Origin of the sequence: Kitasatospora humi, from assembly GCF_020907985.1 — a bacterium.
GTDB lineage: Bacteria > Actinomycetota > Actinomycetes > Streptomycetales > Streptomycetaceae > Kitasatospora > Kitasatospora humi.
Genome location: NZ_JAJJPA010000009.1, coordinates 1 through 55084 on the forward strand (window position 1 = coordinate 1; position 55084 = coordinate 55084).

The 55084-nt window shown below is 73.1% G+C and carries 57 protein-coding genes (1 of these 57 cut by a window edge); 23 read left to right on the plus strand and 34 right to left on the minus strand.

The features are described 5' to 3' along the window. Window positions 1-114: 114 nt before the first annotated feature. The 7 genes from LN042_RS11770 to LN042_RS11800 are packed head-to-tail and all read right to left on the minus strand — an operon-like array spanning window position 115 to window position 5754. A complete protein-coding gene (locus tag LN042_RS11770; RefSeq protein WP_230051091.1) occupies window positions 115-321 on the minus strand; it encodes a hypothetical protein in 207 nt (68 codons plus the stop codon). A gap of 9 nt (window positions 322-330) precedes the next feature. Then, entirely contained in the window at window positions 331-924 is a 594-nt protein-coding gene (locus tag LN042_RS11775) for a DUF5947 family protein (RefSeq protein ID WP_230051092.1), read from the minus strand. After that, on the minus strand, window positions 921-1451 hold the full coding sequence (locus LN042_RS11780; protein WP_230051093.1) for a NifU family protein: 531 nt from the start codon (window positions 1449-1451) through the stop codon (window positions 921-923). The genes LN042_RS11775 and LN042_RS11780 overlap by 4 nt, the downstream gene beginning before the upstream one ends. Beyond that, a complete protein-coding gene (locus LN042_RS11785) occupies window positions 1444-3258 on the minus strand; it encodes a nickel-dependent hydrogenase large subunit (RefSeq protein ID WP_230051094.1) in 1815 nt (604 codons plus the stop codon). The genes LN042_RS11780 and LN042_RS11785 overlap by 8 nt, the downstream gene beginning before the upstream one ends. Window positions 3259-3285: 27 nt before the next feature. Continuing rightward, window positions 3286-4374 (minus strand): NADH-quinone oxidoreductase subunit B family protein, encoded by a 1089-nt coding sequence (locus LN042_RS11790; protein ID WP_230051095.1) that lies wholly within the window; start codon window positions 4372-4374, stop codon window positions 3286-3288. Continuing rightward, a complete protein-coding gene (locus LN042_RS11795; RefSeq protein ID WP_230051096.1) occupies window positions 4371-4568 on the minus strand; it encodes a hypothetical protein in 198 nt (65 codons plus the stop codon). Before LN042_RS11795 ends, LN042_RS11790 begins: the two co-directional genes overlap by 4 nt. Continuing rightward, window positions 4555-5754 (minus strand): hypothetical protein, encoded by a 1200-nt coding sequence (locus LN042_RS11800; protein ID WP_308191793.1) that lies wholly within the window; start codon window positions 5752-5754, stop codon window positions 4555-4557. The genes LN042_RS11795 and LN042_RS11800 overlap by 14 nt, the downstream gene beginning before the upstream one ends. 269 nt (window positions 5755-6023) lie before the next feature. Between LN042_RS11800 and LN042_RS11805 the strand changes: the two genes are divergently transcribed. Next, window positions 6024-6890: an MBL fold metallo-hydrolase gene (locus tag LN042_RS11805; protein ID WP_230051097.1), complete on the plus strand. Its 867-nt coding sequence runs from the start codon at window positions 6024-6026 to the stop codon at window positions 6888-6890. A gap of 28 nt (window positions 6891-6918) precedes the next feature. Here the strand turns inward: LN042_RS11805 and LN042_RS11810 are convergent, their stop codons facing one another. After that, entirely contained in the window at window positions 6919-7959 is a 1041-nt protein-coding gene (locus tag LN042_RS11810; protein ID WP_230051098.1) for a zinc-dependent alcohol dehydrogenase family protein, read from the minus strand. A gap of 446 nt (window positions 7960-8405) precedes the next feature. Here LN042_RS11810 and LN042_RS36930 point away from each other — a divergent pair, with 446 nt between their 5' ends. Next, window positions 8406-8759, plus strand: a complete 354-nt coding sequence (locus LN042_RS36930) for a DUF6343 family protein (protein ID WP_230051099.1) — start codon at window positions 8406-8408, stop codon at window positions 8757-8759. Window positions 8760-9020: 261 nt separating this feature from the next. Next, a complete protein-coding gene (locus tag LN042_RS11820; protein WP_230051100.1) occupies window positions 9021-10073 on the plus strand; it encodes a C40 family peptidase in 1053 nt (350 codons plus the stop codon). Between the two features lie 83 nt (window positions 10074-10156). On the opposite strand, the gene LN042_RS11825 is transcribed toward LN042_RS11820, so the two are convergent. From LN042_RS11825 to LN042_RS11840, 4 genes are all read right to left on the minus strand, one after another. Next, on the minus strand, window positions 10157-10936 hold the full coding sequence (locus LN042_RS11825) for a polysaccharide deacetylase family protein (RefSeq protein ID WP_230051101.1): 780 nt from the start codon (window positions 10934-10936) through the stop codon (window positions 10157-10159). A 189-nt stretch (window positions 10937-11125) separates the two neighbouring features. Then, the gene (locus LN042_RS11830; RefSeq protein WP_230051102.1) at window positions 11126-12196 is read right to left on the minus strand and encodes an alpha/beta fold hydrolase; all 1071 of its coding nucleotides are present in this window, start codon (window positions 12194-12196) and stop codon (window positions 11126-11128) included. Between the two features lie 120 nt (window positions 12197-12316). Continuing rightward, on the minus strand, window positions 12317-13429 hold the full coding sequence (locus LN042_RS11835) for a DUF1648 domain-containing protein (protein WP_230051103.1): 1113 nt from the start codon (window positions 13427-13429) through the stop codon (window positions 12317-12319). Next, complete coding sequence (locus LN042_RS11840) at window positions 13426-13905, minus strand: GntR family transcriptional regulator (RefSeq protein ID WP_230051104.1); 480 nt, start codon at window positions 13903-13905, stop codon at window positions 13426-13428. The genes LN042_RS11835 and LN042_RS11840 overlap by 4 nt, the downstream gene beginning before the upstream one ends. 260 nt (window positions 13906-14165) lie before the next feature. Here LN042_RS11840 and LN042_RS11845 point away from each other — a divergent pair, with 260 nt between their 5' ends. Next, window positions 14166-15101 (plus strand): response regulator transcription factor, encoded by a 936-nt coding sequence (locus LN042_RS11845; RefSeq protein WP_230051105.1) that lies wholly within the window; start codon window positions 14166-14168, stop codon window positions 15099-15101. Further along, entirely contained in the window at window positions 15098-16234 is a 1137-nt protein-coding gene (locus LN042_RS11850) for a sensor histidine kinase (RefSeq protein WP_230051106.1), read from the plus strand. The genes LN042_RS11845 and LN042_RS11850 overlap by 4 nt, the downstream gene beginning before the upstream one ends. Before the next feature lie 209 nt (window positions 16235-16443). Here LN042_RS11850 and LN042_RS11855 read toward each other — a convergent pair whose 3' ends face one another. The 5 genes from LN042_RS11855 to LN042_RS11875 all read right to left on the minus strand — a co-directional run bounded on the left by LN042_RS11855 (window position 16444) and on the right by LN042_RS11875 (window position 21070). Continuing rightward, complete coding sequence (locus LN042_RS11855; protein WP_230051107.1) at window positions 16444-17589, minus strand: lactonase family protein; 1146 nt, start codon at window positions 17587-17589, stop codon at window positions 16444-16446. A 351-nt stretch (window positions 17590-17940) separates the two neighbouring features. Further along, window positions 17941-18507, minus strand: a complete 567-nt coding sequence (locus LN042_RS11860; protein ID WP_230051108.1) for an SDR family oxidoreductase — start codon at window positions 18505-18507, stop codon at window positions 17941-17943. 154 nt (window positions 18508-18661) lie between these two features. Next, window positions 18662-19510 (minus strand): PaaX family transcriptional regulator, encoded by an 849-nt coding sequence (locus LN042_RS11865; protein ID WP_230051263.1) that lies wholly within the window; start codon window positions 19508-19510, stop codon window positions 18662-18664. Window positions 19511-19653: 143 nt separating this feature from the next. Continuing rightward, window positions 19654-20541, minus strand: a complete 888-nt coding sequence (locus tag LN042_RS11870) for a fumarylacetoacetate hydrolase family protein (protein ID WP_230051109.1) — start codon at window positions 20539-20541, stop codon at window positions 19654-19656. 109 nt (window positions 20542-20650) lie between these two features. Then, a complete protein-coding gene (locus LN042_RS11875; RefSeq protein WP_230051110.1) occupies window positions 20651-21070 on the minus strand; it encodes a RidA family protein in 420 nt (139 codons plus the stop codon). A 228-nt stretch (window positions 21071-21298) separates the two neighbouring features. Between LN042_RS11875 and LN042_RS11880 the strand changes: the two genes are divergently transcribed. From LN042_RS11880 to LN042_RS11900, 5 genes are all read left to right on the plus strand, one after another. Continuing rightward, the gene (locus LN042_RS11880) at window positions 21299-21781 is read left to right on the plus strand and encodes a cupin domain-containing protein (RefSeq protein ID WP_230051111.1); all 483 of its coding nucleotides are present in this window, start codon (window positions 21299-21301) and stop codon (window positions 21779-21781) included. An 86-nt stretch (window positions 21782-21867) separates the two neighbouring features. After that, window positions 21868-22728: an acyl-CoA thioesterase gene (locus LN042_RS11885; protein WP_230051264.1), complete on the plus strand. Its 861-nt coding sequence runs from the start codon at window positions 21868-21870 to the stop codon at window positions 22726-22728. Window positions 22729-22773: 45 nt separating this feature from the next. Further along, complete coding sequence (locus LN042_RS11890) at window positions 22774-24432, plus strand: AMP-binding protein (RefSeq protein WP_230051112.1); 1659 nt, start codon at window positions 22774-22776, stop codon at window positions 24430-24432. 13 nt (window positions 24433-24445) lie between these two features. Beyond that, a complete protein-coding gene (locus LN042_RS11895) occupies window positions 24446-26833 on the plus strand; it encodes a bifunctional salicylyl-CoA 5-hydroxylase/oxidoreductase (RefSeq protein WP_230051113.1) in 2388 nt (795 codons plus the stop codon). A 4-nt stretch (window positions 26834-26837) separates the two neighbouring features. Next, the gene (locus tag LN042_RS11900; RefSeq protein ID WP_230051114.1) at window positions 26838-27284 is read left to right on the plus strand and encodes an acyl-CoA thioesterase; all 447 of its coding nucleotides are present in this window, start codon (window positions 26838-26840) and stop codon (window positions 27282-27284) included. A 34-nt stretch (window positions 27285-27318) separates the two neighbouring features. On the opposite strand, the gene LN042_RS11905 is transcribed toward LN042_RS11900, so the two are convergent. From LN042_RS11905 to LN042_RS11920, 4 genes are all read right to left on the minus strand, one after another. Next, window positions 27319-27858, minus strand: coding sequence for a hypothetical protein (locus LN042_RS11905; protein ID WP_230051115.1), 540 nt, complete (start codon window positions 27856-27858; stop codon window positions 27319-27321). A 409-nt stretch (window positions 27859-28267) separates the two neighbouring features. Further along, complete coding sequence (locus LN042_RS11910) at window positions 28268-29014, minus strand: SOS response-associated peptidase (RefSeq protein WP_230051116.1); 747 nt, start codon at window positions 29012-29014, stop codon at window positions 28268-28270. A 41-nt stretch (window positions 29015-29055) separates the two neighbouring features. Further along, entirely contained in the window at window positions 29056-29967 is a 912-nt protein-coding gene (locus tag LN042_RS11915; protein ID WP_230051117.1) for a DUF2797 domain-containing protein, read from the minus strand. Between the two features lie 93 nt (window positions 29968-30060). Next, window positions 30061-31095 carry a hypothetical protein gene (locus LN042_RS11920; protein WP_230051118.1) on the minus strand — a complete coding sequence of 345 codons (1035 nt, stop codon included), beginning with the start codon at window positions 31093-31095 and terminating at the stop codon, window positions 30061-30063. Between the two features lie 260 nt (window positions 31096-31355). Here LN042_RS11920 and LN042_RS11925 point away from each other — a divergent pair, with 260 nt between their 5' ends. The 3 genes from LN042_RS11925 (at window position 31356) to LN042_RS11935 (ending at window position 35393) form a co-directional block, all read left to right on the plus strand. Further along, window positions 31356-32393, plus strand: coding sequence for a hypothetical protein (locus LN042_RS11925; protein WP_230051119.1), 1038 nt, complete (start codon window positions 31356-31358; stop codon window positions 32391-32393). Between the two features lie 416 nt (window positions 32394-32809). Next, on the plus strand, window positions 32810-34015 hold the full coding sequence (gene fabV, locus LN042_RS11930) for an enoyl-[acyl-carrier-protein] reductase FabV (RefSeq protein WP_230051120.1): 1206 nt from the start codon (window positions 32810-32812) through the stop codon (window positions 34013-34015). Between the two features lie 283 nt (window positions 34016-34298). Beyond that, on the plus strand, window positions 34299-35393 hold the full coding sequence (locus tag LN042_RS11935; protein WP_230051121.1) for a PP2C family protein-serine/threonine phosphatase: 1095 nt from the start codon (window positions 34299-34301) through the stop codon (window positions 35391-35393). 187 nt (window positions 35394-35580) lie between these two features. Here LN042_RS11935 and LN042_RS11940 read toward each other — a convergent pair whose 3' ends face one another. Next, window positions 35581-36483, minus strand: a complete 903-nt coding sequence (locus LN042_RS11940) for an SURF1 family cytochrome oxidase biogenesis protein (RefSeq protein ID WP_230051122.1) — start codon at window positions 36481-36483, stop codon at window positions 35581-35583. A 331-nt stretch (window positions 36484-36814) separates the two neighbouring features. Here LN042_RS11940 and dacB point away from each other — a divergent pair, with 331 nt between their 5' ends. From dacB to LN042_RS11955, 3 genes are all read left to right on the plus strand, one after another. After that, the gene (dacB, locus tag LN042_RS11945) at window positions 36815-38362 is read left to right on the plus strand and encodes a D-alanyl-D-alanine carboxypeptidase/D-alanyl-D-alanine endopeptidase (RefSeq protein ID WP_230051123.1); all 1548 of its coding nucleotides are present in this window, start codon (window positions 36815-36817) and stop codon (window positions 38360-38362) included. A 180-nt stretch (window positions 38363-38542) separates the two neighbouring features. Continuing rightward, window positions 38543-39235: a TNT domain-containing protein gene (locus LN042_RS11950; protein ID WP_230051124.1), complete on the plus strand. Its 693-nt coding sequence runs from the start codon at window positions 38543-38545 to the stop codon at window positions 39233-39235. A gap of 99 nt (window positions 39236-39334) precedes the next feature. After that, on the plus strand, window positions 39335-39697 hold the full coding sequence (locus LN042_RS11955) for a UBP-type zinc finger domain-containing protein (RefSeq protein ID WP_230051125.1): 363 nt from the start codon (window positions 39335-39337) through the stop codon (window positions 39695-39697). Between the two features lie 138 nt (window positions 39698-39835). Here LN042_RS11955 and LN042_RS11960 read toward each other — a convergent pair whose 3' ends face one another. After that, window positions 39836-41317, minus strand: a complete 1482-nt coding sequence (locus LN042_RS11960) for an MFS transporter (protein ID WP_230051126.1) — start codon at window positions 41315-41317, stop codon at window positions 39836-39838. Window positions 41318-41319: 2 nt separating this feature from the next. Then, on the minus strand, window positions 41320-41724 hold the full coding sequence (locus LN042_RS11965; protein ID WP_230051127.1) for a DoxX family protein: 405 nt from the start codon (window positions 41722-41724) through the stop codon (window positions 41320-41322). Between the two features lie 135 nt (window positions 41725-41859). On the opposite strand from LN042_RS11965, the gene LN042_RS11970 reads away from it, so the two are divergent. Both LN042_RS11970 and LN042_RS11980 read left to right on the plus strand, forming a co-directional pair. Next, on the plus strand, window positions 41860-42630 hold the full coding sequence (locus LN042_RS11970; RefSeq protein WP_230051128.1) for a maleylpyruvate isomerase N-terminal domain-containing protein: 771 nt from the start codon (window positions 41860-41862) through the stop codon (window positions 42628-42630). A 433-nt stretch (window positions 42631-43063) separates the two neighbouring features. Then, window positions 43064-43225: a YqaE/Pmp3 family membrane protein gene (locus LN042_RS11980; protein ID WP_230051129.1), complete on the plus strand. Its 162-nt coding sequence runs from the start codon at window positions 43064-43066 to the stop codon at window positions 43223-43225. A 79-nt stretch (window positions 43226-43304) separates the two neighbouring features. On the opposite strand, the gene LN042_RS11985 is transcribed toward LN042_RS11980, so the two are convergent. From LN042_RS11985 to LN042_RS12005, 5 genes are all read right to left on the minus strand, one after another. Continuing rightward, complete coding sequence (locus tag LN042_RS11985; protein ID WP_230051130.1) at window positions 43305-43841, minus strand: ester cyclase; 537 nt, start codon at window positions 43839-43841, stop codon at window positions 43305-43307. A 163-nt stretch (window positions 43842-44004) separates the two neighbouring features. Then, window positions 44005-44472 carry a hypothetical protein gene (locus LN042_RS11990; protein ID WP_230051131.1) on the minus strand — a complete coding sequence of 156 codons (468 nt, stop codon included), beginning with the start codon at window positions 44470-44472 and terminating at the stop codon, window positions 44005-44007. 196 nt (window positions 44473-44668) lie between these two features. Next, window positions 44669-45682 (minus strand): NAD(P)/FAD-dependent oxidoreductase, encoded by a 1014-nt coding sequence (locus LN042_RS11995; protein ID WP_230051132.1) that lies wholly within the window; start codon window positions 45680-45682, stop codon window positions 44669-44671. Then, window positions 45679-46194 (minus strand): isoprenylcysteine carboxyl methyltransferase family protein, encoded by a 516-nt coding sequence (locus tag LN042_RS12000; protein ID WP_230051133.1) that lies wholly within the window; start codon window positions 46192-46194, stop codon window positions 45679-45681. The genes LN042_RS11995 and LN042_RS12000 overlap by 4 nt, the downstream gene beginning before the upstream one ends. A gap of 6 nt (window positions 46195-46200) precedes the next feature. After that, window positions 46201-47277, minus strand: a complete 1077-nt coding sequence (locus LN042_RS12005) for a type III polyketide synthase (protein WP_230051134.1) — start codon at window positions 47275-47277, stop codon at window positions 46201-46203. A 98-nt stretch (window positions 47278-47375) separates the two neighbouring features. Between LN042_RS12005 and LN042_RS12010 the strand changes: the two genes are divergently transcribed. After that, entirely contained in the window at window positions 47376-48230 is an 855-nt protein-coding gene (locus tag LN042_RS12010) for a UbiA family prenyltransferase (protein WP_230051135.1), read from the plus strand. A gap of 90 nt (window positions 48231-48320) precedes the next feature. Here the strand turns inward: LN042_RS12010 and LN042_RS12015 are convergent, their stop codons facing one another. Next, window positions 48321-49454 (minus strand): NHL repeat-containing protein, encoded by a 1134-nt coding sequence (locus LN042_RS12015; RefSeq protein ID WP_230051136.1) that lies wholly within the window; start codon window positions 49452-49454, stop codon window positions 48321-48323. Window positions 49455-49606: 152 nt separating this feature from the next. Here LN042_RS12015 and LN042_RS12020 point away from each other — a divergent pair, with 152 nt between their 5' ends. Further along, entirely contained in the window at window positions 49607-49939 is a 333-nt protein-coding gene (locus LN042_RS12020) for a DUF190 domain-containing protein (RefSeq protein WP_230051265.1), read from the plus strand. Between the two features lie 33 nt (window positions 49940-49972). Here the strand turns inward: LN042_RS12020 and LN042_RS12025 are convergent, their stop codons facing one another. Beyond that, window positions 49973-50494, minus strand: a complete 522-nt coding sequence (locus LN042_RS12025) for a copper-binding protein (RefSeq protein ID WP_230051137.1) — start codon at window positions 50492-50494, stop codon at window positions 49973-49975. Window positions 50495-50709: 215 nt separating this feature from the next. Between LN042_RS12025 and LN042_RS12030 the strand changes: the two genes are divergently transcribed. After that, window positions 50710-51096, plus strand: coding sequence for a hypothetical protein (locus LN042_RS12030; RefSeq protein ID WP_230051138.1), 387 nt, complete (start codon window positions 50710-50712; stop codon window positions 51094-51096). Window positions 51097-51281: 185 nt separating this feature from the next. Here the strand turns inward: LN042_RS12030 and LN042_RS12035 are convergent, their stop codons facing one another. Beyond that, entirely contained in the window at window positions 51282-51788 is a 507-nt protein-coding gene (locus LN042_RS12035; RefSeq protein ID WP_249800940.1) for a MarR family winged helix-turn-helix transcriptional regulator, read from the minus strand. A 111-nt stretch (window positions 51789-51899) separates the two neighbouring features. Here LN042_RS12035 and LN042_RS12040 point away from each other — a divergent pair, with 111 nt between their 5' ends. Beyond that, entirely contained in the window at window positions 51900-52292 is a 393-nt protein-coding gene (locus tag LN042_RS12040; RefSeq protein ID WP_230051140.1) for a nuclear transport factor 2 family protein, read from the plus strand. 258 nt (window positions 52293-52550) lie between these two features. After that, entirely contained in the window at window positions 52551-53879 is a 1329-nt protein-coding gene (locus LN042_RS12045; protein ID WP_230051141.1) for a cryptochrome/photolyase family protein, read from the plus strand. A 137-nt stretch (window positions 53880-54016) separates the two neighbouring features. Here the strand turns inward: LN042_RS12045 and LN042_RS12050 are convergent, their stop codons facing one another. Further along, entirely contained in the window at window positions 54017-54373 is a 357-nt protein-coding gene (locus LN042_RS12050; protein WP_230051142.1) for a beta/gamma crystallin domain-containing protein, read from the minus strand. A 301-nt stretch (window positions 54374-54674) separates the two neighbouring features. After that, window positions 54675-55084, minus strand: partial view of a transketolase gene (locus LN042_RS12055; protein WP_230051143.1) — the 3' portion only. The gene runs 1459 nt beyond the window's last position; 410 of the gene's 1869 nt are visible here — the last part of the coding sequence; its start codon lies beyond the right edge, outside the window; the stop codon is at window positions 54675-54677.

Genomic DNA, 55084 nt, shown 5'->3' on the forward strand with positions numbered 1-55084 from the left:
CCATCAGGGCGAGCGCCCCGAGGAGTGCCAGCCCGGCGATCAGCACGTGTCTGGCCATCTTCCTGTCCTTTCTGCTCGTCGCCGACCAAGAGGACGGCGTTGCCGGCGCGTTCCTCAGCCGGGCGGGATGTTCGGCATGACCTTGAGGATCGCGTCGTGCTTCTTCCAGTGGATGCCCGTCGAACGCCGTGCGTCCGCGGTGCCGTCCTCGTGGTGCCCCGGCTGCCGTTTGTAGTGCCCTTCATTGCCCCGGTGGATCCCGCGAACGGTCCTCGAGGCATCGGGACGTGCATCGGGCTTTCCGACTCTGATGGTGCCCATCGCTCCTCCTCACCGCTGTTCGGTCAGTTCGGCGAAGAACTGCTCGATCGCCGGCCACACCCGGCTGCCGCCGGACAGGCCGCGCCACTCCCGCCGCACCAGCGCGACCACCCGCAGGCTGTCGGTGAGCGGGACGATCCAGTGCTGCGACTGGCCGCGCACGGTGTTCACCAGCAAGGCTTCCACGTCGCTGCGCATGGTGCGCAACTCGGGCCGCAGGTCGCACAGTGCGTGCCACGCCTCGGCGTCCACCTCCCAGCGGGCCGGACCCGCCGGACCCGGGTAGTGCGCCAGGACCGTGCCGTCGGACTGGGGGACGAAGAAGGCCAGGCCGACCGGGACGCCCAGGCGGTCGGTCGGCACCGGTTCCAGCCGCACCCGGCGCCGTGGCACCAGCCGGTACCGGCCCTCGTCGGCCTGCTGCTCCCGGCCGAACAGCAGCGTGCACGGCCGGCAGGTGCAGAGCACCGCCTGCTCGTCGGTGTCGACCAGGTGCCGGTGGTCGTCGGGCAGCGGCTGACCGCACAACTCGCAGCGCTCCGCCGCCTCGGGCGGCTGCGCGCGGGCCTCCCGGATCAGGCGTTGCAGGGCGCCGGGACTCATGCCGGGCCCCCGGAGCGGGAGAACAGGCTGTCGACCGGTACGAACGCGGGCGGCGTGGCGGGTGCCGGTGCGAGACGGACCCCGGTGAGCTCCGGAGCCGCCGCCAGCAGGGCCTCGCGGACCGCCTCCTCGACGCCGCCCGCCGAGGAGCCGCAGCCCTTGGCGGTCAGCCGCAGCTCGGCCACCGTGCCCTCGATCCCGACCAGTTCCGCCCGTGCGCCGCGCTCGGCCAGCGCCGGCCGCAGCGCCTCCAGCGCCCGCACGGCCCGGCGCTCCGGCGGCTCCGGGTGCAGGTCGTGCAGGACCAGCAGGTGGCCGATCAGTTCGTCCTCGAGGAGCGGCTGCGGTGCCACCAGGTCCAGGACCCGGGCGAGGGCCTCGCCGTAGACCTCGGTCAGCACCTGGATCGCGGCGACCGCGGCTTCACGGGTCGGTCCCGGTACCGTCTCGACCCGTTCCAGCAGTTCGTCCAACCGGGCGAGCCGCTGTTCGACGGCCGGGCCGTCGAGGCGCCCGCAGTCAGCCATGCGAGGCCCCGTAGGCCGCGCCGTAACTCGGCAGGTGGGTGCGGCTCAACTCCCTGCCCCCGCCGAGGTGCATGTGCACGCCGCAGGGCAGGCAGGGATCGAAGCTGCGGACGGTGCGCATGATGTCGATGCCCCGGAAGTCGTCCGGACCGTTCTCCTCGAAGATCGGCTGGCCCTGCACGGCGTCCTCGTAGGGGCCGGGGGTGCCGTAACTGTCGCGCGGGCTGGCGTTCCACGGAGTCGGCGGGTACGGGTGGTAGTTGGCGATCTTCTTGTCGCGGATCACCAGGTGGTGCGAGAGGACGCCGCGCACGGCCTCGTGGAAACCGCAGCCGATCGCCTCGTCCGGCACCTCGAAGTCGGTGAAGACCTGGGTGTCGCCGGCGCGGACCATGCCCATCGCCCGTTCCACGAAGAACAACGCCATCGCCGCGGCGTAGGCCACGAAGTACGGCCGGGCCCGGTCGCGTTCGATGGTGTTGCTCCACTGCGGGATCTTCCACTCGAACGTCATCTCCGGCAGTTCCTCGCCCTTGGGGAGGGAGATCCGCACGCTCTGCCCGGTCGCCTTGACGTACGGCGTGTCCACCAGCCCGCTCAGCGCCGTGGACCACAGCCGGGCCAGCGGGCCGCCGCCGGTGTCCAGGGCGAGGTGCTGGTCGGTGTTCCGGTCGTACCAGCGCGGGCTCATCACCCAGCTGTACTTGCCGCCGTCCAGATCGCGCTTCTGCGGCACCGGTACGGTGGTCTGGTTCCAGGGGTGGCGCATGTCGACCGGGTTGCCGAGCGGGTCGTGGGTGACGAACGGCTGCTCCTCGACCCAGTCCTCGTAGTAGGAGGAGCCGAGCAGGATGCGCATGCCCAGGTTGATGTCCACCAGGTTGTTGGTGACCAGCTTGCCGTCCACGACGATGCCGGGGGTGACGTACATCGCCTTCCCCCAGTTGCTCATCGTCGCGTACCGGTAGTCGCACGCGTCGTAGTCCTGCCACGCGCCCCAGCAACCGAGCAGGATGCGCCGGCGCCCGACCTCCTCGTAGCCCGGCAGGGCCTCGTAGAAGAAGTCGAAGACGTCGTCGTTCATCGCCACGCCCTTCTTGACGAAGTCGATGACGCGGACGAGGCGGGACAGGTAGTCGGTGAAGACGGTCGGCGACGGCATCGTGCCGACCCCGCCGGGATAGAGCGTGGAGGGGTGCACATGACGCCCCTCCATCAGGCAGAACATCTCCCGGGTGACCCGGCTCATCTGCAGCGCCTGCTTGTAGACCTCGCCCTCGAACGGGTTGAACGCCCGCATGATGTCGGCGATCGTCCGGTAGCCGTGGATCCCCGCGTTGGGGGCCTCGGTGCGCTCGGCCCGGGCCAGGACACCGGGGTTGGTGTCCTTGACCATGGCCTCGCAGAAGTCCACGAACACCAGGTTGTCCTGGAAGATGGTGTGGTCGAACAGGTACTCCGCGGCTTCACCGAGGTTGACGATCGTCTCCGCCAGCGGCGGGGGCTTGACGCCGTAGGCCATCTGCTGGGCGTAGTTGGAGCAGGTGGTGTGGTTGTCGCCGCAGATCCCGCAGATGCGACTGGTGATGAAGCCGGCGTCCCTCGGGTCCTTGCCCTTCATGAACACCGAGTAGCCGCGGAACAGGGACGAGGTGCTGTGGCACTCCGTCACCTCCCGGTTGGCGAAGTCGACCTTGGTGTAGATGCCGAGGTTGCCGATGATGCGGGTGATCGGGTCCCACGACATCTCCACGATCTGCGGCGGCTTGCGCTGCCCGGTCGCGCGCGGGTTGTCGGTGGTCGTCATGTGCCTTCCTCGGGGGGATCGGAGGTGTCAGGGACGCCAGTGCGGGTCGTAGCCACTGGTCAGTTCGGAGCGGTTGTGCCGCCAGCGCGGCTCCCGGTTGACCGCCATGCTGGTGAGGCCGCGCAGGCGCCGGATGACCGCGCCGTAGGGCTTGAGGAGCATGGGGGAGATGCTGCCGCCGGTCGGTTCGTCCATGAACGGCATGAAGGTGTCGGGGAAGCCCGGCATGGTGCAGCCGATGCAGATGCCGCCGACGTTCGGGCAGCCGCCGATGCCCGCCATCCAACCGCGCTTGGGCACGTTGCAGTTGACCACCGGGCCCCAGCAGCCGACCTTCACCTGGCACTTGGGGGAGTTGTAGTCCCGCGCGAAGTTGCCCTGCTCGTAGTAGCCGGCCCGGTCGCAGCCCTCGTGCACGGTCCTGCCGAACAGCCACTGCGGGCGGAGGTTGGCGTCCAGCGGGGGCGGCGGTGCCGTACCGGCGGCGTGGTACAGCACCCAGGTGAGGACCTCCATGAAGTTCTCCGGCTGGATGGGACAGCCGGGCACGTTGACGATCGGCAGCCCGCCCGCAGACGTGAAGTCCCAGCCGAGGTAGTCGGCCAGGCCCATCGCGCCGGTCGGGTTGCCCGCCATCGCGTGGATGCCGCCGTAGGTCGCGCAGGTGCCCGCCGCGACCACCGCCCATGCCTTGGGGGCGAGTTGGTCGATCCACCAGTTGAGGGTGAGCGGCTCGCCGGTCTCCAGGTCGTTGCCGAAGGAGGTCCAGTAGCCGTCGCCCTCGATGATGTTCTGGTTGGGGATCGAACCCTCGATCACCAGGATGAACGGACGCAACTCGCCCCGGGCGGCAGCCCGGAACGGCGCGAGGAACTCTTCACCGCCCAGCGTCGGCGAGAGCACCTTGTTGTGCAGGTTGACCTTGGGCAGGCCGGGGATGAGGCCGAGGAGCACGTCCTCGATGGCGGGCTGTCCGGCGGCGGTGAGCGACACGGTGTCGCCGTCGCAGCTCATCCCTTCGGAGATCCACAGGATGTCGATCTCGTCGAAGCCCGTGGGCTCGGCAGCCGGAGTCGGCGCCTGGCTGGTACTGGTGGTACCGCTCTCTATGGTCATGTCCTCGGCCTTCCTTGCAGCGGGTCACGCGGTCGGTCGTAGCCGGCGGCCACCGGACCAGCCGGCGCGGGTGCGGGCGGCTCGTCCAGGGCGTGCGGATGGGGGCGGGTGGGCGCGATCGGCCGGGCCCGGTCGAGCTCCGCGCCGCGGGCGGCCGGGTGCCGGTCGATCCGGCCCGGCTCAGTGGCGTCCATCGGGACTCGTCTCGTCGAGGGCGGTGGTGAGCGGTGCCCCCCGGCCCGGATGGTGACCGCCGGTCGGCGCAGGCCCGCCCTCGCCGCCGCCCTCCCACGGCGCCGAGTGGCGCCCTGGGCGGAGCGAGCGGATCGCGCCGTGCAGCCGGGAGAAGACCTCGGCAGGCATGGTGTCCACCCGGTCGAGGATCTCGGCGGCACGCCGGTCCGTCGCCCTGGCCTCCCGCTTCTCCGCGTCAGTGAGCAGCATCGTGCGCAGCGAGAGGATCTCGTCGATCTCGGCGGCGTCGTGCAGGTCGCCGGGGCTCTCGGGGGCCACCTGCGGGTGGTCGGGCAGGATGATCGGCGAGGAGAGCACCGCCCGACCCGCCTCCGTGAGCACCGGAAAGGTGTGCAGGTTGCGGCAGCCGCGGGCGTGGTCGACGGCCCGGTCCGGCGGATCGGCCAGCGACAGGAAGGACAACCCGCTGCCGCCGAGGAAGGTGTGGGTGCCGACCAGGGTGTGGCGCAGCGCCTCCTGCCGGGTGGCGCCCGGCCCGACCTGCCGGCCGGTGTTCTCGGTGCGCACCCGCACCCGGTACAACCGGTGGGGCTCGTCGAGGAGTTCGGCGCCGAGGGTGACCATCGCCTCGACGGGGTGGCGGCGGCGCACCGCTCGGCCGTCGACGTCGCCGAGTTCCTCGGTCTCCTCGCCGCCGGGCGCGCCGACCGGGAAGCGCTGCTCACCGGCGAGCAGGTCGGCCAGCGGCACCACCAGGTCGCACTCTCGCGGCACCGCCTCCTCGAAGCTGAGGTGCACCGCGCCGGGCGCCTCCAGGGAATCGACGGCCAGGTGACCGCCGTCGGCCGTGCGGTGCTGCACCTGCTTGTCCTGCACCTGCAGGTAGCGCACCCGGACCTGCAGGACGGCGGCGCTGTCCGCCTCGACCAGGCACTCGGTCTGCTGGTACCAGGACTCGGCGGACCCGGCGACGGTCGGGGCGACCGGGCCGTCCGCCTCGACCCACGCGCGCGGCGCCAGGACGCCGAACTGCCAGCGCACCCGGTTCTTGGCGGAGGACCGGCGGTACGGGTAGAGCAGGTAGCCCTCGTACAGGACGGCGTCCGCCAGCGGCCGCAGCCGCTCGAATGCCGGGTCGGCCGGCCGCTCAGCGGTGGCCCCGGCCGGTGCCGGGCTGCTCGTCATCTCTCCTCCGATCGGCCGCGTCGGCCGGGCCCTCGAGCGCGGGGAGTGCGCCGCGCCCCTCCTACCGTCACACCGGCAGTCCGGATGCGCTCGCCCGGTCCGCCAACAGGGTGGGGACCAGGCCTCGGCGGTCAGCGGCGGACCGTACCGGGCCCCCTGGTTGCGGGCGGGCGGGATGGGTAGCCGCGACGGCACGACGACGCCCACCGGCCCCCTGCCGGCGTGACCGGTGCCGTCAGCCCCGCATCCGCCCCCATCGGAGTGCTGCCATGAACACCGTCCCGCCCCCGCACCAGGCGCGGATCCTCTTCGTCGGCACCGCCACGCTGCTCATCCGCTACGGCGACTTGACCGTGCTCACCGATCCCAACTTCCTGCACCGCGGCCAGTACGCCTACCTCGGCCACGGCCTGGTGAGCCGCCGCCGCACCGAGCCCGCCCTCCAACCGGCCGACCTGCCCGAGGACCTCGACGCCGTCGTGCTGTCACACCTCCACGGTGACCACTTCGACCGCCGTGCCCGCGCCGCCCTCGACCACGACACCCCGATCGTCACCACCCCGCACGCCGCCCGACGCCTTCGCGGACTGCACCGGTTCCGCAACACCGTCGCCCTGCGGACCTGGCAGCAGCACACCCTGCAGCGCGCGGACAGCCGCCTGCGCGTCACCGCGCTGCCCGCCCGCCACGCCGGCAGCGCCGCGGTGCGGGCCCTGCTGCCACCGGTGATGGGCAGCATGCTGGAGTTCGGCGAGCCCGAAGGCCCGCCCCGCCTGCGGATCTACCTCTCCGGCGACACCCTGGTGCACGACGCGCTGCGCGAGATACCGCGCCGCTACCCCGACCCGGACCTCGCCGTCCTCCACCTCGGCGGGACCCGGATCGCCGGCCTGCTGCTCACCATGGACGGCGACCAGGGCGCCGAGGCGGTCCTCCTCCTGAACCCCCGCAGGGTCCTGCCGATCCACAACGACGACTACTCCGTGTTCCGCTCCCCGCTGACCGACTTCCTCACCGCGGCGCGGGCCCGCCGCCTCGACGACCGCATCGTGCACTGCGCACCCGGCCAGACGGTGACCATCGGCCCCACCGTCGCCGGCGTCGGCGAGCCGCCCGCACCCGGGCAACCCGCCTGACCGCTGGAGGGCGGACCGCGGCCCCCGGTCACCCCGGGACCAGGACCGCGACGCCGGTGACCCGGTCCGCGGCGAGGTCCGCGAGCGCCTCGTCCGCCTGCCGCAGCGGGTAGCGGCGCACATGGACGACCGGGCGGGTCCGGGCCGCCGCGGCCAGGTAGGCCTGCCCGTCGGCCCGGGTGTTGGCGGTGACGCTGCGCAGCGTGCGCTCCTGGAAGAGGTGGCGCCGGTAGTCGAGCACGGGGATGTCGCTGAGGTGGATGCCGGCCACCGCGAGCGTTCCGCCGCGGTCCAGGGCCGCCAGGGCGACCGGGACCAGCTCGCCGGCCGGGGCGAACAGGATGGCGGCGTCCAGCGGTTCCGGAGGCGGATCGTAGGAGTCACCGGCGAACGCGGCGCCGAGCTCCAGCGCCAGCCGCCGGGCCGCCTCGCCCCGGGTGAAGACGTCGACCCGCGCGCCCCGGGCGAGGGCGAGCTGGGCGGTCAGGTGGGCGGACGCCCCGAACCCGTAGATGCCCAGTCGTCCGCCCGGCGGCAGCTCGGCCCGCTCCAGGGCGCGGTAGCCGATGATCCCGGCGCACAGCAGCGGGGCGAGTTCCTCGGCGGGCGGCCGCTCGGGCAGCGGGTACGCGAAGTGGGCGTCCGCGAGCACGTGTTCCGCGTAGCCGCCGTGCCGGTCCCAGCCGGTGTACAGCGAGCGCGGGCAGAGGTTCTCCCGTCCCGTGCGGCAGTAGGCGCAGCTGCCGCAGGTGTGGGCCAGCCAGGCGACGCCGACCCGGTTGCCGAGCTCGAACCCCGTCACGGCGGAACCGGCGGCGCGCACCCGACCGACCACCTCGTGGCCGGGGGTGCACCGCGCCACCCGGGGCGCGAGGTCGCCCTCCGCGAGGTGCAGGTCGGTGCGGCACACCCCGCAGGCCTCGACCTCCACCAGCACTTCGGACGGCCCGGGGGCGGTGAGCGGCCGCCGTTCCCACACCAGTGGGCCCGGTCCTGACGCACCCACCGGCCCCGGGTGGGCCACCACCCAGGCCCCGGTCTCCTGCGGTAGCCGCTGTGCCGTGCCCATCACTGCCTCCCGAGCCGCCTCCCGTGCGTCCCCCTCCGGGTACGGCGACGGTCGTGCGCAACCGCCGCCACCTCCAGCCTGGCCCCGGACGTCCGGGGCCGCACGGCTCGACGGCTCACCGCTCCGCGGTACGGCGGACGCCGAGCGGAGCCCAGGCGGCCACGACGCCGGCGCCCGGGCCAGGGCCTGCCGGACGTCGTCCGCGGGCCGGAGCGCGCAGGGCCTGGGCGCGGACCGCCTGGGCGCTCTTCGAGCCCGGTCGGCGGCCGGTGAAGCCCGGGAGCCGGCCGGCCGGACAGCGTGTGCCCCACCCGCCCGGCGTGCCGGACCACCGAACGCCCGGGCGGCGGCCGTCGGTCGAGACGGTCGGTTCGTATGCGCGTGATCTGTCGGCGACTTGGGTAGGCGATGCATGACGGACGTGTCGCACGGAGGGCGACGAGCACGTGCCACAGTCGCATCACCACTCCCACCACGCCGGTGAGCGCTGGCGAGCCGCGGCGGCTGACCGTCGGGCCCGGGCCGCCGCCAGGCGCTGGCAGCACACCGGTACCGAGCCGATCCGGGCGCGCAGCGATCTGCCGGCCAGGCGACTGCTCAACCGGGTCTTCCTACCGCTGTTCGCCGTGGGCACGGTGGTCTTCACGCTGCTCGCGACGGACGTGCTGCGCGCGCCCAAGGACGACCGCGGCTTCTTCACGGCACTCGCCGTGATCTGCGCCGTGTTCACCGTCGTGGCGGTGGTCGACATGTTCGTCATCCGCCGCCGGATGGCGGAACAGCAGCGCTGGCGGCGCTGACGGCACCAGCCGGTCTACCGGCTCACCGCGGGCCCACTCGCTGTGCTTCGCCTGGCTTCGCGCACCAAAGGTGACCGTAATCGGGTGATTTGTCAGATTCTGCAGCAGTCCCATTGCTGATGTGGACTCAACAAGCTCCGGTGCCCCGCAAGTTCTCATGGAGCCGGCTGGCCCGATCATCGGAGGAGCAGTATGGTCTGACGGCAAACGTCTCGTCCGGCCGACTCGCTCGACCGAGCGACCGGAACAAGGAGTCCCGCCGTGGCGACCCACCGCCGTCCCAAGCAGCCGAGCCACGCCCGGGTCGTCGTTCTCACCGCCGCCGCCGCGGCCACCGTCGCCCTCTCCGCGCAGAGCGCGTGGGCCGATCCGAAGCCGTCCATCGATGACGTCAAGACGCAGATCGACGGTCTGAACTCGCAGGCGGAGCAGGCCACCGAGCAGTACGACGGCGCCAAGGAGAAGGCGGACACGCTGCGCCAGCAGGCCTCCCAGCTCCAGGACGAGGTGGCCCGCACCCAGGCGCAGGTGAACCAGCTGGAGGAGGGGCTCGGCTCGGTGGCCGGTCAGCAGTACATGGACGACGGGATCGACCCGTCGGTGCAGCTGATGTTCAACGCCGACCCGTCCGGCTACCTCGACCAGGCCGCCACCCAACACCAGGCGAACATCAGCGAGGCCGAGGCGCTGAAGGCCCTGCAACAGGCCCAGCGCACCCTGAACCAGCAGAAGCAGGACGCCGCGACCGCCCTCGCCCAGCTGGACGCCACCACCACCACGCTGAACAACGCCAAGACCGACGTGCAGTCCAAGCTCGCGCAGTCGCAGTCGCTGCTCAACTCGCTCACCGCGAGCCAGCGGGCCGCGGTGCTGGCGGCCCAGCAGCAGGAGGACGGCGGCGGCGCGGCCTCGCGCGGCACCAGCCGGGCCGACCTCGGCCCGCTGCCGCAGGCCTCCGGACAGGCGGGAGGCGCGGTGGCGGCCGCGCTCAGCCGGCTCGGCGACCCCTATGTCTGGGCCACCAACGGCCCGAACACCTTCGACTGCTCCGGCCTGATGCAGTGGTCCTACGAGCAGGTCGGCATCCAGTTGCCGCGCACCTCACAGGAGCAGGCCTCGGTGGGCACCGCGGTGCCGAGCCTCGCCCAGGCCCAGCCCGGCGACCTGGTGATCTACAACGCCGAGGACGGCCCCGAGGGCCACGTGGGCATGTACATCGGCAACGGCATGGTGGTCCACGCCCCGCACACCGGCGCCGTGGTGCGGACCATGCCGGCCAACGCGCTCCCCATCGCCACCATCCGCCGGATCTGACCGCCCGGCCCCGCCGGCGCCGCGACCCGGGAGGGAGGCCGGGGCGGCCAGCGGGTTCCGCTCACCGATCGGAAGCGTCGCGGTCAGCCGTTGCGGTGGAACTGCTTGGGCGGGAACGGTGGGTGGGCGTCGGGCGTGGTGAACGTGTAGCCGTCCGCGAGCAGCTTGGGCAGGTAGCTGCTCAGGGCGGCAACGGTTTGGGAGCGGTCGCCCCCGCTGCCGGGCGCGGGATCGTCGTCGCCGCCCTCGGTACCGTCGTGTTCCAGCACGATGGCACCCGTCGCGGCGCCGGCCAGGACCCGGTCGATGATGGTCTCCGTACCGGGATTGGCCCAGTCCTCCGGGTCCACAGACCAGGAGATGGGACGCAGGCCGAGATCGGCGCAGACGGCCAGCGTCGTGTCGCTGAAGTTGCCGTAGGGGGCGCGGAACAGGACCGGTGTCCGGCCGCACGCCTTGGTGACGGCGTCCTGGGTGCGCTGGATCTGGTCGCGGATGTCGTCGGCCGACAGCTCGTTGAGGTTCGGGTGGGACCAGGTGTGGTTGCCGATGACGTGTCCCTCCGCGGCCATCCGGCGGATGACGTCGGGATACTGTCCGATGTTGTCGCCGCACACGAAGAACGTCGCTTTGACGCCGTGCTCGCGCAGCACGTCCAACACCTTCGGCGTGTACTGCGGGCTGGGGCCGTCGTCGAAGGTGAGGGCCATCACGTCCGGGCCGGCGTTGACCTCGCCCTCCGGCTGCGGCACCTGGACGGTCCTGGCGACGGCGCGGCCTGGCGGGCAGGCCAGGCCGAGCAGGGCCGTGGCACCCACGGCGAGCAAGCGGCGGCGGGACAGCGGTAGGCGGATCTCTCGCATCGGCCAAGCGTGGGTCCTGGGGCGCGACCTGATGGGCAGGCACACCGCAGGGCGGGGCGGACCCGCCCGGATGGCCCAATGCAGCGAGTGCGTGCCGGGTGCGGGGAGGCGGCCGGCGTCGCCGTTCCCCGCGCGTCCGGCACCATCCCCACGCCCAGGAGCCCGGTTGCCGGGGGCCCCTGATCGGTCCTATCGCTTCCAGGGTTCGGCGAACTCGTGCAGCGCCGCCACGGCGGCCGGGGCGAGCATCCGGTCGTTCACCGGGGTGCCGGCCGGGTGGAGGAAGTGGTCCAGCCCGTCCAGGAGGCGCAGGCCCGGGCCGGTGGTGTGCGCGCGGGCGAGGGCGGCGAGCAGCGGGGCCGTGGTCGCGCAGGGCACGTTGGCGTCGGCGGTGCCGCAGGTGACGGTGACCCGGGTACCGGGGCGGATCGCCCGGGCGGCGTCGGCTGGGTGGACGGCGTCGTCGCTGCGGACGAAGCGGGCGTTGTCGGGGCCGAAGAGCGCGTTCAGCAGCGAGGCGAGCGGCGGCAGCAGGGTGCTCGTGTCGGCGGGGCGCCCGGCCCGGAAATCGGCGATGGCGGCGGCAATGCCCGCCTTGTTCGCCGAAGCCACGGCCTCGGTCAACTGTCCTGTTTCCACAGCCTGTTCGAGCTGGGTGTCGAGTTGGGCGGCCAGTAGGTCCAGCAGGCGCTCGTCCTGCGGAGCGAGCAGGGCGAGACCGGCCGGCGCGGGTCGAACCGTGCGGGCGAGGAGCAGCGCCTGCAGTCCCCCCTCGCTGTGCCCGACCAGCAGCAGGGCGTGCGGGTCGGCCTCCGGCTGGTCGCGCAGGGTGGTGTAGGCAGCTGCGGCCTGGCGGGTGAAGGCAGCCAGGTCGAGCCGGCCGGGGTCGCCCTGGTAGGCACCGGCTCCGGTGCGGCCGGTGAAGTACTTGTCGAAGCGTAGGGTCATCACGCCGTCGACGCCGAGGGTGTCGGCGATCAGCGCGAGGGTGCCGGGGACGAGCGCGGGAGGCTCGTCGCCGTTGCGGTCCGTCGGGCCGCTGCCGGGCAGCAGCAGGGCGGCGGCCAGGTGGTGTCCGGCCCGGTGGGCGGGTACGTGCAGGGTGCCGTACGCGGTGGTGCCGTCCACCGTGAACTGCACCTCGCGGTCGGCGGCGGGCACGAGCGCGGCGGGTGCGGCCGCGTCGGCGGCGGGTGCGCCCAGCCCGGCCGCGGTGACCGCGGCGAGCACGACGGCGGTTAACGAGGAGCGCCAAGACATCCGTTTCTCCTGTGGGTTGGCGGGTGAGTCGGGGATCGCCCGGTCCACTCCGGGCGGTCGGGACGCCGAGGGGTGTGCCGCGGGAGCCGGGGTGCGCAGCCGCGCGGTGGTCGGGAGCGGTCAGCGGCTGATCAGTTGTAGGACCAGCACGAAGGCGGCCAGCCCCGCGACCAGCCAAAGGCACCGGGGGTTGCCGAAGTTGACGGTCCAGCCGATGCCGAACCGCTTGCTGACGAAGAGCGACGGGTCCTGCCGGTTGACGTAGAACAGTCCACCGCCGCGCCAGTAGCGGTCGTCGTCCGGCGCCACCACGCCCGGGTCCGCCGACTCGACTGCCGTGCCTTCCAAGTCACTTGGCGCCAGACAGCGGCCGCCCTGCCCGGTGCGCAGGGCGATCGCGACGACGACGAGCAGCCCGGCCGCGATCGGCGCCAGCACGGGAAGGGCGGAGAACGAGAGGTCGCCGTGCCAGGTCTGCCAAGCGGCGGCCAGGATACCCGAGTTGACGCAAGCCCCCAGCAGCATGACCGAGCCCGCGGTCCGGACGACGAACCGCCGGTGCCGGGTGGCGCCGGCCGCCGGCCGCGCCGGGTCGAGCTCGGCCCGACTGCGGAGAGCCAGCCAGGTCACCAGCAAGAGCAGCCCGGTGAGCGCGAGTTGGATGAACACGGGTGCGAAGGCGCTGCCGAACGACTTGTCCGTCAATCGGTCGGCCTCCCCACGGGAGCCGTAGTGAATCGGCAGCCGGTCCGGCATCGACGGGTACTCCACGGCGGCGAGCACCGCCGTGAGCGCGAGGACGAGCACCGCGGGCGCGGCCCACCGCCAGGGGTAGCGCGGCGGCGCGGTCCGCAGTGAGGTGTCCACCGCGACCACCTGGCGCAGCCCCGCGTACCACTGCTCGCCGTGCTTGACGGCGAGGATCGCGCGACGGGCGCGCAGGTATCCGGTGGCGGACACGGCCGCGGCCGCCGTCGATGCGCCGGCGAACAGCGGCGTGCTCGGGAACACGAGGAGGAGCGCGAGTTCGGCCGCGAGCACCGCCCCGCCGATGCCGCCCACGCACCAGCGGTAGGCGCGCCGCTGCTCGTCGATCACGGGAGCGTCGGCGTGCGCGGGCGGGGTCCGCACCCCGAAGGGCACGGTTCGACCGGTGAGGGAGGGCATCAGCCACGCCATCAGCAGGATGACGAAGGGTATGACCACCTGGACGACAGCTGTTCCGGACATCATGCCGGCCCTCCTAGCCTCTCTCCCACGCCGAGCTCTCCATGGTGCTGACCGCCGACATGACTGCCGACCTGACCGCCGGGCCGGGCGCCGGGCTGGGCGCCGAAGGAGCCGACGATCCGGCCGCACGTCGTCAGTACGGTCGCCGTGTCGACCCCGTGCGCCGCCGCCTCGGCGAGCAGCGTCCGCAGCCGGGCCGACCACTCGTCGGTGAAGCCGGGGGGCGGCGGCCCGGAGTGCGGGTCCCGCTGCACCACGGCGCCGCTCTTGCGGTTGAGCCGCAGGAGCCCCTCCTGGCGCAGCTGGTCGTAGGCCTTGTTGACGGTGTGGAAGTTGATGCCGAGGTCGCCGGCCAGCTGCCGGGTCGACGGCAGGGCGCTTCCCTCCGCCAACTCGCCTGCCGCGATGGCCTCCACGACCTGGTCCCGGATCTGCTGGTAGATCGGGACGGCACTGCTCAGGTCGATGCTCAGGATCACGCGCGACTCCCACTGGGATGTATTTGCTCTAGTACTTATAGAACAGACCATCAGGTGTACGCAAGAAGGAGCGAGCCGGCTCCGGTGAGCCTTACCAGGCGCCCTGGTGCACGATCCGGGGGAGCCGTGGTGCACGACGCCCGCCGACCGGGATCTGACCGGGATCCGGCCGGGCACCCAGGGCCGGGCGGACGAGACCGATCCCGAACGCGGGCACCCCCCGGCAGCCAATGCCGGCGCGGAATGCCTATCCTCGGCGGATGAACGAAAGCCCCGCCGGCGTCGGAGCGCCGCCCGCCACCGAGGCGCCGCGTGCCGGCCGCGTCCTGGTGATCGACGACGACCCGACAGTGGCCGAAGTCGTCGCCGGCTACCTGACCCGGGCCGGCCACCAGGTGGACCTGGCCGCCGATGGCACCCGGGGCCTCGCGCTGGCCCGTGCACACCGCCCCGAACTGGTGGTGCTCGACCTCATGCTGCCCGGCATCGACGGCCTGGAGGTGCTGCGCCGGCTACGCGCCGCCGAGGCCGGCGCCGACCTGCCCGTGGTGCTGCTCACCGCCAAGGGCGACGAGGCCGACCGCATCCTCGGCCTGGAGCTCGGCGCCGACGACTACGTCACCAAGCCCTTCAGCCCGCGCGAACTGGTGCTGCGGGTGCAGTCCGTACTGCGACGCGCCCGGGCCGCCGCGCCTGCGGCCGCACCCGGTGCCCCGCTGTCCTCGGGGGACATCACGCTCGACCCGCAGGCCCGCCGCGCCCGCCGCGGTGAGACCGAACTGTCGCTGACGCTCCGGGAGTTCGACCTGCTCGCCTTCCTGCTCCGGCACCCGGGCACGGTGTTCTCCCGGCAGGAGCTGATGCAGCGGGTGTGGGGCTGGGACTTCGGAGACCTGTCCACCGTCACGGTGCACATCCGCCGGCTGCGCGAGAAGGTGGAGGACGATCCCGGCGCCCCGACCCTGATCACCACCGTCTGGGGTGTCGGCTACCGCTACGACCCGGCGGCCGGGCCCGGGGCGGCGACCGGACCCGAGCGGGCGACAGGCCCCGGGCCGGCTACCGGGCCCGAGCGGGCGATCGGCTCCGGCTCGGCGAGGGGGCTCGGCTCGGCCGCCGGCTTCGGGGCGGGCTCGGCAGCTGACGTCGGGTCGGCGCCGCCGGGCGCGGCGAGCGGGCAGGACGGTGCCCGGTGAAGAACCTGCTGCTGATCGCCCTGCTCGCCGCGCTCGGGGCAGGGGGTGCCGCTCTGCCCGGCTGGGCGGCCGTGCGGTGGCTGCGCCGCCGATCGGTGGCGCTGTCGCTGTTCTGCGTCGCCGCCGTCACCGTGCTGGCGGTCACCTCCGGGACCTTCGCCGTGGCGCAGGCGATGTTCCTGTCCCAGCACGACCTCGGGGTGGTGATCACCGTGCTCGCCATGGCCTCGGTGGTGGCACTGGGCATCGCCGCGCTGCTCGGGCGCCAGGTGGTCGCCGGCAGTCGGGCGCTCGCCACCGCCGCGCGCACCGTCGGCAGTGACACGGGCTTCACCGCGCCGAACCACCCGCTCGGCCGCGAGCTGGCCCAGCTCAGCGAGGAACTCGCCGCCACCAGCGCGCGGTTGGCCGAGTCCAGAGCCAGGGCCAAGGCGCTGGACGCCTCGCGCCGCGAGCTGATCGCCTGGATCTCGCACGACCTGCGCACGCCGCTGGCGGGCCTGCGGGCGATGGCGGAGGCGCTGGAGGACGGCGTGGCCGACCAGCCGGAGCGCTATCTGCAGCGCATCCGCACCGAGGTCGAGCGCCTCACCGGGATGGTGGACGACCTCTTCGAGCTCTCCCGGATCCAGGCCGGCGCGCTCTCCCTCTCGCTCGCCCGGGTCTCGGTCTACGACCTGGTCGACGACGCGCTGGCCGGTGCCCACCCGCTGGCCCGGGAGCGCGGGGTGCGCCTGGAGGGCCGTCAGGTGGCGGCCGAGCCGGTGGAGGTGGACAGCCAGGAGATCACCCGGGTGCTGGGCAATCTGCTGGTGAACGCGATCCGCTCGACCCCGCAGGACGGGGTGGTCGCCGTCTCCGCCCGCCGGGTGGCCGACGAGGTGGTGCTCTCGGTGACCGACGGCTGCGGCGGCATCCCGGAGCAGGACCTCCACCGGGTCTTCGAGACCGGCTGGCGCGGCAGCGCCGCCCGCACGCCGCGGCGCGACCCCGGTGAGGGCGGGGACAGCGGCGCCGGGCTCGGGTTGGCCATCGTGCGCGGCATCGTCGAGGCCCACGCCGGGCGCGCCCGGGTGCACAACGTGGTCGGCGGCTGCTGCTTCGAGATCGCCCTTCCGGCGGCACGTGCGTAGACGGGCCGGCGGGCAGGCCGGCGGGCGGACGCGGGCGGACGGGCGGGCAGGCGAACGGACGCCGACGCGGACGGGCAGGCAGGTGAACAGGCGCGGGCGCGGGCGGACGGGCAGGTGAACCGACGCGGGCGCGGCCGTCCGCCGGCCCGCCGGACGGCTGGTCTCCCGTCACGGTTCGGCAAGACCGGCGGCCCGGCGCGGTGCGGTTTTCAGAGCGCGACGATCCCCTCGCCGCCGACGGCATCCGGCACGGTCACCGAGCCCAGGCCGGTGAGGGAGCCGTCGGCGTTCACGGCGAACTCGTCCACGATGCCCTTGACACCGGTCTGCGCGTAGAGGTAGCGCCCGTCGGGGGAGGCGGCGGTGTCGACGGTTCCGGGGTTGGTCGGCGTGTTGCCGAGGGCGGTGAGCGTGCGGCCCTCGTCGGTGGCACGGAAGCCGGTGAGGGTGGAGCTGCCGGCGTTGGAGACGTAGAGCAGGTCGCCGATCCGAACGATCCAGCAGGTGGCGCTCTGGCCGGTCGGGGCGAAGGCCTGCTGGCTGGCGGTGCCGTCGTGGTGGATGCGCATGGTGGCCAGGGCGTTCGGCCCAGCCTGGGTGAGGAACAGGCCGCGCGGCCCGTCGGGGACGAAGGCGAAGGGCACGGCGTCGGGCAGGTTGGTGACGGTCGGTGTGGCCGCGGGGGCGCCGTCGGGGGAGAGGTCGAACACGTCGAGGTTGTTGCCGTTGGCCTTGGTGGTCACGACCAGCCGGGTGCCGTCGCCGGTGAAGCCCACCTGCCCGGGGGTGTTGGTGAACTGGGGTGTGGCGTTCGGGTCCAGTCCCAGGTCGCGGTGCCAGTCGGGGCGCTGCTCCAGCTTCCCGTCGTGCACGGTGTAGCCCTGGACGGAGCCGCCCTCGAGGGCGTTGAGGACGAAGACGGTGTCACCGCGGACGGCGACGCTGACCGGGAAGCAGCCGCCGGAGGAGACGACCTGGCGGCGGGTCAGCCGGTCGCCGTCGACGGCGAAGACCGTCACCGTGTCGCTGCCGGCGTTCACCGCGTACAGCAGCGCGTGTTCGGGGTCGTAGGTCAGCGACCCCTGTGAGGCCAGGTGGTCGGCGACCGATCCGGCGAGCACGCCGCCCAGCCCCCCGGTGTCGTACACCGCCTTCTGGGTGAGGTGCCCGTCCTCGCCGCGCCGGTAGGCGACCACCTGGTTCCCGTCCGGGTTGTCGGTCTGGACGAACACGGCGTGGTGCCCTCCGGCTTGCTCGTCGCGTCCGGACCTGGCGGCGTGGGCGGGCGGAGTGCAGACGGCCGCTGCCGTCAGGGCGGTGGCGACGGATACGGCAAGACGGGCGGGACGGCGCATGACGGGCTGCTCCTCGGGCGGCGGTGAACGGGGGAGGGTGCCGGCCCGACGGATGGTTCGCCGTAGGACGCGACGCAGCGGTCGCGAGGGCCGGGCGGGGGAGGTGTTGCTGGAGGGCAGGGGTGCGACGACCGCGCGATGCGTTGGTCGACCACCTCCCGATCACGGTACGTGACGCCGCATCACTTGCGCGGTAGCGACACCGGAGGAGGCGCCGCCGGGGTGCCGACTTCAGACGGTGGCTTTCGCGGCGGGCCGGCCGGGCCTGCTGGGGCCCTTGATCCCCGGGGGTGGTCCCCGAACCGCCCCCCCGGCCGGAGGCACGGCCGGCCGGGGGGCGGCGAGCAGTGGTCAGCGGCCCGAGGCCAGGTTGGCGCCGCCCGTGCACTCCAGGACCACTCCGGTGATGAAGCCGTTGGCCGCCGGCATGTGGATCGCCTGGGCCTGGTCCTCGGGCCGCCCGACCCGGCCCACCGGGGTGGTGGCCGCGAGCCCGTCGAACAGCGACCGGCGCTGGTCGGCCGTCACACGGTCCCACCACGGGGTGTCCACCACGCCCGGAGAGACCGCGTTGACCCGCAGCGGCGCCAGCTCGACGGCCGGCGGCGGCACCATCGCGTTCAGCGCGCCGTTGATCGCGGCCAGGCCCGCGGTACCGGGGAAGGCGGCCCCGGCCGAGGCTACGGTGATCAACGTGACCGAACCGTCCTTGCGCAGGTGGGGCAGCGCGGTCCGCAGGGCCCGCACCTGCGCCCAGAACTTGGCATCGAACCCGGCGGCCAGGTCGGCCAGGTCCAGGTCGGCGAACGCACCCGCCGAACCGCTCGCGGCCACCACCAGGTGATCGACCGTGCCCACCTCGGCGAAGAACGCGTCCAGGCCCGCCTGGTCGGTCGCGCTTCCTCCTCGGCCACGCACCGCTGGACCACACCACCGCCCGCCGGCTCGTCCGCAGCCTCGTCCCGTAGGAGTCGTCCGGCGGCTCGGGCAGCAGCGGTTCGATCGGCTCGTGGGCACGAGCAGCGGGGGCGAGCAGCGGCAATGGGACGGGTGTCGAGCCGGAGCTCCCCGACTACCGGTGGTCGTGGATCACTTCGAGGGCGTGCTCGCGTGCCGGAGCACCGAGCAGGGTGTTCAACTCGTCGAACAGCGCTCCGGCGGTGACGCCGTTCCAGCCCGGCGGCAGCAGGGCGAGCGGCAGGCCGGGGTCGCGGTAGGGCAGCCGGCGCCATTCGGTGAGCATCGGCAGGTAGAGCTGGAACGCCTGCGCCGGTGGCTTCTCGGTCTCCCGTGCCGCGTCGCGGACCGGCCGGTAGCGGCGCAGGAAGTCCGAGTAGAGGGCGGTGAGTTCGTCCAGGTCCCACCAGTCGCGCACCTTGGAGCGCAGGTCGCCGAAGGCGAAGTGGTCGCCGGTGAAGATGTCGACGTACTCGGCGAGGCCGCGCCGCTCCAGGGTTCGGCGGGTCTCGGCCGCCAGGTTCCCCGGCGCGACCCACACCCCCGGCGCGGCGGTGCCGTAGCCGAGTCGGGTGAGAGTGGTCCTGAGTTCGTGCCGTTTGCCGCGCTCGGACTCCGGGACGGAGAACACCACCACGACCCAGCCGTCCTCGGCGACCGCGCGGACCCGCTCGAAGATCCGCACGTCGCCCTCGGCGAGGGTCTCCAAGGCCGGCGCCGCGAGCGAGTAGCCGGCGGCGCCCGCATGACGCGTGCTCTCCAGCACGCCGCGTCGCTTGAGCCGGGAGATCGACGACCGCACGGCCTGCCCCTCCACGCCGAGGTCCGCCATGAGCCGCACGATCGATGCCACGGAGAGCCAGTTCCGCTCCGCCCTGGCGTACAGGCCGAAGATCGTGATGATCAGCGGCCCGAGGCGGGTGTCCCGGCCGGCCGCCGCCGGCGCTCCGGGCTGAACCGGCATCGGCCCACTGGCGACGTCCACTCGCTCCGTCCTTGCTGCTCCGGGCCGCTGTCGACCGTACGATCCCCTCCGCTCGGCAGCCTATCGCCTCGCGGACGGGCGGTTCGTGCCCGCTCGGGGCCTCCTCGCGGACACGAGGCGCTTCACACCAGGGAGGTTGAGACCACGCGGTTGCGGAGCTCACCGAGGCCGCTGACCCGGGTGACCACCAAGTCGCCCTCCCGCAGGAAGACTTGCGGGTCCCGGGCGCTTCCGATGCCGCTCGGGGTGCCGGTGAGGATGACGTCACCGGCCCGTAGGGTCATGCCCTGGCTGAGCTCGGCGATGATCCGGCCGAATGAGAAGGCCATGTCGCTGCTGGAGGCGTTCTGCAGCAGGACGCCGTTGACCTCGCACTGCACCCGCAGGTCGTCGGGCTCGGTCACTTCGTCGGCGGTGGTCAGCCAGGGGCCGAGCGGCATCGTGGCGTCGATGCTCTTGCCCTTCAACCACTGTCCGCCGTGCGCCCGTTGGAGGTCGCGCTGGGAGACGTCGTTGGCGACCAGATAGCCGAAGACGTGCTCCCGGGCCTTCTCCTCGGGGATCGACCGGCCGTCGCGGCCGATGACGAGGGCGATCTCCGCCTCGTAGTCCCACTGGTCGGACAGTCGCGCGTCGAAGGCGATGTCGTCGACGGGGCCGATGACGGTGTCCGGGCCCTTGGTGAAGAAGGTCGGCCGGGCGGGGCGAGTGACCGGGTCCTGGCCGCCGCGCTTGCCCTGCGACTCCTCGAAGTGGTCCGTGTAGTTCCAACCGGTGCACAGGACATCGCGGTTGAACCGGCGCAGCGGCGCTTCAAGGCGGACCTCGGAGAGCGGCACCGTCGGCGCACCGGTGAGCGCGCTGCGCGCCGCGTCGAGGGCGGTCGGGCCGCCGCGGACCAGGTCGTCGACCGTGCCGACGACCTGCGGCAGCAGCGCCACCGCCGCCTCGGGTTCGAGGACGACGCCGGTGCGGCGGGCGCCGCCCACACTGACAGACGCGAGTTTCATCCCTGCCGCCCCATGCCTGTGCATCCTTCCTGTTCGTCATCAAGGAACGTCGAGGGTGGGGCCACTGCCGTGGGGCCACTGCCGTGGCGCCGCAGTGCCGACGAGGCGGTCAGCCGGCGGGCCGCACCAGTCGGTCGTCCGGGATCACCGCGACGCCCAGGATCTCGATCAGGGCTTCGGGCTGCCACAGGGCGGTGCAGCCGATGCCGGCCATCGCCGGGTAGACCGGGCCCGCGAGTTCCCGCCAGACGCGGCCGATCTCCTTGCCGTGCGCCTGGTAGTCGGGGATGTCGGTGAGGTAGAGGGTCACGCTGACCAAGTCCTCCGGCCTGCCGCCCACCTCCCGCAGCGTCGTCAGCACATTGCTGAACGCCTGACGGAACTGCTCCACGATGCCGCCCGGGACGATCTTCATCTCGGCGTCGAGGGCGGTCTGGCCGCCCAGGTGGAGGATGTTGCCGGCGAGCGTGCCGTGCGAGTAACCGCTGGGCTTGGGAAGGGAGTTCGGGTTCACGGCGACGGGCGTCATGGCACCTCCGGTGAAGGGCTGCGGCTGGCTGGTGTGCCGGCTCCAGGCGGGTGGGCCTCCCGTATTGACAATAGATGACGGTGGTGAAAAATACGAGATATCGGTCGCCGCCGACCGCCACGACGCAGCGGCACCCGCGAACCGCCCGGCCTCAACGTTCCTGCACGGCCGGTGGCCACGACAGCCATCAGCTCGGTGACCCGCCGCTATCGAAACGGAGCCGTACGCATGGAGCCCGACTTCAGCAAGTACCGCCTGGACGGGGACAATTCGATGTATCGGCTGCCCAACGGCCTGGTCGCGCCCGTGGTGACGCGAGGCGGCACGGAGCACCAGGGCACCGCCGACTCCGGAGGCGCCGTGCGCGTCTCGGGCGTCAGCATCCAGCACACCCCGGCCACCAAACTCTGGTTCGGCAAGGTCAGCAATGAACCCGGCTACCGATCGGTCTCCCACCACCACGGCGAGGCCGAGACCGGTGGCTACGTGCTGTCCGGCCGGGGGCGCATCTACTTCGGCGAGAAGTTCGAGGACTACGTCGACATGGCGGAGGGCGACTGGGTCTTCGTGCCGCCCTTCATGCCCCACGTCGAGTGCAACCTCTCCCGGACCGAGCCGCTGGTGTGGATGACCACCCGCACCCCGGAGAACATCGTCGTCAACCTGCCCGACGTCGCCGACACCGACCTGCGGAACTGGCTCGACCGGTGAGCGCCGATCCGTCGGCCACCTCGGCCGTCTCCCCTGCTGCCGTCTCCCGTTCGGCTCCCTCCACCTCGGCCGTCTTCACCTCGGCCGTGACCCTCACGCCGGTCGAGGCCGAGCACTTCGATCTCGCCTTCACCGCCCTCACCCAGCCCTGCCCCTGGCCCAAGGCCTACGGGGGCGATCTGGTCGCCCAGGCCGCGGCCGCCGCCATGCGCTCGGTGACCGACGGCAAGTCGCTGCACTCGATGCACGGCTACTTCCTGCGGCCGGCCGACATCTCGGCCGCGGTGCGCCACGAGGTGGAGCTGCTGCGGGACGGCCGCGGATACAGCACCCGGCAGGTGCGCGCCTACCAGAACGGCAAGCCGGCCTACGTCTGCCTGGCCAACTTCGCCGCCGGTGAGCCGGGCGGCACCTACCAGGAGTCCTTCGCCGGCGAGATCCCCGACCCCGAGGAGCTGCCCAGTACGGCCGAGTACCTCGAGCAGCGCCGCGGCGGCACGATGACCGACACCTCGAAGGAGTACTGGTCCCGCGGCCGGAGCTTCGACATGCGTCATGTGCCGGGACCGGTCTACCTCACCGTCGAGGGCAAGCAGACGCCCCATCAGGCGGTGTGGCTGAAGCCCTTCGACCCGCTGCGGCCGGTCGAAGGACTGAGCGACGCCCAGCGGGACCTGGCCGCGCTCGCCTACGTGTGCGACTACACGATCCTCGAACCCGTCCTGCGCGTGCTCGGCCTGGCCTGGGCCGCACCCGGGCTGGTCACCGCGAGCCTGGACCACGCCATGTGGTTCCACCGCCCCGGACCCGTCGACGACTGGCTGCTCTACGCCCAGGAGGCGGTCGCCGCCGACTCCGGTCGCGGCCTCGGCACCGGCCGCTTCTACACCCGGGACCGCCGGCACCTCGCCACCGTGGCCCAGGAGGGCATGATCCGCTCCGCCTGACTGCCCGACCGCCGGCGCCGGCGGGCCCTTGGAAGGACCGCTTCCTTGTCACTCTCACCCTCGGCACACCAGGACACCTTCGCCCGCGACCACCTCCCGCCCGCCGACCTGTGGCCCACCATCGAATTCACCACGCCCGAACTCCGGTACCCCGACCGCCTGAACGCCGCCACCGAACTCATCGACATCCCCGTCCGCAGGTACGGAGCGGACCGCCCCGCGCTGCTCACCCCGGCCGGCGAGGTCTGGAGCTACGGCCGGCTGCAGACCCGGGCGAACCAGGTCGCCCAGGTGCTCACCGAGGACCTCGGCCTGGTGCCCGGTCAGCGCGTCCTGCTGCGCTCGCCCAACAACCCCTGGACCGTCGCCTGCTGGCTCGCCGTGCTCAAGGCCGGGTGCATCGCCGTGACCACCGTGGCCGCGCTCCGCGCCGGCGAACTGGCACCGATCGTCGACCGCACCAGGCCCGCCGTCGCGCTGGTGGACCACCGGTGCACCGAGGACCTCCAGCACGTCAAGGACACCACCCTGCCCTCGATGAGGATCGTGGAGTACGGCGGCACCGGCCCCGAAGACCTGGTGGCCCGGGCGACGGCCAAGTCCGGACGCTTCACCAACGTGCGGACCGCGGCCGACGACGTCGCACTCCTCGGCCCCACCTCGGGCAGCACCGGCGTCCCCAAGATCACCATGCACTTCCACCGGGACCTGCTCTCCATCGACCACACCTTCGGGCGTCCCGTGCTCGGCCTGACGACCGACGACACGGTGGCCTGCTCCGCACCCCTGGCCTTCACCTTCGGCCTGGGCATGCTCGTCGTCTTCCCGTTGCGGGCCGGCGCGGGTGTGCTGCTGACCGAGTCGGCCACCCCGCTGCAACTCGCCGAACTCGTCGAGCACAAGCGGGTCACGGTGCTGGCCACCGCGCCCACGGCCTACAAAGCGGTGCTGCGGGAAGGCCAGGAGCAGCGGCTGCGCGGCCTGCGGGCCGGCATATCCGCCGGCGAACACCTGCCGCGGGACACCTGGGAGCAGCTCCACGAGAGACTCGGGCTCAGAGTCATCGACGGCATCGGTACCACCGAACTGCTGCACATCTTCATCTCGGCGGCCGGCGAGGCCATCCGCCCCGGCGCCACCGGACGACCACTGCCCGGCTACCGCGCCACCATCCTGGCCCCCGACGGGCACGAGCTGGGCCCCGGCGAGCCCGGGTGGCTCGGCGTCATCGGCCCCGTCGGCTGCCGCTACCTGGACGACCCGCGCCAGCGGGACTACGTGATGAACGGATGGAACGTCACCGGCGACGTCTTCCACCGCGACCAGGACGGCTACTTCCACTACCAGGCCCGTACCGACGGCATCATCGTCTCCTCCGGCTACAACATCGGCGGGCCCGAGGTCGAAGCCGCCATCGACACCCACCCCGATGTGCTGGAGTCCGGCGTCGTCGGCAAGCCCGACGCCGAACGCGGCTCGGTCGTCTGCGCGTTCGTGGTGCTCCGGGACGGCGTGCCGGGCGACGCCGCCAAGGCCGAGGAGATCCAGAACCACGTCAAGCAGGTCCTGGCCCCCTACAAGTACCCCCGCGACGTGCGCTTCTGCAGCGCCCTGCCACGCAATGCCAACGGCAAACTGCAGCGCTTCGAGCTCCGCAGGATCGTCGACGACGAGCAGGCCACCGCGCCGGCCGCCGAGCGGTGAGAGGAGAATCTCCGTGAAGATCGCGATCATCGGGGGTGGCCCCGGCGGCCTCTACTTCGCTGCCCTGATGAAACAGCTCGACCCGGCGCACGACGTCACCGTCTGGGAACGCAATGCTCCGGACGACACCTTCGGCTTCGGCGTGGTGTTCTCGGACGAGACGCTCGGCGGCATCGAGAACGCCGACACCGAATTCGCCACCGCCATGGCCACCCGCTTCGCCCGCTGGACCGACATCGACATCCACCTCCGCGGGCAGAGCCACACCGTCGGCGGCCAGGGTTTCGCCGCGATGAGCCGCAAGGAGCTGCTCCGGCTGCTGCAGGAGCGCTGCCGCGGCCTCGGCGTGCGCCTGCACTTCTCGACACCCGCACCCGACGCGGCCGGCCTGGCCGCCTCCCACGACCTGGTGATCGCCGCCGACGGAGTCAACTCGCAGACCCGTCAGGCGTATTCGGACATCTTCCGGCCAACCCTGGACCGCCGGCACAACAAGTACATGTGGCTCGGCACGGACTTGGTCTTCGAAGCCTTCCAGTTCTTCATCAAACAGACCGAGTGGGGGACCATGCAGGTCCACGGCTACCCCTACTCCGACAGGGGTTCCACCTTCATCGTCGAGATGCACGAGGACGTCTGGCGGCGGGCCGGCTTCGACGCCACCGAGAACTCCCACTTCCCGCCGGGTACTTCGGATGACCAGGCGGTCGAACGCATCGCCAGGATCTTCGCCGACGAGCTCGACGGGCACCGGGTGTTCGCCAACAACTCCCGGTGGCTCGACTTCACCACCGTGCGCAACGAACGCTGGCACCACGGCAACACCGTCCTCCTCGGCGACGCCGCCCACACCGCGCACTTCTCGATCGGCTCCGGAACCAAGCTGGCGATGGAGGACGCCCTCGCGCTCGCCGCCTGCCTGCACGAACAGCCCGACCTCCCGGCCGCGTTGACCGCCTACGAGGACGAGCGCCGACCCGTCGTCGAATCCACCCAACGGGCCGCGCAGGCCTCGCTGGAGTGGTTCGAGAACATCGGCATGTACGTCCACCAGGAGCCGGTGCAGTTCTGCTTCAACCTGCTCACCCGCTCGCGCCGCATCACCCACGACAACCTGCGCACCCGGGACCCGGAGTTCGCCGACCGCGTCGACCGCGCCTTCGCGGCCTCCCAGGGGCTCGACGGCGTCGCGCCCGCGATGTTCCAGCCGTTCCGGCTGGGCCGGCTGGAGTTGAAGAACCGGGTCATCGTCTCCCCGATGGACATGTACTCCGCGGTCGACGGCATGCCGGGCGACTTCCACCTCGTCCACCTCGGGTCCAAGGCGATGGGCGGCGCCGGGCTGGTGATGACCGAAATGGTGTGCGTCTCACCCGAGGGTCGCATCACCCCCGGCTGCACCGGCCTGTGGAGCGACGAGCAGCGGGACTCCTGGGCGAGGATCGTCTCCTTCGTCCACCAGCGGAGCACCGCCCGGATCGGGCTCCAACTCGGCCATGCGGGCCGCAAGGGCTCCACCCGGCTCATGTGGGAAGGCATGGACGCTCCGCTCGAAAGCGGCGGTTGGGAGGTCGTCGGCCCGTCACCCCTGCCCTACGGGCCCGGCTCGCCCGTCCCGCGCCAACTCGCCCGCACCGACCTGGACCGGATCGTCGCCGACTTCACCGCCGCCGCCCGGCGCGGCGCCGAAGCCGGCTTCGACCTGCTCGAACTGCACTGCGCGCACGGCTACTTGCTCTCCTCCTTCCTGTCGCCGATCGCCAACCGGCGCACCGACGAGTACGGCGGCCCGCTGGTCAACCGCCTCCGCTTCCCCCTGGAGGTGTTCGACGCGGTCCGTGCCGCCTGGCCGGCCGAGCGGCCCGTGATCGTCCGCATCTCCGCGACCGACTGGGCGCCGGACGGGAACACCGAGCACGACGCGGTGGAGATCGCCCGCGCCTTCATCGCCCGCGGCGCGGACGCGATCGACGTCTCCTCGGGCCAGGTCACCAAGGACGAGCGGCCCGCGTACGGCCGCTCCTACCAGACGCCGTTCGCCGACCGGATCCGCCACGAGGTCGCCGCCGCCACCGGAACGGCCGTCATCGCGGTGGGCGCCATCGCCTCCTACGACGACGTCAACTCCATCCTCCTGGCCGGCCGCGCCGACCTGTGCGCCATCGGCCGCACCCACCTCTACGACCCGCAATGGACCCTGCACGCCGCGGCCGAGCAGGACTACCGCGGAGCCGCCGCCGATTGGCCCCTCCAGTTCAGGGCCGGCAGCCGCAAACCACCGACCGCCCGGACCGACGCCGTGAGGCCGCGCCTGTCGCTGCTGCGCACCGGCGGGGGGAACGACCGGGCCACCGTCCACCTGCGCTGGACACCGACCCGTGATCCGGCCCCCGTCGCCTGACCCGGTGGACGGCGCGCACCCGGCCCGCGCCGTCCACCGCTGCCACGTCGAATGGATGGACACCGACGCGGCCGGCCACCACCACAACACCGCCATCGTCCGGTTCGTCGAAGCCGCAGAGGCCGCTCTCATGCGGGACAGCGGCATCACGGGCTACTTCGGTGCCGCACCCCGGGTGCGCTACGAGGTCGACTTCAGTGCCCCGCTGTGGTTCGGCCAGCACGTCACGACCGTCCTCACTGTTGAGCGCATCGGGACGTCCTCCCTCACCCTCCGCTTCGAGGTCTGGGGGGAGCAGACCGACCACCAGCCGCGCTCCCTCGCCGCTGCGGGGCGCATGGTGACCGCCCACGTCCCGGTCGGGCAGCGCTCCGCCGTGCCGTGGCCCGAGGCGTGGATCGCGGCCTGGCGGAAGGGCGGGTCGCAGTCCCCTCCGCCGGTCCTCCCGTGAACGGGACGGTTCCGCGCACCCCGGTCAACCGCCCTCAGCCCTCCTCCGAGCCGGCCAGCGCTTCGGTGATCAGACGGGTGGCGAAGTCGTGGTCATCGCCGGCGATCCGGTTGATCTGCTCCGCGAGCAGGACGACCGTGGCTTCCAGGGGGTTCATCTCGGCGCTGGTCCAGTCCCCGTACTGCGCGCGCCACAAGTTCGGGCTCAGTCCGGTGCCCGCGGCGATGAGCAGGCCGGTCATGGTGGGGATGACCTCAGGGCGAAAGGTCTTGGGCATCATGCGCATCGTGGCCACCAGGGTGGGCACCACGTGCTCGATGACGTCCTTGTCGTGCTCCTCGCAGGCCATCCGCAGCCAGCTCATGTACATGTAGATGAGCGTGCAGGCGCCGTCCAGCAGCGCGTCGAACCCCGTGGGGCCCATTGCGGCGCTGAACTGCTCGACCATCTCCCGCCGTTCGCGGTCGGTCCCGCTCCTGCCGTCGTAAATGGCCTTGAGTTGGGAGTCGATCACCATGAGCGCCGCGCCCACATCGCCGACGGGAGCGTGCTCGGGATCGCAGGGCGATGACATAGGTCTCCTCCTCGTACGGCCGCAATGGGTGACGCGGCATGTTCGTAGCGTAGACGGCTGATCGGATCGAACCCGGCGAATCCCGACCGAACGCCCTGTGCTGACTGGAACCGCATCATTCAAGACGTTGACCAGGTCAGCGCGTTGAGCCGCCGTGACCTGGGGCCTCCCCGTTCGTTGACAGTCGATCGGCCGCGCCGCGAGCTGCCGGCGGCGCGGCATGGTGCGCTGATCAGCTGTGCAGGTGAAGTACCGCACGACGTGAGCGGCTGCGCTCGCACTGCGCAAGCCCCGTTCGAGTGAGCGAATTCCGGACACCATGCGACCCTGAGCGGATGAGCACGGGAGACCGGGGCGACGTCGGGTGCCCGGCGCGGCGGGCTGCCGCCTTCCCTCTCGCCGACCCCGTCTACGGCCGGAGCGGCTCGACTTCGTCGACCAGTTGCGGACCATTGGTGGTCGTGCGGTTCACCGCGGTGGAGACGGGCCGGGCGATGAGGTGGCCGGCGCCGGGCTGGACCAGGAGCCGGCGCAGCCGGTCGGCGTCGTGCTGGTCGGGGTCGAGCCACTGCTCGGCGTCCTCGGGCTCGATGGTGAGGGGCATGCGCGGGTGGATCCGCCCGGCGGCGTCCGTGGCCCGGGTGGTGATGATCGCCACCGAGGTGAGCCAGGACTCGGGATCGTCCTTGGGCAGGTCCGGGTCGTGCCAGAACTCGTAGAGTCCGGCCATGGCGAGCAACCGGCCGTTGGCGAGGGTGATGAAGTAGGGCTGCTTGCGCTGCCGCCCGCCCGGCCCGGCCGGTGGCAGGCTCTCCCATTCGTAGAACCCGTCACCGGGGAGCAGGCAGCGCCGGGCCGCGAAGGCCCGGCGGAAACTGGGCTTGGTGTCCACCGTCTCGGCGCGGGCGTTGATCAGCCGGCCGCCGATGGAAGGGTCCTTGGCCCACGACGGCACCAGCCCCCAGCGGGCCACCCGCAGCTGCCGGACCGGCTCCGGTCCGGCCTTCCGGACAGGGCGTTCCAGCACCGCCCACACCGGGTCCGTCGGGGCTACGTTCCAGCTCTTGTCCAGCGTCTCCGTCGGATCCCACCGCTGCACGTCGAAGATCTCGACGAGGTCCTGCGGCGAGCTGGTCGAGACAAACCGTCCGCACACGGTTCCAGCCTGCCACTCCCCGCCGCCGCCACCCACCCGGGTCAGAAGAGCTGGTCCTGCTGGGAATCGGTGGGCAGGTTCTGCAGCGGGGCCGTGAACTCGGCGTCGGCCGGGCAGCGCAGCAGGCGCCAGCCCGCCAGCAGCCGTACGTCCAGCAGCACGGTGCCGGTGTCGGTGGCCAGGTAGAGGTCGCTGCCGATGCGGCTGACGATCGTGCCGGCGAGTTGCTGTCCGGGCGCCACGGGAAGCACCGCTGCCGCCGGGCGCAGACCCTCGTCGGGCAGCGGGTAGACATGTGCGTGGTCGGTGATCAACGGGGTGCGACGCGCCTGCGCGGAAGGCCAGTTGAGGTCCTGGCAGGCCGTGGCCGCCGCAGCCAGGGCGGCCGCGCGCTCGGCGGGGGAGCCCGGTCGGGAGCGGGCCCGGCGCTTGCGGCCGCTGCTGACCCGGTCGGGCAGGCCCAGGGCCGCACCGAGCAGGCGCTCGACCCGGCGGGCGGCCGGCAGTGAACCGGAGGAGAGGAAGACCGAGGCCAGCGCGCCCTGTTCGAGCAGGCGGGTCGTGCCGCGCTCGGTCCTGGTGATCCCGACCTTGACCAACTCGCCGTGGTGGGCTAGGTACACCGAGTAGTCGCGTTTGTCGTCGAGCAGACTGCTGTCGGTGGCAACGGAGTTGGTGGCCGCCAGCGCGCTGCACGCCTCGCACTGCGGGTGGCGGGCGGTCGGGGCGAGCGCGGCGGCGAGCGGGCAGTCGATCCGGCGGCCCGAATGCCGGACGCCCAGGCAGCGCCGGTCCGCGCCCACCAGCACGGCCAGTCGACCGCCGACTGGGAGCGCACTGAACCGCGCCGAGCGGTCGGCCGGTGCGTCCCACTCCAGGGCCACCTGCCCGTCGGGCGTCCAGCAGAGGCCGATCGGTCGCCAGGCGGACCCGGGCCGCTCCCTGCCGTTCATGCTCCTCCGTCCGGGCCGCCCTGTCGCGTTCTGCTACCGGGGGACTTTACGTCGGACACGGAGGATAGTCGGGCCAAGGGTCACAGTGGGAACCTACCGGTCGTACGTGACGGGGTGGCTCGCCGCGGCGGCGAGCGTTGGTCCGAGGTTCTCCATCCGCAGCCGCCGGTCGAGGTACAGCACCCCGTAGGTCAGGGGAGCCAGCGGGGCTCGGACTGTCATCAGCACGGCGGCGACCAGGGCGAAGACGGCGACCAGGGTCGTCAAGCTGCCGACGGAGAGCCAGGCGGAGAGCCAAGCGCGGGACCCGTCCGTCCCGCTGTCGAACGCGTCGACGGGCAGGAGCCGGGACACCGCCGCCGCCAGCAGCGTCATTCCCGAGCGGACGGCCACGTTGCCGATCAGCCCGACCACATACGGAATCCCGAGACTGCGCCACCAAGCAGCTCGGTTGAGCTGCCAGGCACGCCGAGCCGCGGCCACCGGTCGCCGCTCCTCCAGCACCAGCACCGGCACCGCGAGGATCAGCCGCACCCCGACGTAGAGGGCACCAGCCAGGCCGGGTATCAGCAGCAGCAGACCCCAGGCGGCAGGTACGGGACCGGCCAGGAAGAACAGCAGGACACTCGGCAGCAGCGAGCCGGCCAGGATCCCGAGGGCCGCCCCCAAGACCAGGGCCTGGACGCCGAGCACAGGCCAGAGCCGGCCCCGGCTCTGCGCCCAGCTCTGACGGGGCGTCAACTGCCGTCCCGGTGCCGCGTGGCGCAGGACGACGGCACTGACCGCCGACGTGACGGCAGTGGCGACGACGGACAGGAGGAACAGGAGCACGAGCAGGATCGCCGCGGCAACGGTCAGGCCGGTCAGCTGTTGGTCGGTCATCGGCCCGGCGGCCGGCACCGGACCGACCTGGGCGTACGCGAGGGCGAAGCATCCGCAGAACACCCCGGCGCAGCCGAGCGCGACAAGCAGTACTGGACGGTAGAGCGAGTCCGCATACCGACGGACCGTGGCGAAGACCGCGCGGATGATGTCACCGGTGTCGAGTGGGCGCAGCGGTACCGTCCCAGGCTTTGGCGCCGGCGGCGCGACCGTCCAGCCGGGCATGCGCCACGGCCCCGCAGGCACGCCCCCTACTCCAAATGCCTGTGGTCCCTCGGGTGTTGCCATGACGATGAAGCCCTCCCCCCGCGGCTGGGTACCGCGCCCCACCGAGCGTAGGGCACCCGGCGGGCGGCGGGAGGGGTTTGGACGGGCGTTGTCGTCTCGGACGTCAACCGGTATGCCTCATGGAGTGGTTGTGAGAGCTGTTGCTTCCCTGGCACAGGCTGAGCGTCGCGGCTACGGTGATCCTGGGCGGAGCCGTGCGGGAGTAGGGGGACTTGCGCGTGTTGGCAAAGCTGTCATCGTGGGTCGCGGCGCGCTGGTCGAAAGGGCTCCGGCTCGTTGCCGGCGGGTGGGCCCTGAGGCTGGCCGGGACGGCGTTGGGTGTGCCGGGCTTCTACATCGCCAGATCCGGTCTAGATGCTGACCAATGGTCCGGCGTCGTGCATCTCGTCTGGTGGCTGCGCGAGTTGGGCGGCGTCGCGGCGTTCATGGTCGGCTTGCGGGCCTTCAGGATCGGTCGTCGTCTTGTGGTGCGGGGCAGGCAGTGCGCCGCCGCCGTGATCGACTCGTTCGACGCGCTGGCAGGGACCGTCTATGTGTTGTACCTGCGCCCGTTCTCGAACGACGCGGACATGGCCGCGCTGAACAGCGATTTTCCAGGCGGAACGTCGCTGGCGAGCCTGGGCATGCTCTTCTTGCTCTCCGGGAAGACTCAGGAAGAGCAACTGGTGCGCCGCTTCGGGCGCTTCGGCCGTGTCATCGCGGTCGGCAGGCCCGATGAGCTGCTTCCTCCAGTGGGTGCGGTCCGCGGGCAGTTGCCCCTCGATGACTGGCAAGGCACCGTCAGCTCGTTGATCGACGGAGCACATGTCGTGCTGATGTCGGCGGGCCCGGGCCCGGGAACGGTGTGGGAGTTCACGGAAGCGGTGCGCCGCCTGCCGCCCACCCGACTGGTCCTGCTGATCTACTGCGATGCCGCGACCTACGAGCGCTTCCGCGAGGCGGTCGCCGTGGAGTACGAGCGGCGCTTGCGGGCCGAGCCGCAGGCGCCGAGGAGCGGGTGCCCGCCGCTGCCCGCCCTGCCGGATTATCCGCCCCTGGCCCGAGGCCCGTATCGTCCGCGCTACGAGACCTGGCTCGGCTGGGGACGGCTGCGCTGGGACTTCGTCCTCAAGGGTGTAGTGGTGTTCGATCAGGACTGGACGGCCACGTTCACGCGGTTCGATCCGACGGCACGACGGTGGCTGCCCGGCCTCGTCATCAGGCGGGAACTCCGGCCGGTGCTGGAGAAACTGGACGTGCTCGAGCCACGGAACTGATCCGTTCGCCAGGCAGCCTCCGGCGGTGCCGACTGCGGCAGCCCCCGCCTCGCACTGGCAGGCCCACCGCCCCCGGCAGCATGCCTGCGGTCCCCATCGAGGCGCTGTTCTCCGCGTCCAGGCCCGTCAGACGGTCTGACCTGACCGAATGGGACACCGACAAGAATCCGCGGCCACTTCTAGCGAAGATCACCATCACCGGTCGGGCCACGCTCACCGAGGATGTGAGCAGGGCCCGACCGGAGCGGTACCCGGGGCATGGACAGCCTCGGGTGGTCACCGCGTCGGAGGGCACGATCGGCATCGTTGTCCCCGACGGGGCCACCGGCCAGCCGGAAACCGTTCGACGACGTTCGCCGCTGCGTGGCACCGCCCACTGCCGCGGCGACCACGACCCCGCATCCGAAGGACCCCGTGTGAGCCTCCGCGAGATCAAGCCCGGCAACCGTGGCTACCTCTACGTCAACAGCCATCCGACCGGCTGCCAGACGGTGGTCGACCGCATGTGGCAGCTGACACCGGACCCAGCCGGCGACCGGCCCGGCCCGGTGGCCCTCGTCATCGGCTCCAGCGCCGGCTATGGACTGGCCGCGACCCTGGTCGGCCTGCGCACCCACCGGATGCGCGGACTCGGCATCGCCTTCGAGGCCGCTGCGACCGAGCGCCGCACCGCCGGCGCGGGCTGGTACCGCACCGGGCGGACCGCCGAACTCGCCGCCGAGGCCGGCGCTGACTTCACCTTCCTCAACGGTGACGCCTTCTCCGATGGCGTCAAGGACGAGGCCGCCGACCAACTCGCCGCCCGCTTCGGCAAGATCGACCTGCTCATCTACAGCATCGCGGCCCCGCGTCGCACGGACCCGCTGACCGGCGAAGTCCACCACTCGGTCATCAAGCCGCTCGGCACCGACTACCGGGCCAAGACCCTCGTGTTCGAGGACGGCCTCCCGCAGATCGGCGAGCTGCACCTGGAGGCCGCGGACGAGGCCGAGCGTGACGCGACCGTGCAGGTCATGGGTGGCGCCGACTGGCAGAGGTGGATCGAGGCCCTGCAGTCCGAGGGCCTGCTCGCCGACGGATTCCAGACCGTCGCGCTCTCGTACGTCGGATCCGACATCACCGCCCCCATCTACCGGGCCGGAACCATCGGCGCCGCCAAGCAGCACCTGGAAGACACCGCCCGCGCCATCAACACCCGGCTCAAGGGCACGGGCCACGCCTACACCGTCGTCGCCGGCGCGGCCGTCACACAGGCCTCCACCGCCATCCCGAGCATCGCGCTCTACACCAGCATCCTTCACCGCGTTACCGGCGACAGCTGGCAGACCACCGTCGACCAGGCCGCAGCCCTGTGGAACCGGCTCACCGGCCACGCCGAACTCGGCCTGGACGACCAAGACCGCATCCGGCTGGACGACTGGGAGATGGCCCCCGGGGTTCAGGCCGCCGTCCGCGCCGCGTGGGACCGGATCGACGCCACCACCATCGTCACCAGCGCGGACACCGGCTGGTTCCGCGAGCAGGTCGGCCAGCTCTACGGCTGGGACGTTTCCGGCGTCGACTACGAGGCCGCAGCCGAGACCGCCGTCCCGTGGCCCGCTTCCCCGTCGTCCGACGTCTGACCTGAGGGAACCGGCGAGCGGTGGCCGTACCCGCTGCCGTTCCACCCGCTCGACCCGGCGGGCACGCGGTGCTGGAGCGCTTCGGCGCGTCATCGCGACCCGCACGCAGCAGTGCAGTGGCGCGCGGGCCACGTCCGATGCGGGTTACCGGTCGGGTCGGGCCGACCGTCCCCGACGCGCCGCCGGCGGGTGGCCCGGGCACCCGAGGGTCCGGCCCAGTGGCCGCAGCGCGGTGAGCGCACGACAGTGAGAGGAGCCGGTCCGCAACCACCTGGAGGCGACCATGCCTGCACCGGACACCGGGAAGGAGCTGCTTCACCCGAGCCTGCCCGCCCGCTCACAGGCCCTGGTTCTCGGGTCCTACGGGCTGGTCGCCGTCGCGGTGCTGGTGGACCTCGTCACCGGCCCGGGGTCGACCCTCTCGCCGGTCCTGGCCTGCGTCCCGGTGCTCGCCGGCGCGGGCACCCGCTCGCCGAAAGTACCGGTGCTGGCCGGGTTCCTGGCGGCGGCGGCAGCTGCCCTGCTGGCGCTGGCCAACCAGCAGGTCCCGGCCGCCGTCCAGCTGGCCACCTACACCGCGGTTGCCGCGGTGACCCTGGCCAGCACGGCCAACGTCCTGCTGGTCCGGTCGCGCGAGCACGAACTCCTCCAGGTCCGCACCGTCGCCGAGGCCGCCCAGCGCGCTCTGCTGCGCCCCGTGCCCACCCGGGCCGGAGCACTGCGGATCGCCGTGCGCTACCTGGCCGCCGCAGCCGAGGCCCGCATCGGCGGGGACCTGTACGAGGTCCTGCAGACCGACTACGGCACCCGGATCCTGCTCGGCGACGTCCAGGGAAAGGGACTGGCGGCGGTGGAGACCGCCGCCGACGTGCTCGGGGTGTTCCGTGAGGCGGGCCGCACCGAGCCGGACCTGGCCCGGCTGGCCGAGCGCCTGGACGCCGCACTGGCCCACCGCCCCACGGCCGAGCGCTTCGTCACCGCCGTCCTGCTCGGCATCCCCCCGGCGACCGGCCCGGCCGAGATCGTCAACTGCGGCCACCCGCCCCCGCTGCTGCGCCACCCCTCCCGGGCAGTGACCGCGCTGGAGCCGCCCGACTTCGCACCACCGCTGGCCCTGCGCGCACTGACCGGCGAGCCTTACCGCAGCCGCACCTTCGACCTCCACCGCGGCGACCTGCTGCTCCTCTACACCGACGGGGTGGCCGAGGCGAGGAACGCGGCCGGCGACTTCTACCCCCTCGCCGCCCGCCTGGCCACCAACCTCACCGCCCCGGAGCCGGACGCGCTGCTCGTCCAACTCCTGGCCGACGTGCAGTCCTGGGCCGCCGACGGCCTGGGCGACGACGCGGCCGTGCTCGCCCTGCGACGCGACGCCTGAACCACCTGATGCCGCCGGCGCCGTCCGTCAGCCTGATCGGTGCGGGCGGGTGTCCGAGCCTGCCGGGCGTTGCCGATCCGGGGAGGAGGCCGCCGGCCCGGCGAGGCGCAGGGTCGGCAGGCCGGGCCCCGGGACGACCGGGCGCCCGGCGAGGTGCCTCGCCGCCGTGGGGTCCCGCTCCGCCCTGTCAGCTCTGCGCCGAGTCGGCCTCGGCGGCCGGGACAGCGGCCTTGTCGCCGTCCGCAGCGGCACCGGGCCCGCCCGCCGAGTCACCCGGCAGCGGGCCGGCCGCGGCGGCGGCCTCCTCGGCGGCCCGCTTCTCCCGGGCCTCGCGGAGGTCGCGGCGCAGCATGACGATCCAGCCGGCCGGAATCAGCGCGGCGAACACCCACCACTGGATGGCGTAGGGCAGGTGGACGCCCTTGCCGACCACCGCGGCGTCGCCGGTGGAGGTCACGTTGGGCGACGGCACGTGCTCGGCCTCGTCGGAGGCCGGCGGCGTGGGGTTGGTGGAGACCAGCTCCAGGTAGCCCGCGACCACCGGCCGCTTCAGGCGGGTGGCCTGCTCGCCGCTGTTGATCCGCATGAACATCCGGTCCGGCAGGCCGCCGATCTCCCGGCGGAAGGTCTCGTCGGGCCGCAGCCGACCGGTCGCGGTCAGTTCGCCGGAGGGCGCCGGCGGCACCGTCGGGTAGCTGGTGGCGTCCGCGTTCGAGGCGACCCAACCGCGGTTGACCAGCACCACGTCGCCCGCGTCGGTGACCAACGGGGTGATCACGTAGTAGCCGACCGTGTCGCCGGAGGCGTCGGTGCGCTGCCGGACCACGAACTCGTCCGACGGGTCGTAGTGCCCGGTCGCGGTGACCGTGCGGTAGGTCTCCGAGGCGGGCACGGTGCCACCGGGGTGCGAGATGGCGTCCATCGCCACCGGCGGCGCTTGCATCGCGGCGTCGGTCGCGACGTTCTGCTGGTTGGTCTGCTCGTAGCGGTGGTACTGCCACCGTCCGAGCAGGACCATCGCCGGGATGATCGCGAAGAAGACGAGGGTCAGGATCACCCAGCGCCGGGTCAGGAGGATGCGGAACAACACCGGGCGACGCTATCTCCTTTTACCTCGCCGGCACGAACCGGCCCCGGCGCGGCGCACCGGACCGCCTGGGGCGGGGCGCAGCGAGCCCTGCCGGCGCGGCGGCGACCAGGGCAGTGCAGCCGCGTCCGGTCGCGCGGCGCTCCCGCGTCCGGTCGCGCGGTGCTCCCGCGTCCGGTCGCGCGGTGTTCCCGTGTCCGATCGCGCGGCGCTCCCGCATCGGACGCCGTCCGGGGCGCGGTCGCCGGGTCCGGCTGGCGCGTCGTCCGGCCGGCGGGCGGCGCACGGGTGAAGGTGGAGGCACCCCAGGTCCGCCCGCCCCCCCGGAGACACCGTGCGGAGAATTCCGGCTCGTCGGCTCGCCGCCCCGCTGGCCGCCGTCCTCGTCGCCCTGCTGCTCACCGCCTCCGCGCCCGCCACCCCCGCGCCGCTCGCCGGTGACCTGGACCGCCTGCTCGCCGATCCCCGCCTCACCGGCGCCGAGGTGTCCGTGCTGGTCAGCGACGCCGCCACCGGCACGGTGGTCTACCAGCACGACGCGGACGCCCTGATGCTGCCCGCCTCCACCCAGAAGACCGTCACCGCGGCCGCCGCGCTCGACCTGCTCGGCCAGGACCACCGCTTCACCACCCGGGTCCTCGCGACCGGCCCCCGCACCGGCGGCCGCCTCGACGGCGATCTGGTGCTGCGCGGCGGCGGGGACCCCAGCCTGCAACCGGCCGACCTCGACGCGTTGGCCGCCCAGGTCGCCGCCGGCGGCGTGACCGAGGTGACGGGCGACGTACTGGCCGATGCCTCGCGCTACGACGACGTGCCGCTGGGCGCGGCCTGGGCCTGGGACGACCAGGCCGCCTACTACAGCCCGCAGATCTCCGCCCTCACCCTCACCACCGACAGCGACGACGACGTGGGCACCGTTCGGCTCACGCTCACGCCGGGCACGGCGCCGGGCGGACCGGCGGCCGTCCGGACCACCCCGGAGCAGGCGCCCGTCCGGCTCAGCGGGCAGGTCACCACCGGCGTGCCGGGCAGCCCGGACACCGTGCGGGTGGACCGACGGCCCGGCGGCAACGACCTGGTGCTGTCCGGCAGCCTGCCGGCCGACGCGGGCGCGACCGACGAGTGGGTGGCGATCGACGACCCGGCACGGCTGGCCGGCACCGTCTTCACGGCCGCGCTGGCCCGGCACGGCGTCAAGCTGCGCGGCGCCCTGCGCGAGCAGGGGGCTCCAACGGGCGCCGCCGTGCTGGCCGCGCACGACTCGGCGCCGCTCGGCGAGCTGCTGGTACCCCTCCTGAAGCTCAGCAACAACGGGATCGCCGAGCACCTGGTGAAGGAGATCGGCGTGGTGAAGGCCGGTTCGGGCAGCTGGGCGGCCGGACTGGACCAGCTGCGCGGCTATCTGCACCGCAGTGGGCTCGAAGTGACACCGGCCCGCCAGGTGGACGGCTCCGGGCTGTCGCGGCAGAACCTGACCACCGGTCAGCGGCTGGTGGAACTCTTCCGCTTCGCCCGGCGGCAACCCTGGTTCACCGCCTGGTACGACGCGCTGCCGGTGGCCGGTGACCCCCGCCGAATGGTCGGCGGCACCCTGACCGACCGGTTCCGCGGCACCCCCGCCGAGGGCCGGGTGCACGCCAAGACCGGCTCGATGACCGGCGTGGACGCGCTGGCCGGCTACCTGGACCGGGCGGACGGGCAGACCTTCGCGTTCAGCCTGCTGGTGAACAACTTCGCCGGTGAGAGCCCGCGCCCGGTGATCGACGCCTTGGTGGTCCGGCTGGCCTCCGACACCGACGCGGCCCCGCGCCGACCGGCCCCGGCCGCCCCGGCAGCCCCGGCCGCACCGGCCGCCCCCGCCCGTGCGCACGACTGGGAGTGATCCGCATCGCGCGACGGCCCGCCGTCCTCCCCGTCGCAGCGGTGGCCAAGGGCGTTCGCCCACACCGGTGAACCTCGGCGCGGGCGTCGCGAGGCGCGTTGACCTGCTGTGACGCCGCGTGTTCGGTTGCGCCTGAACGGTTGCTCAAGGGTGACAACCCGACTTCCGAGAGGAGTTCGTGTGAAGCTCCGCGACATCATCGCCGTCATGGCGGCGACGACGGCCCTGTTCGCCGGAGTGCCGCAGACCGCCGGGGCCCAGACGCCGCCCCGGAGCGCGGCGCACCAGCGGGTCGGCACCGACCCGACGTTGTCCGACTGCTCGGCGGCGTACTACGACAACGACCAGCGGCTGGGCCCGCTCCGGCTCCCGGTGCTCGGCGTGGTCGGCGCGGAGGTGCAGCGCTACAAGCGCACCGGCGACCTGAGCCCGCAGCGCTTCCTGGACCTGTACTGGAACCCCACCGCCCAACCCAGGGCCACCTGGTACTACCCACCGGAGTCCGGCTACGTGCTGAAGCCCGACGGGTCGCCCGAGCGGCAGCAGGAGACCCTCAAGGTCGGCCAGGACGTCGACCGCTTCGGCAGCGAGTACGGCAGCTTCCTGGCGCCCGAAGGGACGCCGTACGCGGAGCGCTCGCTCCCGCCGGCGAACCTGGACGGCACGCCGGCCGAGGGCTGCAACTACTACGACTACCGCGTGGTGCGGGCGTTCAACGTCTACGCGGGCACGATCGCGCCGTGGTTCGGCCAGCCCGGGCTCGGGCGGCAGTACCAGCTGGACAGCACCCTGGTGCCGGGCGCGCCCACGCAGGGGTTCAACGTGCAGTGGCTGGTGAACAACCACTACCTCGACCGGGTCATCCAGCCGTAGTCGATCCGAGTGCGCGAGGGCCTGCCGGCCCGCGGGACGGCGACCTCCGCACCGGCGGACCGGGCAGGCCCTTCGACGACGACTGAGGAGGTGCCATCGATGAGCGATGGCGACGCGGTGCCCGGGATCGACCCGAGCGTGCCCCCGAGCGGTGACGGATGCGTGGAATGCCTCGCGGGCGAGGGCACGGGGTGGTGGTTCCACCTGCGCCGGTGCGCTGCCTGCGGGCACATCGGCTGCTGCGACTCCTCGCCGGGCCGGCACGCCACCGCACACGCCCGCTCGGCGGGCCATCCCTTCCTGGCCAGCTTCGAGTCCGGCGAGGACTGGTTCTGGAACATCGAGACCGAGCAGTTCTACGAGGGCCCGGCGCTGGCCGGCCCCACCTCGCACCCGATCGCCCAGCCCGTCCCGGGCCCGGCCGGGCGCGTCCCGGCCGACTGGCAGCAGCAGCTTCACTGACCCGCCTGACCTGACCCGCCTGACCTGACCCGCCTGACCTGACCGCCGGCCTGACCCGTCTGCCCGCCCGCCTGGCCCGCGTGCGCGTCCGCGCGCGGGCCGCCGACGCGGCCTCAAGCACCGCCGCCCGCTGGGCCGTCAGCCAGGGCGGGCCGCGTGTTCGTCCGCCCGCTCCGCGGCCGTCTCGTCGGTGTCCGCCCCCAAACGGGCGTCGACGACGGCGAGGACGAGCGCGGGCACCACGAACGCGACGGCGACCAGCAACCCGGCCTGGAGCGCCGAACCCCACTCGGGGTGACCGCCGCCGACCCGCGAGAAGAAGACGGCCCCGATAGCCGCGATGCCGAGTGCGGAACCCATGCGCTGGGCCGTCTGCACCACACCGCCCGCGCTGCCGGCCCGCCGCACCGGCACCCGGCTCAGCGTGACCGTCAGGTTGGGGGTGATCACCAGCCCGCTGCCGAAGCCGGCCAGCAGCAGCGGCGCCGTGGTGGCCCAGCCGGCCTGGCGCCCACCCGCCAGGTGCACCGCCAGCGCGGCACCGGCCAGCCCGATCGCCACGATGAGCAGCCCGCAGGCCACCAGGGTCCGGCCGTAGCGCGCGACCAGCCGGCCACCGGCCGCCGCGCCGATGCCCGAGCCGATGGCGAACGGGGTCACCGCCAGGCCGGACAACAGGGCGCTGTAGTGCTCCCCGGACTGGAAGTAGAGGGTGAGGATGAAGAAGATGCCGGTGAAGCCCGCGAAGTAGATCAGGCCCAGGGCGGCGCCCAGCGAGTACGACCGCACCCGGAACAGGTTGAGGTCGACCAGCGGCTCGCGGGAGCGGCCGTAGCGGCGCTCCCAGCCGACGAAGGCGGCCAGCAGCAGCGCGGCGGGCACCAGCAGCAGCCACTTCGCCGGGCCGTGCCAGCTCTGCTCCTCGACCAGGGGCAGCAGGATCAGCACCACCCCGCAGCCGAGCAGCAGGGTGCCGACCGGGTCGAACGAGTGGCGGTCGGCCTGCTCGCCCGCCGGTCGCCGTTCGGGCCCGGGCAGCAGCCGAAGGGCCAGGGGCACGGCGGCCAGGCCCACCGGGATGTTGACGAAGAAGACCCACCGCCAGCCCTCCGCGGTGCCGAAGAGCTGGATCAGCAGGCCGCCGAGGATCGGCCCCACGGCCGTCGAGACCCCGATGACGCTCCCCAGCAGCCCGAACGCCCGGCCGCGCTCGGCGCCGCGGAACTGCTCCTGGATGAATCCGGAGACCTGCGGCACCAGCAACCCGCCGCAGGCACCCTGGGCGAGCCGGGCCACCACCAGCCACATGGCGCTGCCGGCCAGTCCGGCCAGCGCACTGGTGAGCACGAAGAGCACGAGCCCGGCGACGAAGACGGCCCGGCGGCTGCGGGCGTCCCCCAGCCGTCCGGCCGGCACCAGGACGAGGCCGAAGGTCAGCGCGTAACCGGAGAGCACCCACTGGACCTCGCTCGGTGCCGCGTGCAGGCCGAGCCGGATCGACGGCACCGCCACATTGACGATGCTGACGTCGAGCAGCGTCATGAACCCCGCCACCAGGCAGACGGCCAGGGCTCGCCAGCGGCGCGGATCGCGCCCCGGAACCTCACCGTCGCCGCCCACGGTCAGTGCCGTGCCGGGTGGCGGTCGGCCGCGGCGGTCAGCAGCCCACCGAGCATCGAGAGGTTCTTGAGGAAGTGGACGCGCTGCTGCGCTCGCTCCTGATCGTCCTCGATCTCCCAGAACCGGTGCCCGGCCCAGGTGACCGGCAGCAGCGTGCCCGCCAGGACGGCCGCCGACAGCCGAGGCAGCCGCCCGAGTGCGAGCAGCGTGCCGGCGGCCACCTGGACACTGCCGTTCAGCCGGACCGCGTTGCTGACGTTCTGCGGCACTCCGGGCAGACCGGCGACCTTCTCGACCACCGGCCGTGCGGCCGGCGCCAAGCGCTCGGGGTTGCGGATCGCGTCGGCCCCGCCGGCCAGGAACATCGAGGCCAACAAGGGGCGCGCGCAGGTCGTGACGATGAACATGCGGAGCGCCTATCCGATGCGTGCGGGTTCAACCACCCCGGCTTGCGACGCCACACCGACCAACCCGGTCCCGCGTTGCCCGCCGATCGGGGCCCGCCGGTTTGGACCCGGGCCGGGGCTGGATACCCATGGCCCGTGAATACGGCCAAGGTCATCGACACGCTGCCCGAACTGGTCCCGTTCCAGCGCGCGGTGCAGGAGCGGCGCCCCGATGACGGCACCTGGTGCGAGGCGTGGACGGTGCGCGACGTGCTGGTCCACCAGGCGGGCAACGCGGAGGAGCTCGCCCGCGTGCTCCGGGCCTTCCTGGAGGGAGACCCGGTGCAGACCCGCGGCTTCGAGCGCGAGGCCCCGTACCGGCGGATGTCCGACGCCGAGCTCTGGGCCGCCTTCGCCGCCCGCTGCGCGGAACTGGCCGAGGTCACCGAGGCCGCGGCGACCGACCTCCACCCGCGGACGGAGATCGGCTGGACCGGGCGGACCGTGACGGTGCCGTTCTTCGCGGAGCACATGCGCGAGGAGCTGATCATGCACCGCTGGGACCTGACCGGGGACGACCCGACGGCGGTGGCAGCCCTCCACGAGCCCTGGATGACCGAGCACAGTGTGCTCTCCGTCGGCCGACCGCTGCTGGTCAGGGGCGCGGCGCAGCTCGATCTGGGGCCGGGGGAGGCGGTCGAGGGGCGCCTGCGCAGCCCGGGCACCGACGACATCGTGGTGTCCGCCGGCGCCGACGGCAGCAGCATCCGGTTCGCGACCCCCGAGGGGCCGGCCAGCATCGAGAGCGATGCCGCCACCCGGCTACTGCTGCTGTGGGGCCGGCGCCCCGCGGACCCGTCCCGCTGGCACAGCGATGCGGGACCGGAGGCCCTGCGCCGGGTGCGGACGCTGCTGGGCGGCTACTGATGCCCGGGAACAGGCGGGGCACCTCGCCGGTTCCCGCTGCCGGGGCGCCGGCCTGTCAGAGACCGTCGAGCCTGCGCCGGGCCGCTGCCAGGGGGCGGTCACGGTGCGGTGCGGCGTGCCACGGGTCGGGTTCGGCCAGCCGGTCGGCGATGGTGGCGACGGCTCCGCTCACGGGTCAGCTCGGTGCGCCGCCCGAGGAGGCGTCCGCCGACTCGGCGACCTGCTTCAGGGTCTGACCGGTGCGGACCGAGCGGGCGCGGCGGGGATCGGGTGTGCCGTGTCCGCTCCGGTCGGCGCTGCCGTGCCGCCGCCGGCCTGCCGCCGACACCGCCGGCGCCGCTGGTCCGCCGCCGGCGCCGGGCCGGGGGGCGCCTGCGGTGCCGCAGCGCGAGGATGGAGGTGTGGGTCCTGTCGACCGGAAGTGAGGACGACCGTGATCACAGTGCTGCTCGTACTGCTCTGCCTGGTGCTGCCGTGGCTGGCCGTGCTGATCAAGGAGGGACCGACCATCAAGGTGCTCTGGGCCTTCCTGCTCCAACTCCTGGGCCACGTACCGGGCGTCATCTACGGCATCTACCAGGTGGTGAAGGACTGACCGACTGACGGAGCGTCAAAAGGCAGCCCGCGATGTCTGGTTGAGGGACGCCTCCTGAACGGCTACTGCGGAAGTCCGCTCAGCGGTGGCCGTCGTGGTGCCGCGCGTGCGTGCGCTCCTGCCACCACTCCATGGCCTGCGTCTTCAGGTTGAAGGCGGTCACCACCGCGTTCTCGGTCGCCGAGCCGCGCTGTGGCAGCAGCCCGAGCTGGCGGGCCCACTCGGCACCGTCGAAGGCTGTCCGGTCATGCCGGATCCGACCGGAGTCGACCTCCATGAAGTCGATGCCCCGGAGGTCGAACTCGCGCCCGTTCGGCGTGAGTCCCTGGAACGGGCCGCCGTTGAACGTGCCCCGGATCCGCCACTCGACGGCCGCGCGCCGGTCGTCTCCCGTCACCGCCTCGGTGGTCAACGAGAAGTTCGGCATGGCGCTCCGGACTTCCTCGAAGAACCCGCGGACGGCGACTCGGCCGTGCTGCTCCCCGAAGGGCAGGATCTCGAAGACGGCGTCGTCGTGGACGAGTTCGTCGTACCGGTCCAGGTCGCCGGCGTCGAGGGCATCGGCCGCGCTGCGGGCGATGTCCACGGGCGCGGTCGAAGAGCTGGGAGCGCTCATGACGTCCTCCGAGCGGTGGTCGGCGGTGATCCGTCGCCGGATCCAGGGCCTCCTCCAGCGTCGCGCGGCACTCGCGGTGGCGCCACCTCGCCGCACGTGTCGCCGGAGGGTCCACCGACGGGTGCCCTCGGGCCCGGGCTGTCCCAGGACGGGTGGTCGGCTCTCAGTGGTCGGCGGCCCTCACCAGGAGGTGCCGGCTGAGCAGGAGCCCGGCCAGGGCGGTGGCGGCGGCAACGCCCTCGGCGATGGCTGACGCGGTCTTCTCGGGGAACCAGAACGTTTCGTGCATGTTCGGCAGCGGGCCGATGGCGCCGATGGCGGTGTAGCGGTACACCAGCACGGCTGCGACGCCCGCGCAGGCCACGGCGAAGGCGAACAGCCAGGCGAACGGTCGGCGTCGCAGCGTGAGCACGAGCAGTGCCGCGAGAGCCGCAGCCCCGGCCTCGGCGCGGAAGAGGTCGCCCTGGCTGACGGTGGCCTTGATCGGGTCGTAGGCAGCGGCGAGGTCGGCGTGCACGTAGGAGTCGACGGCCAGCCCGGCCGCGGTGAGCAGGCTCAGCAGCCACAGTGCGGCGCCGGTGTGCGGCCGGCGGCGTCCGAGGGCATGAACGGGTGTGGTGGTGGCGGCCACGGGGGGCGCCTCCTCTCCGCGGGTGGAGTCCCGGCGGGTGCCCGGGGCCGGCGGGGCTGTTCTCCGTTCCGTACGCACCGGCCCGAGGACCGGTTCACTGACCGCGTGCTGAGCACAGCCGGTTGACCGGCACTGTGCTCGGGAGAGCCGGTTGACCGGCACTGCGCTCGGGAGAGCCGGTTGACCGGCTCCGTGCTCAGGAGAGCCGGTTGACCAGCGCGGCGAAGAGCGGCGGCAGGTGCGCCGCGGCCGGGACGATGTACGGTGCCAGCGCCGCCCGCCCCCGTGTCCACAGCAACGCGTGGGTGAGCGCGCGGTGGCGACGGGTGGCCCCGCGCCAGGCCCGCTCGTAGGCCTCGGGGCGGTCGGAACGGACGCAGTCCACCAGGGCTGCCGCGCCGGCCAGGGCGAGGGAGAGGCCCTCACCGGTCAGCGCGTCGACGTATCCGGCCGCGTCGCCCACCAGCAGCACCCGTCCGGCCACCCGGGACCGCGCCCGCTGCCGCATCGGTCCCGCGCCCCGGACCGGGCCCGCCGCTGCGGAGGGCAGCCGGTCGAGCAGGGCGGGGAAGGCGGCGAGGTGCTGGTCGAAGGAGCCGCGGCGGGAACTCAGCACGGCGACGCCGACCAGCTCGGCCGCGAGCGGCGTGACGTAGGCCTCGGCCGACGGCGACCAGTGGACCTCGACGCAGTCGGACCACGGGGCGACCGCGAAGTGCCTGCGCAGTCCGTGGCGCCGGGGGCCGGCCACCGGCAGGTCGAGGCCGAGAGCGCGCCTGATCGGTGAGTGGAGGCCGTCCGCGGCGGCCAGGTACCTGGCTCGCAGCCCTGCCGCCCGCACCGACGAGCCGTCCTGGCGCACGCCGTCCAGCCGCACCGGCAGCACGCGGACGCCGAGCCGGCGGGCCCGGTCGGCGAGGGCGGTGTGCAGATCGGTGCGCCGAACCCCCTGCCCCGGCTCGCCGCGGAACCGGGCCTCGGCCTGGTACCGGCCGTCCAGGTAGCGGATGCCGTGCAGCGGCCGTCCCGTGAGCTGGACGCCGAGTCCGGCCAGGGCCTGCGCGCCGTGCGGCATCAGGCCCTCGCCGCAGGCCTTGTCGATCGGCGTCGGGCGCGGTTCGGCGACGACGACCTCCAGTCCGGCGCGTGCGGCGTGGATGGCGGTGGCGAGGCCGGCGGGGCCGCCCCCGGCCACCAGGAGGTCGATCACCCGGATGCCGCCGGCGCCAGGGCGGCGTTCTCGCAGCGCACCCGGGTGACCAGCAGGGGGACGTTGAGCAGGGTGAACAGTCCGGCGGTGAGCCAGGCGGTGTGGACCAGCGGCAGCGCCACGCCTTCGAGGATCACGGCGAGGTAGTTGGGGTGCCGCAGCCACCGGTACGGGCCACGGTCCACCAGCGGCAGGCCGGGGACCACGATCACCCGGGTGTTCCACCGCGGCCCGAGCGTGCTGATGCACCACCAGCGCAGCGCCTGGGCCAGCAGGGTGGCCGCGAGGGCGGGCCAGCCGAGCCAGGGCAGGAACGGCCGGTGCGGCAGTGCGGCCTCCAGTAGGCAGCCGGCGAGCAGGCCGGTGTGCAGGGCGACCATCACCGGATAGTGGCCGGCGCCGTGCTCCACGCCGCCGCGGGCTCGGCTCCAACGGGCGTGCCGCTGGGCGGTGACCAGCTCCGCGAGACGCTCCAGGGCGACCAGGAGGATCAGGATCGAGTAGGGGTTCATCGGCGGCTACCAGCGCAGCAGGACGAGTTCGACGCAGAAGCCGGGCCCCATCGCCAGCAGCAGCCCGGGCGTCCCGGGGAGCGGCGGCCGCAACGCGAGGGTGTCGCGCAGGATGTGGAGCACCGACGCCGACGACAGGTTGCCGACCTCGGCGAGGGAGCGCCAGGTGAGTTCCAGACCGCGTGCGGGCAGGTCCAGGGCCTCGCGCACGGCGTCCAGGACCTTGGGGCCGCCCGGGTGGCAGATCCACGCGGTCACGTCCGCGGTCTTGACGTCGTGGTCGGCGAGGAAACCGCCCACCACGCCGCCGAGCTGACGCCGGACCAGGTCGGGCAGATCCGCGCCGAGCATGATGTGGAAGCCGGTGTCGCCGATGGACCAGCCCAGCAGTTCCTCCGTGCCGGGGAAGAGGTGGCTGCGCGTCGCGACGATCCGCGGGCCGCCCGGAGCGGGGTCGCCGTCGCGGCTGCCGCGGGGGCGCGATCCGACGGCCACGGCAGCGGCGGCGCCGTCACCGAACAGCGCCGAGGCGACCAGGTTCTGCATGGAGGGGTCGGTGCGCTGCAGCGTGAGCGAGCACAGCTCGACCGAGAGGAGCAGCGCCGTCTCTCCCGGGTGCCCGACGAGGTAGTCGTGGAGCCGGGCCAGACCGGCGGCGCCCGCGACGCAGCCGAGGCCGAAGACGGGCACCCGCTTCACGTCCGGTCGCAGGCCCAGCGCCGTGGCCAGGCGCGCCTCCAGCGACGGTGCGGCGATGCCGGTCACCGAGGTGGAGACCACCAGATCGATCTCGGATGCCGCGAGACCCGCCTGGTCGAGGGCACCCCGGACGGCGTCGCGGCCGAGTTCCATCGCCGCCGCCAGGAACGCCTCGTTGCGCGCCCCGAAGCCGTCCAGCCCGGCGTAGCGTTCCAGGGGGAGCACGAGGTGACGCCCCCTCACACCGGCCGAGGCGTGGACGCGCTCCAGCAGCGCCCGGTCGCCACGCGGCAGCCGGCAGGACGAGCCGACCATGTCCGTGATCTCCTCCTGCGGGTACCTGTGCGGAGGCAGGACTCCGTGAACCGCGACGATCCGGGTCATTCGGACATGCTAGGTGTCGGGGTCGGCGTTTGCGCGGTACGCCGCTCGGCCGGGCGCGGCTGACGCTCCTTCGGCGCGGACCGGCCTAGCATCGACGAATGCCCACCGAAGCCGTGCCGCGTCGGGTCGGCCCGCCGGCCGCGCTGCTGCTGGCCGCCCACCCCGTCCCGGCCGTCGCCGTCAGCGCGATGGCCACGGCGCTCGCCGCGGCCGTGGGGCGCGGCCGGGCCGGGTGCCTGCTGGTGGCGCTCGCCGTACTCAGCGGCCAGCTCTGCGTCGGCTGGAGCAACGACCTCATCGATGTCAGGCGCGACGTCCGCGCCGGGCGGCGCGACAAGCCGCTCGCCGTCGGCACCTTGGCGCCCCCGGCCGCCGCGGCGGCGGCCTGCGCGGCGGGTGCGGCCTGTGTACCGCTCTCCCTCGCCGGCGGCGCCGCGGCGGGATCCGCGCACCTCGTGGCGGTGGCGGCGGCGCTGGCCTACAACGCGTTCCTCAAACGCACCCGCTGGTCCTGGGCCCCCTACGCGCTGGCGTTCGCGCTGCTGCCCGCCTTCGTCACCCTCGGTCTGCCCGGCCGGCCATGGCCACCGGCGTGGCTGCTCGCGGCCGGAGCGCTGCTCGGCGTCGGCGCGCACCTCACCAACGTGCTGCCGGACCTGGAGGCCGACCTGGCCTGCGGAGTCCGCGGCTTCCCCCACCGGCTGGGACGCACCCGCAGCCGCGGCCTGGCCGCCCTCACCCTGCTCGCGGCCTCCGCCACGCTCGTCCTCGGCCCGCCCGGCCCACCCGGAGCGGTGGGCTGGACCGGGCTGGTCGCGGCGACCGGACTCGCCGCGACCGCCGCACTCGCGGGAGCCCGGCGCCCGGCCGGCCGCCTGCCGTTCCTGCTCACCATCGCCCTCAGCGCCCTCGACCTGGCCCTCATGGTGATGCGGGGCGCCGTCCTGCGCTGAGTGGAGGCCGTGCGAGTGCGGGCTCCCCGGCCGGCGCGGCCCGGGGAGCCCGACTGCCCTGCTACGGCTCGGCGGAGCAGGTGCTCCGGCTCAGTGCAGCACGTTGAGGGTGTTGGTGGCGTCGTCGACGAAGTAGACGGCGTCGCGGTCCTGGTCGACCGCCAAGCCGAACAGTGCCCCCGCGCCGGGCGGGTTGCCGCTCTTGTCGAGCAGCCGCCGGGCCACCTGGTCGCCACGCGGGGTGGTCTCGACGATGTACCCGTCGCCGCCGTTGACGGTGAGGATGTTGCCGTTCGGGGCGATGGCCAGGCCGAGCGGGCCGTTGAGGTGCTTGTCGGCGCTGACGACCCGTCCAGTGCCGGCGCTGTCCTCGCGGTCGAGGGCGTGCGGGATGGCGGTGATCCGGTTCTTCACGGTGTCGGCGACGTAGAGCGTGTCGTCCTCGCCGAGGCCCACGCCGGTCGGGCCGATCACCAGGGCGTTCGGGTCGGTCTTCTGGGCGAAGCCGGAGCCGATCTCGGTGGTCCTCACCCGCCGCGGCGGCTCGTCACCGTGCTGTTCCAGGGTGACGCGCAGCACCGTGCCCCGGTCCACTTCGTTGCCGCCACCCTTCACCGTGCCGTTGAGCACATTGGTGACGAACAGGTCGGTGTGGCCCTCGCGGCTGACGGCCGTCATGTCCCAGGGGCCGTTGATGCCCTGGTCGGCAAAGGTCTCCCGGACCCTGCCGTGGCTGTCGAGCACCAGCAGGCAGCCGGCCTTGGCGGTCGCCGAGGTGCCGTCGCTGGTGGGCAGGCTGCCGACCACCACCCAGCCGCCGGGCAGGATGCTCAGCGCGGTGGTGAGGCCGACTCCGCCGGGGCACCGCCCGGGCAGGTGGGCGGGGTCGATCCGGGAGAAGACCGTCGCCTTGCCCCGCGGGCTGACCTGCACCAGCGTGGTGCCGGTGCCCTGCTGGTTCTGGGCGTTGTTGAAGTTGCTGACCAGTACGTTGCCCTGGTGCAGCTCACCTTCGTCGTGCTCGATGACGGCGGTGCCGTAGGGGTTCACGTCGCCGTTGGCCGGAACGGTCGAGGCGACCTGGTCGATGGTGGTCAGATGGTCGAGGAAGGCCCCGTCGGAGACGGCCGAGGCGGGCGCGGCCGCGGCCGCCGTTCCGATGGCGAGGGCCACCGCAAGTGAGGTCAGCCCGCGGCCGACCGCAGGCAGGGAGTGGGTGCACATGAAAACACGATAAGTACACGTTCTATTACCATCGGCGATGACACGACTGCCGACCACCTGCGAGGAGTAGGTGCGCGATGAGCCCGCTGATCCACCGCCACCACGAGGAGCCCGCTCCGGAGCGTGAGCCCAGAGCGCCGCTCTTCGGGCCGATGCTGCGGATGACCGTCTACCTCGGCGAGGCGGACCAGTACCAGCACCATCCGGTCTTCAGTGAGATCGTCCAGCGCGCCCACCGTGCGGGCCTGGCGGGGGCGAGCGTCTTCCACGGCATCGAGGGCTTCGGCTCGACGTCCCTCATCCACACCGCCCGACTGCTCGACCTCGCAGAGGACCTCCCCGTCGCCGTCGTGATCATCGACGAGGAGCAGCGCATCCGTGACTTCCTCCCGCAGGCCGAGGAGGTCGTCACCCAGGGGCTGATCACCCTGGACCGGGTGGAGGTCGTCGCGCACCGCATCGGCCCCGCCGACGGGCGCGGGTGAAGCGACCGCTGTCCGCCCCCGGTGCCGCGGTGCTCAGTAGCCGCCGCCGGTCGTGCCGCTGCTGGTCGTGGCGGCGCCGCCGGCGGTCGGTGAAGCGGAGCCGGCCGCGCCGACCTGGATGTGGGTGTCCATGCCGAGGGCCTTGTGGCTGTCGACAGGGCACCACAGCTCGTAACCGCCCTGCTGGAGCGTGACGGTGAACTGCGCTTTGCCGCCGGGGGAGATGGTCGGCGTCTGCGTCAGGGAGACGCCAGGGCCCGAGATGGCCAGCGCATGGGCGACCGTTCCGGCGTTGTCGGCGACGAACGTGTAGCTGCCGGGCGTGAACTGCGTCTGCGACAGGCCGAGGGAGTACTCCTTCTCGGTCACTGTCACGGTCGTCCCCTGTCCGCCGGCCGTGGGGCTGCCGCTCCCCGCAGCCGGGGCCTTGCCGCTGGAGCACGCCGTCGCGGTGGCCAGCAGGGCGAGCGCCAGCAGGGTGGCAGGGATGACGGAGCTGGAGCGGCGCACGGCGGTCATGGTCATCGCCTCCTCGTGGGTACGAGCCTGGGGCATCCGGACGGGAATCCGGCCGCGACACTCGCTCGCCCGGAACCATCCACCCGATCAGCCAGCACCGGTGAACCGAGGGCTCCACCGGCGAACCGAAGGGTGCCATCGGGCCGGGCCGGCGGCGCACCTTCCCCCACCCGACGAGTGGGAACCGATCGCCACCCGCTACGGTCCAAGTCGCAACCGAAGCAAGCCCGATGCGCCCCGGAAGAGCGTTGATGAACCGACACCGCGCCGTACTGACCGCCCTGGCAGCCCTGTTGACGGGTGCCCTGGCCGCCTGTGGCTCCTCCCAGCACCCGGCCCGTCCCGAGCCGCCCGCCGGCGCCGCTTCCCCCACGGCGACCGCACCGTCGCCGTCCGCCGCCGTCACGGGCGGGCCGAGCAGCGCGCTACCGTCGGCCGGCGCCGCCTCCCCGACCGGCGGGCCGAGCGGTGCCGCTCCCACGGACGCGGACACCCCGGCCACGGCACCACCGGCAGCCCCGGGTACCACGCCACCGGCCCCCGCGCCCGCAGCCACGCCGACACCCGCACAGGTCCCCGTCGACCCCCAGTACCCGACCGACCCGCAGCACCACGTCACCGTGTCACCCGTGCGCTGACGGCAGGTTCGGGCCTGTGCCCAGCGGGTGCGGATCTCGCGGTGGCGCAGTGGTTCCACGAGCGGCTTCTCCGCGCTGATCCGCCACCGGCGGGCCGGCTCGGCCGGACCCGGGCGCCCTCGCGGGTGACGAGGCGCCAGCGGCCCCCCGTTGGCCAGGACTTCCGCGAACGTGGCGGCGGCCGGCTATCGACCGGCGTCAACCGCACCCCGCCGGCCCTGCCCTGGGGCGGCGGGGTGCTCCGGTTCGCCGGCGGCGAGGAGCCCCTCGTCGACGAACCGCCGCAGCAGCCGGGCGAAGGTCCGGGCCTCCTCCTGGGGCCAGGAGGCGAGCGAGCCCTCGATGTGATCCGCCAGGCGCCGCCTGGTGGCCGCCACCAGGCCCTGCCCCTCGTCGGTGAGCGCGAGCAGGGTCGCGCGGCCGTCGGCCGGGTCCGGCTCGCGCCGCAGCAGGCCGGCGTGTTCCAGCCGGTCGGCGCGCCGGGTGATGGTCGAGCGGTCGAGGCCGACCTCGCGGCCGAGGTCGGCGGCGCTGCACGGACCGGTGCGCGCCAGACCGCTGAACACCGGATAGGTGAGTTCGTCGACAGCCTCGCCCAGTCCCTCGGTGAGCAGGCTGTACAGGTGGGCGCGGGTGGTTCGCCGCAGCAGGAGCCCCAGTGCGTCCGCGATGTCGTGTCCGGTCTCATTCATCACCCCTGCAGATTAGCGTGCGCCGAACACGCTTCGTACGGTAGAGTCGAAAGCGTGCTTCAGGCACGCATATCTTGCTCACGTACCCGCATGCGAAGCGGAAGGACCAACATGAACCGCACCGACATCAGCACCGCCCTCACCGACCTGCTCCTCACCCCTGGGCTCGACCTGGACGAGGCCGCCGACCGGCACTTCGCCCCCGACTACCGCCAGCGCACCGACGGCAGCTGGGCCGACCGGCAGGGCTTCCTCGCCCACATCGCCCACCTGCGCACGGTCGTGGCCGACGGCTCGGTCGAGGTGCACGAGGAGTTCGTGGACGGGCACCGGTACGCCGACCGGCACACGGTGAACGTCACCAAGACCGATGGGTCCGTCGTCCGGATGGAGGTCTACCTCTTCGGCGAGTTCGCCCCCGACGGGCGGTTCCGCCGGATCGAGGAGACCACCCTGATGCTCCACGGCGCCGACGGCGACCGGAACCTCGGCAGCGCCCGGTAGGCACCCGCCCCGGCGCGGGAGGGCGGTGGACGTCCTCCCGCCGGGACCACCGGGACCGACCAGGCCCCGGTGGTCACCGCCGTGGCGACGGCATCCGCACGGGGACGGCGACGGCATCCGCACGGGGACACGGTCATCCGGCGGCCTTCGGCTCCCGGCACGATCACCTGGTCCCGGCCGCTTCCACCGCCGGTGGTCGCTCGTTCTCCTTGCGGGGGAGGGCCGCGCTCGACCTCCTTCGACCCCCGGGAGCCGCCGATGACCACGTCGATCGTCCTGTTCACGCAGGACCTGCGCCTGCACGACAACCCCGCGCTGCACGCGGCGGCCGCAGCCGCCGCGCAGGTGGTGCCGCTCTTCGTCCTCGACCCCGCCGTCGCCGACGCCGGGTTCGCGGCGCCCAACCGGCTGGCGTTCCTCGCCGACTGCCTGGCCGACCTCGACCGCTCGCTGGCGCGGATCGGCGGCCGGCTCGTCCTGCGCCGAGGGCCCGTCGTGGCGGAGGTCGTGCGCGTCGCCGAGCAGGCCGGCGCCGCGAGCGTGCACCTGGCCAGTGGAGTGTCCGGCTTCGCCCAGCGCCGGGAGGCGGCACTGCGCCGACGGCTCGGCACGCGCCTGGTGGTGCACGACGGCTCACTCAACGCCGTTCCGGCCGGCCGGATCACCCCCACCGGCAAGGACCACTACGCCGTCTTCACCCCCTACTTCCGCGCCTGGTCGCGGACCCGACCCGGCACCCTGCTACCCGCACCGCGCCGGTTGACCACGCCGCCCTCGCTGCACAGCGCCGAGCTGCCCCAAGTCCGGCCGACCTCGCCCCGGTTGCCGAACGGAGGGGAGAGCGCCGCGCGCCGGGCCTGGCAGCACTGGAGCCCCGACGCCTACCACGAGCAGCACGACGACCTCGCGGCCGACGGCACCTCGCACCTGTCGCCCTACCTGCACTTCGGCTGCCTGTCGGCCCGTGAACTGGTCGCCGCGGCCACCCGGCACGGCGGCGCGGGCGCCGAGGCCTTCGTCCGCCAGCTGGCCTGGCGGGACTTCCACCACCAGGTCCTCGCCGCCCGGCCCGACGCGGCCCACGCGGACTACCGCACCAAGTCCGACCGCTGGTACGCGGACGAGGCCGAGGCACAGGCCTGGCGCGAGGGCAGGACCGGCTACCCGATCGTCGACGCCGGCATGCGCCAACTCGCCGCCGAGGGCTGGATGCACAACCGCGCCCGGCTGCTCACCGCGTCCTTCCTCACCAAGTCCCTCTACCACGACTGGCGGATCGGCGCCGCGCACTTCCTGGAACTCCTGGTCGACGGCGACATCGCCAACAACCAGCTCAACTGGCAGTGGGTGGCCGGCACCGGGACCGACACCCGGCCCAACCGTGTCCTCAACCCGCTGCGCCAGGCCGACCGTTACGACCCCGACGGTGCCTATGTGCGCCGCTGGATCCCCGAACTGGCGCACCTGCCCGGCCCCGCCGTCCACCGGCCCTGGCTGCTCACCTCCGACCGCCCGGACTACCCCGCGCCGCTCATCGATCCAGCCTCGCTGTCCGGCAGGCTCGGCCGCGGCCGCGCGCTGGTATGAGTGCTCGCCGGGCCGGTACCGGTCGCGGCCGATCGCGGCGATGACGACCGTACGGCCGACTCCGCCGGGTCCGCCGGTGCTGGCCACGCCCGCACGGGCGCGACCAGCCGGCCGTCCGGCAACGGGGTGCCGGGCCGTCACACGATCTGGATGGACACGACCTTCGGCGGGCGGTTCGGGAAGGTGATGTCGTGCCAGCGCTCGATCTTCACCGAGTCACCGTTGGCGTCGTAGTAGATCAGGTCGTTGTTGCCCGTGGAGATCCGGTCGACCCACCAGCCGCCGAAGTCGGTCCTTCCGCCGTTCGCGTAGCAGTCGACGCTGTCGCGGCCGTCGAGGTGCGACCAGATCTTCAGGAAGTCATCCCGCCCCCCGACGCACTGCACGTGGTCGATCGCGACGGCGGGACCGCTGGGCACGCCGACGGTCAACGTGGCGGCCGCGGCGAACGCGACGGCCATGGAACGGACGGCCCGCTTGCTTTTCGAGATCACGGATTCTCCTTGGTGCGAAGGCCGGCGCACGGCCCGGCCTGTCGGTGACGTCGCGTCATGACGGAACGGTGCGTGCGCGGTCGAGCCGGCAGAGGGCCGCCCGCACGCTTCCGACCGGCCCCCACGGTTGCGCCTGCCGAGACCGCGACCGGAGGACCGTGAGCCAAACTAGCGACCACGGTCGCCCGTCCGGACGCAACACTCCGACTGCGAACCGCCGGGTCGAAGCATCACCCGATCGTGGCGCGAGCGGCGGTGAGCCGGTCCGGTCCACCGGTACGAGCCCCGGTGGGGCTGCGGCTCAGCGCCCGGCCAGGGCGCGGGCCGCACGGGCGATCCGGGCGCGGGAGATGCCGGCGGCGTCGAGCAGTTCGTCGGTGGTGCCGGAGCCGGGGAGGCCGGTGACGGCGAGGTGGGTGACGGCCGGGTGGGCTCCGGCGGTGTTGAGCGCGGAGAGCACGGCTTCGCCGACACCGCCCTCCGGGTGGTGGTCCTCGGCGATGACGAGCGCTCCGGTCTCCCGGGCCGCCCGGACGAGGGTCTCGGTGTCCACGGGCTTGACGGAGTAGAGGTCGATGACGCGGGCGGTGATGCCGTCGGCGGCGAGCAGGTCGGCGGCGGCGAGGCACTCGTGGAGGGTGACTCCGGCGCCGATGAGGGTGACCTGGTCGTGGTCGCTGAGTCGTGGGGTCTTGGACCCGCCGACGGGGA

What these genes read in the sequence shown, in the direction of transcription:
- LN042_RS11770 (WP_230051091.1), bottom strand. Translation starts at nt 321, where the DNA reads ATGGGCACCATCAGAGTCGGAAAGCCCGATGCACGTCCCGATGCCTCG.
- LN042_RS11775 (WP_230051092.1), bottom strand. Translation starts at nt 924, where the DNA reads ATGAGTCCCGGCGCCCTGCAACGCCTGATCCGGGAGGCCCGCGCGCAG.
- LN042_RS11780 (WP_230051093.1), bottom strand. Translation starts at nt 1,451, where the DNA reads ATGGCTGACTGCGGGCGCCTCGACGGCCCGGCCGTCGAACAGCGGCTC.
- LN042_RS11785 (WP_230051094.1), bottom strand. Translation starts at nt 3,258, where the DNA reads ATGACGACCACCGACAACCCGCGCGCGACCGGGCAGCGCAAGCCGCCG.
- LN042_RS11790 (WP_230051095.1), bottom strand. Translation starts at nt 4,374, where the DNA reads ATGACCATAGAGAGCGGTACCACCAGTACCAGCCAGGCGCCGACTCCG.
- LN042_RS11795 (WP_230051096.1), bottom strand. Translation starts at nt 4,568, where the DNA reads ATGGACGCCACTGAGCCGGGCCGGATCGACCGGCACCCGGCCGCCCGC.
- LN042_RS11800 (WP_308191793.1), bottom strand. Translation starts at nt 5,754, where the DNA reads ATGACGAGCAGCCCGGCACCGGCCGGGGCCACCGCTGAGCGGCCGGCC.
- LN042_RS11805 (WP_230051097.1), top strand. Translation starts at nt 6,024, where the DNA reads ATGAACACCGTCCCGCCCCCGCACCAGGCGCGGATCCTCTTCGTCGGC.
- LN042_RS11810 (WP_230051098.1), bottom strand. Translation starts at nt 7,959, where the DNA reads ATGGGCACGGCACAGCGGCTACCGCAGGAGACCGGGGCCTGGGTGGTG.
- LN042_RS11825 (WP_230051101.1), bottom strand. Translation starts at nt 10,936, where the DNA reads ATGCGAGAGATCCGCCTACCGCTGTCCCGCCGCCGCTTGCTCGCCGTG.
- LN042_RS11830 (WP_230051102.1), bottom strand. Translation starts at nt 12,196, where the DNA reads ATGTCTTGGCGCTCCTCGTTAACCGCCGTCGTGCTCGCCGCGGTCACC.
- LN042_RS11835 (WP_230051103.1), bottom strand. Translation starts at nt 13,429, where the DNA reads ATGATGTCCGGAACAGCTGTCGTCCAGGTGGTCATACCCTTCGTCATC.
- LN042_RS11845 (WP_230051105.1), top strand. Translation starts at nt 14,166, where the DNA reads ATGAACGAAAGCCCCGCCGGCGTCGGAGCGCCGCCCGCCACCGAGGCG.
- LN042_RS11855 (WP_230051107.1), bottom strand. Translation starts at nt 17,589, where the DNA reads ATGCGCCGTCCCGCCCGTCTTGCCGTATCCGTCGCCACCGCCCTGACG.
- LN042_RS11865 (WP_230051263.1), bottom strand. Translation starts at nt 19,510, where the DNA reads ATGCCGGTTCAGCCCGGAGCGCCGGCGGCGGCCGGCCGGGACACCCGC.
- LN042_RS11870 (WP_230051109.1), bottom strand. Translation starts at nt 20,541, where the DNA reads ATGAAACTCGCGTCTGTCAGTGTGGGCGGCGCCCGCCGCACCGGCGTC.
- LN042_RS11875 (WP_230051110.1), bottom strand. Translation starts at nt 21,070, where the DNA reads ATGACGCCCGTCGCCGTGAACCCGAACTCCCTTCCCAAGCCCAGCGGT.
- LN042_RS11880 (WP_230051111.1), top strand. Translation starts at nt 21,299, where the DNA reads ATGGAGCCCGACTTCAGCAAGTACCGCCTGGACGGGGACAATTCGATG.
- LN042_RS11905 (WP_230051115.1), bottom strand. Translation starts at nt 27,858, where the DNA reads ATGTCATCGCCCTGCGATCCCGAGCACGCTCCCGTCGGCGATGTGGGC.
- LN042_RS11915 (WP_230051117.1), bottom strand. Translation starts at nt 29,967, where the DNA reads ATGAACGGCAGGGAGCGGCCCGGGTCCGCCTGGCGACCGATCGGCCTC.
- LN042_RS11935 (WP_230051121.1), top strand. Translation starts at nt 34,299, where the DNA reads ATGCCTGCACCGGACACCGGGAAGGAGCTGCTTCACCCGAGCCTGCCC.
- LN042_RS11955 (WP_230051125.1), top strand. Translation starts at nt 39,335, where the DNA reads ATGAGCGATGGCGACGCGGTGCCCGGGATCGACCCGAGCGTGCCCCCG.
- LN042_RS11965 (WP_230051127.1), bottom strand. Translation starts at nt 41,724, where the DNA reads ATGTTCATCGTCACGACCTGCGCGCGCCCCTTGTTGGCCTCGATGTTC.
- LN042_RS11985 (WP_230051130.1), bottom strand. Translation starts at nt 43,841, where the DNA reads ATGAGCGCTCCCAGCTCTTCGACCGCGCCCGTGGACATCGCCCGCAGC.
- LN042_RS12000 (WP_230051133.1), bottom strand. Translation starts at nt 46,194, where the DNA reads ATGAACCCCTACTCGATCCTGATCCTCCTGGTCGCCCTGGAGCGTCTC.
- LN042_RS12005 (WP_230051134.1), bottom strand. Translation starts at nt 47,277, where the DNA reads ATGACCCGGATCGTCGCGGTTCACGGAGTCCTGCCTCCGCACAGGTAC.
- LN042_RS12010 (WP_230051135.1), top strand. Translation starts at nt 47,376, where the DNA reads ATGCCCACCGAAGCCGTGCCGCGTCGGGTCGGCCCGCCGGCCGCGCTG.
- LN042_RS12015 (WP_230051136.1), bottom strand. Translation starts at nt 49,454, where the DNA reads ATGTGCACCCACTCCCTGCCTGCGGTCGGCCGCGGGCTGACCTCACTT.
- LN042_RS12020 (WP_230051265.1), top strand. Translation starts at nt 49,607, where the DNA reads ATGCTGCGGATGACCGTCTACCTCGGCGAGGCGGACCAGTACCAGCAC.
- LN042_RS12025 (WP_230051137.1), bottom strand. Translation starts at nt 50,494, where the DNA reads ATGCCCCAGGCTCGTACCCACGAGGAGGCGATGACCATGACCGCCGTG.
- LN042_RS12030 (WP_230051138.1), top strand. Translation starts at nt 50,710, where the DNA reads ATGAACCGACACCGCGCCGTACTGACCGCCCTGGCAGCCCTGTTGACG.
- LN042_RS12035 (WP_249800940.1), bottom strand. Translation starts at nt 51,788, where the DNA reads ATGAATGAGACCGGACACGACATCGCGGACGCACTGGGGCTCCTGCTG.
- LN042_RS12040 (WP_230051140.1), top strand. Translation starts at nt 51,900, where the DNA reads ATGAACCGCACCGACATCAGCACCGCCCTCACCGACCTGCTCCTCACC.
- LN042_RS12045 (WP_230051141.1), top strand. Translation starts at nt 52,551, where the DNA reads ATGACCACGTCGATCGTCCTGTTCACGCAGGACCTGCGCCTGCACGAC.